This window comes from Peptoniphilaceae bacterium AMB_02 (assembly GCA_036321625.1).
In the GTDB taxonomy this organism is placed as follows: domain Bacteria; phylum Bacillota; class Clostridia; order Tissierellales; family Peptoniphilaceae; genus Microaceticoccus; species Microaceticoccus formicicus.
Genome location: CP143259.1, coordinates 2,248,775 through 2,306,445 on the forward strand (window position 1 = coordinate 2,248,775; position 57,671 = coordinate 2,306,445).

Sequence of the window (57,671 nt, forward strand, 5' to 3'; positions counted from 1 at the left end):
ACTAACTGATAAGTTATAAATAATCCCAAACCTGTTCCTTGGGGTTTTGTAGTGTAAAATGGGTCAAACAGTTTATCTTTGTCAATCTTTACATCATTAGAAACATCATTTATAATTGATATTACGCAATAATTTATCTTTCTTTTTACTTTTATTTTTATTGTTCCACCAGCAGGCACCGCTTGTACTGCATTCAATAGTAGATTTATTAATATCTGTTTTATGTGATTCTTGTCACAGTCTAGATAGATACCTTCATCTATATCATATTTAATCTTTACATCCATAGAATTTGTTGTTTTGATTATAGATTTGATAATTAGATCTTTCAGAATCTCACTTACAATAAATTTTGTTTTATCCGCTTTTGCTGGTCTTGAGTACTCCAAAAGATTTGATAACATTTCATCAATTTGTTTTATTTGATTTGGTACATGATAAAACAAAGATTGTCTAAATTCAGGATCATCATACTCAGTAGGTAATAACTCAATAAAATTCTTAATACTTGTTAAAGGATTCCTTATTTCATGAGCTATTTTTAGAAGTAAGAATCCAAGTGATTCCATTTTATCTTTTTCAGCTAGCATTTCTCCTAATCGTTTTTTTTCGGTCACATCAATCAAAGTTACTATAACACCAATTGTTTTATGTTCTGTATCAGCCATTCTATTATAGTGAATCTCAAGCTGTTTTTGCTCAGAGTTTAGTTCAATATTTAAAGACTTATGTAACGTTTCACTACGTCCATCAAGAATCTCTTGAAGCATGTATGGATCAAATAAATTGGCTTGATTTGTTTCATAGAAGTTTCGATATAGAATATCTTTTTCCTTTATTGATAATATCCTCTCCGCATTATTATTTACAGCTTTGACTTTCCCAAGTGCGTCTATATATATTACACCACTGTTCATTTGACTTAACAATTCGTAACCTAGACTAGCGGACCTATCAACAAACCATTTTTCATATATTTCTTCATAGACACCATTATTTTTAATAGTTTCTATTCCTTTATTTATCTTCGCAATTAACTCCGGTTTTTTACGACTACAAGCCATACAGTATTTCGTCATATTTAGCGGCTTACCAACTAATTTAATCTTATCACCATATCCAATATTACTTACCATATAGCTAATGGTTTGTCTATTACCAATAATCACATCAACCTCTTTATTAACCAATGCTTCAAGAGCTTCTCCTTGATTTTTGGTTACAATTAATTCTTTGTAACCCCCAATATTCGTATTCATCATAACATGAGCTGCATCATACTCCTGAACAGCAATTTTATATCTTGAACTATCTTCAAAATCAACTATATCTTCTCTCTCAGTTAATTTAAAAACAGAATGAAAGGTAGTTAAAATAGGGAGAGAAAACAAATACCTATCCGCTCTACTTTTTTGTTTTGATATAAATTGAACTATGTCATATTCACCTTCGGCAAACAATTCTAATGCTTTAGACCAATCTAACAAAGTTATATCAGCATCTACATTGATTTCATTAGCAATCGCTACGCTTAATTCATATGCAAATCCATTACATTTTCCGTCTTCATCTAAATACTCATATGGTGGATGAGCTTTATCTCCACAAAATTTTATTTTTTCCATTTTTCCCCCATTTAATAATAAATATATTTGATAACAACTAGATTTGTTAATATCAATGAGCATATCATTAAATTTATCCATTAACTATAATCTCTGAAGCTATTTAATAATTAAAATTCTATTATTTGATATTTAAATTATATCGTATCTTTAGTTATTGTGCTGTTCTATTATAAGTTAATATAAACATAATATTAAAGACTGATACACCCTTTTTAAAAACCTAAATCCTTACCTCGCATTTATTATTTTTAAAGCACTCAGATTAAGTTAAATTGAACCATCACTAATAACCTAGGGAGTAGTTTGAGTGAAGTCTAAAATACTTTTTAATCGTAGTGATGGTTCAATAATATAGAATATACTGTTTTAGTTAATAATCATATTTTAATTCTGTTATTCTTTTCGTATATAAATCTTTTACCATCCTGGGAATGGATAAACTGGGTCAGCATCTTTAAAATTAGCAGGCCATACACAATGCCAGTCTCTGTCTGTTCCAACTGCTTCATCTATGTTAGGTGGGATATATTGCCCTACACCCCAGCGGAAATCAGATCCATTACCACCACTTGAGTTCATTTGATACGGGTAAGCTGCTAAAGTAAACTCATTATTAGTTAATGTTTCAATTAGTTTATCTTTTTCAATAGATCCTGCTTTATTTGCAGCTTTAGCAGCTAACTCAACTGCCATAAATCCTGTCAAATGGTCATTACCTGGTACATGATCATATTTTTCTTTAATTACTTTAGCTAAGTAGTCTTTTGTATCTGACTCATATTTATCTTTATATACAGAATATGAGAAAAATCCTTTTTGTGCAACTTCTGGTGCAAGTCCTCCTAGTTCAGGTCTAGTCCATGAAAGTGTATCCCATCCCATACCTTCTATAATCATATAATCTGCAGAGTAGTCTAATTCTTTTGCTTTCTCTACAAATCTTACACTATCTTCGAAATAATGCGGAACGAAAACTATATCTGGTTTTAGCTCTTTAAGTTTAGAGATTACTGGTGCCCAGTCACTATGTCCAGGCTCGAATAATTCATTATATACAATATCGAATCCATTCTCTTTCCAGTATGGTATTACAGAATCTGCGATTTCTTGACCATATGATATATTTAAGTTACATACTGCAATCGTCTTTGGCTTCTCTAATCCCTTTGTATTCCACTCATCAAAGTTTACAAAAAATTCTGCAACGTCATGCCACCATTGTCCACCTCTCCACTTATCATCCATTTGAATATTTACTATGTTTTGTCCAAATGAATCATTGGCTACGTAACTATCAGCAGCAATACAGAACATCATCTTATCGTGTTTAGCAACAACAGGAGCTGCAGCTAAAAATGGGGATGTATACGGTGAAACCAATAAATCAACTTTGTCTTGAGTAATTAACCTTTCATAAAGCATTGGTATCTTACTCTCATCGAACTCATCATCATAGTACTTTAGCTCAACCGGTCTACCGTTTATTCCACCTAATTCTTCGTTTACGTACTTAATAGCTGCTTCTGCACCCTCTAATGCCATCTTTCCAGCGTGTGAAACTGGTCCACTTACTGTAAATGTACCTCCTATTACAATTGGATCTCCATTTGAAGCTGTTTCACTACTTGTCTTAGACTCAGAGTCTCCAGATTGCTTTGGCTCTCCACTATCACATGCGACTAGTGAAAATACCATAAGTAAAACTAACATGATTTTTAGAAACGATTTAAACTTAACTTTCATTTTTTCCTCCTAATAAAATATATTTAGATCAATGACTCCACTCATCGATACCCAAAAATTATTGTGTCTGACATACTCACCATTATGGAATATCATTCGTTGTCTTTACACATTTTGCCCCAATTAAATCACGAGTAAATTTAATATATTGTTAATTCGCTAAATTCCTAAGTAACTTCTTTTTACTTCTTCATCATTTATTAAATCTTTAGACAGCCCACTCATAACAATTTCACCTTGAGACATACAGTATGCTCTACTTGAAAAAGTAAGTGCAATTTCAACAATTTGTTCAATTACAAGTGTTGGTATCTTTAACTCTGAGGTTAATTCTTTAAGCATGTCATATAAATCGTAAACAACTTTGGGAGCCAAACCCATAGATATATCATCTAATAATAATAACTTTGGATTAGCCATAATTGCTTTGCCTACAGATAACATTTTTCTTTGTCCACCACTTAAACTATCCGCTCTATCTTTCCTTTTTTGAACTAATGGTGGAAAGAATTTATACACCAACTCTTTATTCTTTTCTAGTGAGCTAGGATCTAAACAGGCAATATTTAAGTTCTCCTCTATTGATAGACTTTTAAAAGTACCACCATCCTCTGGAACATGGACTATTCCCATTCTAACGATTTCATGTGGTTTCATCCCAACTGTACTCACATCATTGTATAATACGTCACCAGTTTTAGGTGTAATTAAACCTGAAATTGTTTTTACCAAAGTACTTTTACCTGCACCATTAGCCCCTATTATCGAAACAGACTCATTTTCTTCTAAATTAATAGTTATATTCTTTAAAACATCTATTTCTTTATCGTATCCGACAGTAATATTCTTAACTTCTAAGCAACTCATAGCGACCCCTTCCCTAAATAAGCATCAATAACTTTTTCATCTTGCCCGACTTCTTCAGGGGTTCCTTCAGCAATCAATGAGCCTGCGTGTAAAACTCCAACACGATCACATATTTGCTTTATAAACAACATAATGTGTTCTACTACCACAATTGTTATTCCTCTTTTAGAAAGTTCCCTGATTAAGTTCATTCGGTCTACTATTTCTTCTCCAGATAATCCACTTGCCATCTCATCAAAAAGAATTAGTTTTGGATTGGTGGCTAATGCTCTTGCTATTTCAACATTCTTCTTATCTGGTAATGTTAATTGACTAGTTAATACATCTCTTTTACTTTCGAGATTTGTCATCTTTAGAATTTCCTCAATGCTCATCTCTTCTTCCTTTGGTACTTTTCTAGCATGAGCTCTTGCTACTTTAATATTTTCATAAGGAGTCATACTTTTGAAAGGAAGAACAGTTTGAAAACATCTTCCTATTCCTTCTTTAGCAACTTGATAAGGTTTCAATCCCGTTATATCTTTATTATTAAAAATTATTCTTCCACTATCTGCTTTAAGAATTCCAGAAACAATATTAAATATGGTTGTTTTTCCTGCTCCATTTGTTCCAATCAAACCATATACTTCATTCTCTTTGATACTGATATTTATATCTGAGAATATCGTATTCCCACCAAAACTTATTTTTAAATTCTCAATGTCTAATATTCCCATGTTTCACCTCTCTGATACTGCTTTTTCACGTTTTGATTTAATCGCCTTTAAAATTGTAGGATAGATTCCTTCTCTAGCAAGCAACATTACCAAAACTAATACGATGCCTATTACCAAATGGTGTCCACCGGAAATAGGTACATATGCCCTAGAAAGTTCTTGAATAATTATTACTAAAGCACCACCAATAACTGGTCCCAAAACAGTTCCAGCTCCTCCAATATACGCTCCCAAGAGAATTGCTAAACTTGTGTCAACACTAAAACTTGTTATAGGATGAACAAAGCTACTATAAAGTGCATATAATGCCCCAGCCATACCACCATATGCAGCTCCGATAACAAGTGCTTTACGCTTTACTTTGAATATATTAATACCGACCATTGATGCAGCAATGTCCGCATCCCTTACTGCTTTAAAGCTAAGGCCTGTATCTTGATTAACCAACCATTCAGTGAAAACCACAATCCCTACTGTAATAATAACAATCATGGGATACAAAATATATTTGTTAACGGGAGGAACAAAGATTCCTCTAGTAGCAAATAATGCAGGTGTAGAAATAAATACTTTTTCTAACACTATTCCTAATCCATAAGTTCCGATTAAAAACGGAAAACCTTTTATCCGTAAAAGTGGGTACGATATTATATACGCAAATAATGCAGCAACTGCTGGCGCTAAAAGAACCGTAACCCAAATTGGGATACCTAGTTTATATCCTATAGGTAACCCTACAGTATAAGATCCTAATCCAAAAAATATAGCATGTCCAAAAGAAATCTCACCTATGTAACCACCTAACAAGTTCCATCCTTGACCAGCAATCAAGAATAAGCAAATGAACGTTATAAAGTTCATGATAAACCCTGCTTTAGTTAAGAACATAGTAGCTATAAAGATCCCTAATATGATAACTCCAATTAGCAAATCTTTTTTTAATTTTTTTATATTATCCATAATTTACCCCTTTTCTATTTTTTAGCCATTAATCCGGCAGGTTTAACAACTAAAAATATTAGAAGACCAATAAATAGTACTGCATCCTTGTATGCTGGTATCCAAAAATAGCTACTTAATGATTCAACTAATCCAACTAATAAACCAGCAACTACTATACCACTAATACTTCCCATTCCTCCAACAATAACTGCAACCCAACCTTTTAGAGTCAAATCCATGCCCAAAGATGGAGTTAATGCAAAACTCAGTGCATAAAATAACCCAGCGACTACAGAAATCACTGCTGATATTCCAAATGAAACATTACTAATTTTATTGTAATCTATACCAGTTAACATCGCAGTAGTTCTATCATCTGAACAAGCTCTAAGAGAAATTCCATACCTTGTTTTATCCAAAATATAGTTTAAAATTAATACAAGACAAATCAAGGCTACAAATGACATCAGATGGACAATTGATAACTTTAGTGATCCAAGATTTATTGCACTATTTCTATATGGGACACCTAGAGTCCTATATGTACCTGTCCATACCATAAATTCTAAAGCCATTATAATCATCGCTGTTCCTTGCGTCACCATTACTTGACCTTGATATCTACCTTTCCAGACATCCAAACTCATAAAAGGTCTTAATAACCCAAGCTGTATTATATATCCTAAAAAATAAAAAATTGGTAATAGTGCGATTGTGACTATAAATAAGTTAATACCCGCATTTGTATAAAAAAAATAAATCAGATATGCAGCTAATATCGCCAAGTCACCGTGCAAAACTGATGCTATATTTAATCTCCCGAATATCAATGCAAACGATAACCCTAGTAGCGCATAAATAGCACCAACACCAATTCCTCCAAATATACTCTGTATAGTACCAGTTAAACTCATAAAATCCTCCTTATTTGAATAAATAGTAGGTATGATATAGTATATTTATATACCTATATCATACCCCTATTATTACATTTTATTTCTCAATTAGCGCAACAGCTCTGATAGGAGATCCGCTACCTGCTCTAATTCTAAGAGGTAATCCCATGTATATGAATCTAGTTCCAGCTACTTTATCCAAGTTCATAAGATTTTCAGTATTTGTAATACCATACTCTCCACACACTAAGTGTCCTGAATAGTCTAAATCGTCTGGAGTAAGATCTATTGCAGGTGCGTCACAACCAATATTAACTACACCTTGCTCAGCAAGCCATTTAGCAGACTCATACGATACTCCTGAGTGTCTACTTTCAAGTCCACCATAATTTAATGGATCCACCATATCGTCATCTGAATGAAGCGTAGGGTGAGTTCTTTCATAATGTCCTGTGTACATTAAGAACACATCGCCTTTTTTAATCTCAAGATTTGCTTTCTCAAGTGCCTCTTCGATATCTTTAATTTCGATATAGTCAGGATATCTAATATGAGTAAAGTCTAAACAAATAGCATCACCATAAAATAATTTTAAATCCATTTTATCTATAGTTGGCCCAGATGGTAGAAACTCCCAAACCGCATCACTATGAGTTGGTCCATGCTCACTAATTAAGATATTTCTAGCTGAAAAACCAAGCGTTGGTGATCCTGTATTTTTCATGTTTTGTTCATGAGTTTGGTTAACCATGATAAATGTTTTCTGATGCATACCAAATACTGGCATTCCTTGATAAATTTCTTGTGTTAAATCTATTAATTCATATTTCTGATTCCAATTCATAATATACCTCTTTCTCTTGTTTAAATTAATTTATCTTCTCTATTGATGGTAATACACGATAATTTTCAACGTCTATAACACCTTTATCTGTAATCTTCCATTTTGGACTTGTTGCTAATGACAAGAATGCCAAGTGCATGAATGGTGCAGGTATATCGCATCCTAGTTCAGTTTTAACAGTCTCATGAAGTTCGATAGTTTTATCTACTAGTTCAGGACCTGTTAATTCATCTGTCATTAACCCACAAATTCTTAATGGCATTTCACCTATAATTTCACCATTTTTAGCAATCGCAACTCCACCTTGCATTTCAATTACTCTGTTAGCTGCTGCAGCCATATCTTCGTAATTTGTACCAATAACAATTAAGTTATGAGTATCATGTGAAACAGTTTCTGCAAATGCTCCCTCTTTAATGTTGAATCCTTTAATAAATGATTTACCAATATCAGGTTGACCATGTCTACCTATAACAGCAACTGGTAGTAAGTCATCTTCATTGGATTTCACAAAACCATCAACAACTGGTAATTTTACCCTATATTTTTCAGATAAATTTTGAAGAACTATCAAACCTACACAGTTTGCCATAACTTCTTTTTCTTCTGATGGTATCATTAAATCTTCAGCAGATACTTTATCTCTCAAGACTGTAGACTTAACTGCATCTGGATATTTATATGGTGTTAATTCAATTAGCAATTCTCCATCTTCAGCAATATGATCACCTTTTAGATATACGCTGGTAACGTTCATATCTTTTAGTTCGCCACTTATAACGTTTATATCAGCATATTTACCTGGAGCCAGTACACCAATATCATATAAATTTGACCAAGTAGCAGCATTTATAGTTACCATTTGAATAGCTTCTACAGGATCAACCCCATGTTCAATTGTTCTTCTGACTATATCATTCATATGTCCTTTTTTGATAATATCTTCTGCTAACATATCATCGGTTGCTAATAGTGCTCTTCTAGAATCAAGCCCATCTTCTGTAATCGCTCTAATACACTCTGGCATGTTGTTTTGAGTAGATCCCTCTCTCATAAGTACCCAAACTCCATATCTGAGCTTCTCAACACACTCTTCTTTAGAAGTTGTCTCATGACAAGAAATGTCTGTTCCACCACTTATAATATGAGCAGCTAGGTCTGCTCCAAAAATTTCTGCTGCATTTCCGTCAACGACTTTTCCGGTTGCTCTTGCATACGATGTAGCTGCAATAGTATCTTTAACCACTTCGTATTTATTATCGTACACAAACCTCATACAAGTAACGCCTTGTATCTCTCCTATACCAGTTACAGTTGGATACTCAAGCATTTCAGGAATATCCTTAGACGTTAGTTCTCTGCCTGCCGTTTCTAGTCCAGGACAATCTGGTGTAAGTGCTGGCACTCTCAAGTAAACATGATGTGGTAAAGTAGCACATTCCTCTGCCATAGCTTTAATTGCTGTTTTCCCAAGTACATTTCCTACTTCATGTGGGTCAGAAATTAAACAAGTAGTTCCTGTAGGTAATGAAAGTCTAGAAAATTCTGTAGCAGTTAACATCGCTGATTCAAAGTGCATATGAGAATCAATGAATCCTGGAGTTATATATTTACCACTAACATCAATAACTTCAGTTTTGTCCCCAATCAAATCACTACAATCTCCAACCATAAGAATGTACTCACCAGCAATTGCTACATCTGCAACATAAACCTCTCTGGTAATAACATTGACAACATTTCCACCTTTTAATACTTTGTCTGCAAATACAGTATCACTTAGAAGTGCGTCCACACAGTGTAATCTGTCTGCAACAGTTTTTAAAGTTTTTGAATCTAACAATTTAGTTCCTCCTTTAAATTAATATAATAAATAATATTTTGTACAATGTTCTTTGTATCTTCCAATACTAATCAGTGCAAGTTCAATGCCAAATATATTGATAAAAAATTTTTATAACTATGCATTCGATAAATTAGAGACTTGTATAAGAAAACATTTTCATTTACTTTTATTATTAATTCATTAAGAAATCATTGTGTAATTATTTTAAAATATATATTAATAATAAAGGAAATAATTTCTGGTTTTTAACTTCAAAAACAGATTCTATGCAGATATTTTACACACTTTTTACAAAACACTACTTTCCCGGAACTATTTTCCTGCCAGGAATATTTTTCCTGATTTTGTCAAACTTTGCTTTAAAAGTTGTATTTATCTAGTTTTGAACATGATATTAATTAGATACAAAAAACTTACATTAGAATAGTTTCTTTTGAGTCAAGTCCAAATTAGTGTGTAAATTGTTTTATCTTACCTTTTGATTAGCAGTTTCATTTTTTTGATTTGTTGTAGATTTGGAGCCTGAGGTATTACATCAGCCACCCGAAGGGCTTGGCCTTATGGCAAGTACTTAAAAAATGGTACACTAAAAAAACGAAGGATAATTACACCATTTTGTTGTGAGTTTATCGCCTTCGGTGGTTAACACTTACCGTTTTTTAAGTTCTTGGTGCAAGGCTGGCGGTGCATTAGCTTAAACTCAGACTTATGCAACTACCTTTGTAGGTTCAACTTGTTGAAGCTCGGCTTGATCTTGTTTGGATTCATGGTATTCATGCATATCCAACCATATTCTCCCGCTACTCCATTTCTCATCTAAATCAATTAATATTGCCCCAATTAAACGGTTCATGGATTCATCGTTTGGGAATATTCGTATTACTCGTTCTCTACGACGAATCTCTTGATTTAGACGTTCAATGATATTTGATGTCCTTAATCTTTTTCGATACTTTATTGGAATATTTAATACTTGGGTTATGTCGTCAAAACCAGCATCTAGTAATTCCATAGCCTTTGGTGCAGTATTTGAGTATTCATCAAGGATATCATTTAATACTGTTCTGGCAACTTCTGTAGTTGGCGCATCATAAAGCTCTCTTAATCGATTTTTTATCTCAGGCTGTAGTCTAGTAGGACATACATCAAGTATGTTTCTACTAAAATGTGTTTGACACCTCTGCCATGAGCTGCCTTGAAACTCTTTAAGGATTGCAGATTTTAAGCCTTTATGTGAATCACTAACAACTATATCAACATTTGATAATCCTCTATCCTTTAATGATGAAAAGAAGTTTCTCCATCCTAGTTCAGTCTCACTATCACCACACATAAAACCAAGAATTTCACGGATACCGTCAGAGCGAACTCTACTCAATCATTAGAGCTTTGCTTCTAACTTTTCCTGCATCTCTTGATTTTAAATACATAGCATCAACTACGATAAAAGGATATTGTGACTCTAATGGTCTGTTTCGAAACTCATCAACTAAAGGATCCAAGTTTGAACAGAGGTTTGATATTGTTGATTTTGAAAATGATGTTCCACATAATTCTTCGGTGATTTTTGTTACTTTTCTTGTGGAGACACCCTGGATTACCATCTCCATCATAGCCAGTACAAAAGCTTGTTCATTTCGTTGATATCGATTGAATAAATCAGGAGAAAACTCACCACCCCTAACTCTTGGTACTAGCAATTCTAACGTTCCTACACGAGTTTTAATTTGTCTAACTCTAGAACCGTTCCTGTAACATGTACGTTCTTCAGTACGTTCATAAGGCTTAGCTCCGATTGCCTCAGTAACTTGAGCCTCTAAAACTTGGTTTAAAATTGATTCTAAGAGTTTTGCAATAGCATTTTCTTTAGCTGAAGCTGAAAATAAACCTTTAATTATTTCTGAATCTAGTGTAAAATATAGCCAGACCATCTCTTTTACCTCCTGGTTAGTTTTGTGGTGAAACTATTATACCAAAAGGTTGGGGATGGTTCATATTTTTTTGTAAAACTAATTTACACCATTATATAGACTTTATCTTCTTTTGTTTTATAATTATTAGACTAACATATTGATGATTCTGAATTATTACAAAGAGAATATAAAATTTATGATTAAAAAGATGTCATATGATTAAGTAGTCACAAAGCACTAAGTTAGCAAGTAATATAGGCTCTATAATTTATAGTGTTGGTGAAGAAATATTGGTTTCTTTGCTGGCACTATTTTCTTTTTAAAAAATAAAGACATAGTGACCAATTTCCTTTATAATTTAATCACTACAACAAAAAAATAAGGAGGCCACTATGTCTACAAATAATTATATCTTAAATTTATTAGATTTAAAAGATGAAAATATTGAGATTTTTGAAAAGGTTGAGAAGATTAAAAAGAAGAATATCTCTTACAATTTGATTTTTGGCCGGCTTACCTATAATGCTTCTGTTTGTCCCGTTTGTGGTAACGTGCATAGCCCAAGCATTATTAAACACGGCACTAAGTCTTCTGATATTAAACTTCTTCCTTTTAATGGCGAACCTACTTTCTTGAGACTTAAAAAGCAGAGATTTTTATGTAAGGAGTGTAATTCTACTTTTATAGCTGAAACTGATATTGTTAAAAAGAATTGTTTTATTTCTAATAGAGTAAAAGCTCATATTACAACTAATTTGACCATGAAAGTAAGTGAAAAAGATATTGCTAATTTACATTATGTTTCTCATTCTACGGTGTCTAAATGTGTAGATCAAGCTTTTGAACAGTTTAAGCCTAATTATCAGTTTTTACCAGAACATTTATGTTTTGATGAGTTTAAATCCACAAAAACTGCTAAAGGATCTATGAGCTTTATTTTCTGTGATGCTATTACTCATGATATTATCGATATTGTTGAAAACAGGCAATTACACTATCTTAAGCGCTATTTTTCTAGGTTTAGTGAATGTGCTAGAGAATCGGTTAAAAGTATATGTATAGATATGTATCAGCCATACATTAGTCTAATTTCTGATCTTTTCCCTAATGCTAAGATAGTATTTGATAAGTTCCATATAGTTAACCACTTATCTAGAGCATTGAACAAAACAAGAATAGAAGTTATGAATGGTTTTTCTAAGTATTCTATGGAATACAAAAGGTTAAAAAGGTATTGGAAGCTGATACAAAAGCCTTATTTAAAGCTTAATTCTACAGGTTTTAGAAAGTGGATACATTTTGAAAGATGGAAAAGTGCTAGAGATGTGGTTATGGATAGTATTAGTGTCAACAAAACACTTCTAAATACTTATGATTGTTATCAGATTCTTTTAAAGGATGTAGAAAACGGAGATATTGCCTCCTTAAAGGCACATTTAGAATATTATTCAGATGAGGTATCAGATGCTATGAAAACTAGTATTAACACGCTTTTAAAGGACTTTGAGTACGTAAAAAATTGCTTAGAAGTCAATGTTACAAATGGATGTTTAGAAGGTATTAATAATTTTATTAAGTGTTTAAAAAGAGCTCTTTTCGGATACAGGTCGTACTATCATTTTAGGAATCGAATATTAATTTGCAAGAAAATGATCGTACCAAAAGACACTGTAAGCGTAATCGAGTAGAGGCTAACTAGTAGCCCCTCGAGACTGCGAAAAAAAGTCTGTAAATATTGAATAGCTTCCTATGATTAGTTAAAATAAAAATAACATAGGAGGCTTTTTAAAATGGCAAGAAGAAAAAAATTAAGTGAAGGAAAAAAAGAAATCATATCTTATCTAATCAATGAGTATGAAATTGAGTCGGCAAAGGACATACATGATGCTATTAAGGATTTACTAGGAGATACTATAGAAAGCATGTTAGAAGCCGAAATGGAGCACCATTTAGGATATGAAACAAACCAAAGAAGTGACAATGAAAACTCTAGAAATGGATACAAAACTAAAAGAATACGATCAAGTATGGGTGAATCTGAAATATCAGTACCTCAAGATAGAGACTCAAGCTTTGAACCTCAAATTGTAAAAAAGAGACAAAAAGACATATCTGAGATAGAAAATAAGGTAATAGGAATGTATGCAAGAGGTTTGAGTACTAGACAAATATCTGAACAAATCTATGATATCTATGGATTTGAAGTTAGTGATGGACTGGTTTCAGACATAACCGACAAAATTCTGCCGGAAATAGAAGACTGGCAAAAAAGACCACTGTCAGAGACTTATCCTGTAGTGTTCATTGATGCTATTCACTTTTCTGTTAAAGAAGAGGGTTTAATATCAAAGAAAGCAGCATATATAATACTCGGAATAAACGAAGATGGGCTTAAAGAAGTATTAGGAATATATGTAGGACAAAACGAAAGTAGTAAATACTGGTTAGGAGTCCTAAATAGCCTAAAAAACAGAGGAGTAAAAGATATCTACATTATCTGTTCAGATGGACTAATAGGTATAGAAGAGTCCATATCAGCGGCATATCCAAAAGCTGAGTGGCAAACCTGTATAGTTCACATGGTAAGAAACACATTAAAATACGTATCGTACAAAGATAGAAAACAATTTGCAAATGATTTAAAAACAATATATCACGCACCTGACGAAGAAGTAGCAAATAAGAATCGTTTGAAAGTAGCTGAAGCATGGGATAAAAAATATCCAGGATCAATGGATAGATGGGAAAGGGAGTGGAATTCAATAACGCCAATCTTTAAGTATTCTAAGGAAGTTAGAAAAATAATATATACTACGAATGCTATAGAGAGTTTAAATAGCTCATACAGACGGTTAAACCGTAATAGATCAGTATTCCCAAGTGCTACGTCACTGATGAAAGCACTATACTTAGCTACAAATATAATTGCAAAGAAATGGAATATTCCATTAAAAAGTTGGGGATCAATAGTAGGAGAATTAAGAATAATGCATGTTTTAGAGAACTAACACACTCCGCCACCATTGACAAAGAACCTAAAAAATGGTGCAAGGTAAATACCGAAGGCGAAGCAAAGACTGATAAGTATGTATTTTGCCTTCGTCGGCTTAGTGTACCATTTTTTAGAACCCTTATCAATGGTCCCCTTCGGTGGCTCCTCTTATTATTTACCTCAGGCTCTGCAAAGAAAAAATTGACAATATATCAAGCTTGATATATAAATAAATAATGAGGGCAGTAAAATCCACCCTCATAAACATTAACTAATTATAGGAAATAAATAATTTACAGAGATTATTTCGCACCGCCTAGCCCCTCTCACACCACCTAGCATGCCGTTCGGCACTAGGCGGTTCAATTAATTCTAACAATTTCTCATGTAGTAGTCATAAGGGTCTACTAATCCTCGTCGGATTAGTAGCTCTTTTGTTATTGCTCTAACTACACATGTTTTAGTACATACAAAGTAGTACCTATCACCTACATATGAGCTTAATCTCGCTAGATCTTTTCCTATTCCTAGCTTTTGTAGTCCCCATTGTCTTTTACTTGGTACTTTCCACATTTTCCAGATAATCATTCTAAGTCTGGTTCTTAATCTCTCACTAATCTCATTCATTGCTGATTTCATAGACCCTATTTTGAAGTAGTTTATCCATCCACGTATGACGTCATTTAGTTTTGATAGCCTGAGTGAAAAGTCTACAGACCTTCTTCTCTTTGTTAACGTTTTAATCGTGTCCTTAAATTTCCTTATGGAGTCTTGATGTGGTCTTGCTTTCCATCTTTGTGTTTTCTTGTCTTTCCAAAATCCAAATCCCAAATATTTTAGATTTATTGGTTTTGTTATTTTGCTCTTTGTGGCATTCACTTTTAGACTTAGTTTCTTTTCTATCCAGTTTGTTATGCTTCTCATAACTCTTTTGGCAGAATTCTCACTTTTGACTAGTATCACACAGTCATCTGCGTATCTAGTGAATCTTAATTCTCTTTTTTCTAGTTCTTTGTCTAGTTGATTTAACATAATGTTGCTTAGTAGTGGTGATAGGTTTCCTCCTTGAGGTGTTCCTTTCTTTGTTTCTTCGTATTGACCTTTGTTCATTACTCCTGCTTTTAGGTATTTCCTAATCAGTGATTCTGTATCAGGGTCTTTTATTATGTTGTGCAGATAACTCATCAGTTTATCTTGTGGCACTTCATCGAAAAATTTCTCTAAGTCTATATCAACTATCCATTCATATCCTTCATTTAGGTAGTATAGTATTTGTTCTATTGCCATTTGTGTACTTCTACCTGGTCTAAAACCGTAGCTATATTCTGAGAATTCTTTTTCACATATTGGGCTTATTACTTGGACTATTGCTTGTTGTATTATTCTGTCCATTACTGTTGGGTTACCTAGTTTCCTAACTCCACCATTTGGTTTTGGGATTTCTACTCTCAATACTGGTTGTGGTTTGTATGTTCTTTCTCTTATTGACTTTTCTATTTCTTTCCAGTTTTCTCTAATGTATGCCTCTATCTCCAATACGGTTATTCCATCTATTCCGCATGTTCCTTTGTTTGATACTACTTGTTTTAGGGCTGCATACATATTTTCCCTGTCTAGAATTTCGTCAATTAGCTTTCTTTCCATTGCTGCACTTTGCTCCTTTCCGCAGGATTAGTATATTTTATCTTTCAAGCCTTGAACCACGTATACGTTATGGTTTGTACTTTGTCAAATTTTCCTAATCCACATACATTTTACTTGGTGCGATTAATTGTTCAGTCCTTCCCGTTCACACGGTACTATGACCTCTGCTGACTTCTCATAGTTCGTTGTTACTACTTTTTCGTCTATGAGACCTCACGGGATAAGTCTCAGTACTTTCATCGTTTACTTGCAGGATTTACGCTTTGGGTTTACGGTTATCTTTCGGGACTTTGTTGCCTTTGGCCAACTTGCCCACCTTTTACGCCTCATATCCTGTTCCTGTCCGTCAAGCCACGATTTCGCTATTGCTTCTTCTCCCCCACATCTCACGATATGAAGCTTGCAAGTCGCTATCAGATTCGTCGATAACTACGCTCTTTAGGGAATTTCACCCCAGCATTGAGACATGCCCGTCATACCAAAAACATCAGGCAGCTAACGCTGCCTGACATTAATATTTTGTGATTAATTTATATACCAACACTATTTGACAAAGAACCTTTTTCTACAAATTGCTCTATTCTATTTAAATCTTAACTTAAGAATATCTTATAAATACTAAATATTAAAGAGGATATTAAAATTAACACAAGAAAATAACTTCTTGTTTTAATTGCATCACCTATTTCTATTAATTGACCAATTACCATAACAATAGACCCCACAACCAAAAATATTAATCCTGATAATAAAAATATTGTAAAGAGTATATTCGGAGAAGAAAGTTTAAAAATCAAAATTAATATCATCAGGATGGCACCTATTGTTCCGAGGTAGCTCCCAAATTTTGTGGTTTTATTCATCTATAGTACCAGTTCTACTCTCCCATAACATTGTAAAGCGAGTAAAAATACCCTTTCCTATGAATTAAATCATCGAAACTACCATGCTCTACGAGTCGGGCATGGTTCATGACCAGTATTTCGTCATACATCCTTAGAATTTTTCTATTTAATCTATGGGTTACTACTATTTTAGTAATATCATCAAGCTGGATTACAGCGCTTTCGACTTCCTCAGCAGTTTTATTGTCTAGAGCAGCTGTAGACTCATCCATAAGTAGGAATGGAGTTTTACGGATAAGACTCCTGGCAATTGCAACTCTTTGTTTTTCTCCACCAGATAGATTTTTCCCGTTTTCACCACAAGGATAATCCAATCCTTTGTTCTCTATAAGTTTTTCCAATCCCGAGTTTTTAACCGCATCCCAAAATATCACATCATCAACATCTTGGAACATGGTTATATTGTTTTTAATACTGCTGTTGAAAAGAAATACTTCTTGCTGTATAACCGATAAGTGCTCAAATAAACTATCCAATTGGATATTTCTTAGCTCAAGTGAATCTATCTTTATTGAACCGGTATATCCTCTGAAATATCCCAACATCAATTTTAGAACGGTTGATTTTCCACTTCCACTACCGCCTGCAATTGCATATCTTTTTCCCTTTTCGAAGAAAAAATTAAAGTCATGTACAGCTTCATCTTCCTCGGAATACTTAAATCCTACTTCCTTGAAGTGTATTCCCTCATTTATTCCAAGCAATTTGTCTTCATCACTACGGTCAATTCCATCGCCTTCAATCTCTCTGGCGATCTTTTCTACCAATTTAATGGCAGCTTTACGATTACTTATAAGAGGTGCCAGTTTTCTGACGGGATCGTATAAGTAGAATCCTAATTGGACAAATGCAATAACTGCTCCTATGGTCATCTCTCCATTTATCGCGTATAGGAATCCTCCTCCGATGATAATACCATTGACCAAAAAGGTGGATATATTGCTGTAAAGGCTGATTGTATCGGAAGTTACACGTCTTTTTCTCTTGACTGATTCCAGTTCTAAATTGTCATGCTGAAATAAATCCAGCGCTTCTTTTTCCGCTCTAAAGCTTTTTATTACGATAAATCCACTCACCAAATCATTGACTTGAGCTACGAATTCGCGATTGCTGTCAGAGGTTTGCGTCTCTTTTTCTATCAAGGCTTCGCCATATTTAATGGATAGTATTATACAAATAATCGATGTGATTATCGTCGGAAGTCCTAATTTCCAATTAAAATATATCATGGCTGCGGAAGCTATAAAAAAGCTTACTACGACATCAAAGAGTTGTATACTCCCTGCGAGATAATTTTGCTCTATGCTGTTTAAATCATTCGAGAAGGCAGAAATAAACCTCGCCCCGACTCATGCCTGAATTCAGATATGGACTTATCGAGTAATTTTCTAAATACATAGTCCTTAAATTGTGAAAGTGCCTTCATAAGATATCTGTTCTTGTATTTTCTAAGTAAGATACTGATGACAAAGAAAGCAGCAATCGCAACCATCGTTATGGTTACCGCTCTTTTCAGTATATTTTCGTCTGAATGTTCAATCGACTCAATAAAATACTTAAATACGACTGCCATCCCAACCCACATCAAGGTTGTGAGCACCACGCAAATCAAAGTTATTATCCGGTTTTTTTGATTATTTCTATAAAATTGATCAAAACATTCTTCTCTTTTCCTCTTCATACTTCACCCTTCTAAATGCCTATAATTATATCTTAAATACTCAATTATTTTTTATATTACATCAAGTATATCATGATTGTAACTTATTGTTCAAAGTTTATTATATTATGCATTACAATATGGTATTGTGTTTTTAATATATAATTTATGCTTTTATGACAATAAAAAACACGCTAATCATCAAAATTAATAGTTAGCGTGTTATGTTTAATTTAAATAAACCATGGTTAGAAAAATCGTCTTGATTGTGCTTATTTATATGGCACCCCCAACCGGATTCGAACCAGTGACTGACCCTTAGGAGGGGTCTGTTATATCCTACTTAACTATGGGGGCGTGTACATTTAATATTACTTTATTTTTATACAGGTGTCAATAATTACAAGGCTTGCATTATAAACGCAAGCCTTGTAATTCAAATTTTAACTATTGTCTAATCATGGTGGCAATAGTTCTAAAAGTATTTTCTATGGCTCTTATAATCCTGGTAAACAGGTTTGCTTGTTCAACATCGTGTTTAACTATTAGATCAACTGTTATGATGTCTTCACCTTCGGATGACAATGTCATCGTACCGACTTTTTCACCCACTGAAATAGGCGCTTTCAAGCCATCGTTAATTTCAGATTTATAGACATATCTCTTGGCTTTTGGAGTCAATATTCTATATGATTCCGTTGGATAAAGCGGCACTCTAGGATTTACTGCAGAGTTTATAGTAACTTCACTATAAGGAGCTTTATCATCTATTATCGTCCTCATACCATAGTTTTCCAAACCATAATTTATTAAGAATTTAGACAACTCACTTCTTTCCGAGATATCCGCAGTCCCCATTACAATTGTTATAAGTCTAAACTCCCCTGATTGAGGACTTTTTCTCGCATCAATTGTCGAAACTAAACAGTAGCCGGCTTCTTCTGTAAAACCGGTTTTCAAACCGTCTACACCGGGAATCTCACCTACAAGAGGAATTGTCGACTCACCGGTAAAATTTCTCTTAGGCATATTCAAGATTTTAATTTTTGAATATTCCAGCACTTCCGGATACTTTTCAATTATATGTCTGGACAGTTTAAATATATCCTCTGTAGACATGGTATTTTGATTGGCACCTTCCTGAAGTCCGGAGGAATTGTAGAATTTGGATGATTTAAGCTCAAGTTCCTGTGCTTTTGCATTCATCAAATCCGTAAATGCCTTCTCACTTCCGGCTGTTTTGACTGCAAGGGCATATGCAGCATCATTTCCGCTTACTACCATAAGACCGGCCAATAACTCGTCAACGGTAAGTACTTCACCTTCTAATAGGTTTAAGCTGGATCCGCCGACCGCTTCTATTTCCAGAGTTACGGTGACTCTATCATTTAGATTTAATTTTCCTTCTTTTACGGCATCTTTAACTACTAAATAGGTCATAAGTTTTGATACGGAGGCTGCTTGAAGTGGTTTATCTATATTATACGACTCTAAGACTCTTCCGGAATCAAAATCACCTATTAGATAGCTCTGAACACGATCTTCGATGCCAAGATCAGCGCTTGCGTTAATCGTTATAATAAGTATAGCTATCGTTAAAAATAATAATGACTTAATTCTTCTTTTCAAAAAAACACCTCAGCGCACCTAGGAGCAGTGCAATATATTTGTGAATATCCAGGTAGGATATTCACAATATTATATTACATTACTTTCACTTATTTATCAATCTTTTCTACTCCCATATACTTAACCAATACATCGGGTATTGTGATACTTCCATCTTCGTTTTGGTAATTTTCAAGCACAGCTGCTGTGGTTCTACCAACTGCAAGTCCTGATCCGTTTAGAGTATGCACAAATTCTATTTTTCCTTCTTCATTTCTGTATCTTACATTGGCTCTTCTGGCTTGGAAAGCCTCAAAGTTACTACAGCTTGAGATTTCAACATATCTATTATAGCTTGGCATCCAAACTTCAATATCATAGGTTTTTGCTGATGAGAATCCCAAGTCTCCGGTACATAGCATTACAACTCTATAAGGTATTTTTAGTTGTTTTAGGATTTCTTCTGCATTATTTGTAAGTTTTTCCAATTCTTCATAGCTAGTCTTGGAATCGGTGAATTTTACCAATTCTACTTTATCGAATTGGTGATTTCTTATTAATCCTCTGGTATCTCTACCTGCAGAACCTGCTTCTTGTCTAAAGCATGGAGTGTATGCAGTATAAAGAACCGGTAGTTTATCAAATTCCAGCACTTCTCCAGCCAATAGATTCGTTACAGGAACTTCAGCTGTAGGTACTAGGAAGAAATCCTTGCTCGGTACATGGAACATATCCTGCTCGAACTTTGGAAGCTGTCCGGTTCCTATCATGGCATTTCTGTTTACCAGTACAGGTGGCAGTATTTCAGTATATCCATGCTCTGTAGTGTGAAGATCCAGCATAAAGTTGATGATGGCTCTTTCAAGTCTCGCTCCCAGACCTTTGAATACGGTAAATCTGGTTCCGGAAATTTTGGTTGCTCTTTCAAAGTCAAGTATGTCCAGATCGGTTCCAAGATCCCAGTGGGCTTTTGGCTCAAAGTCAAATGCAGTCGGTTCGCCAACTACTCTTACCTCGACATTATCCTCATCTGTTTCTCCAACAGCTACATCTTCGTTTGGTGTGTTGGGGATTCCGAGTAGGATGCTCTTTATCTCTTCATCTACTTCTTTTACTTTTTTGTCAAGTTCTGTTACATCATCTGACAATACCTTCATCTCTTCAAGTATTGCAGATATGTCTTCACCCTTTTTCTTTAAGATTGGGATTTCCTTGGATACTTGGTTTTGTTTAGCTTTTTTTGCTTCAACATCTACAAGTATCTTTCTTCTCTTCTCGTCAAGCTCGACAATTTTGTCTATTGGATATTCTCCACCTCTTCTTGCCAATGCTTTTTTTACGCCTTCCAAATCATTTCTAATTCTTCTTAAATCTAACATAAATACCTCCTGTTTAATAAAAAAACTCCCATCCCAAAGGGACGAGAGTATTTCCCGCGTTGCCACCCAATTTAACTAAGAGTTCACTTTAACACACAGGCTCGTGAGTGGATTCAGATATTTATTCTTACGGTTTACACCAACCACCGCTTCTCTTTGCGAACTCAATACCCTACTATTCTCAGGTCATGGCCTTTTTTTATTTTAATATATTATAGCATAAAGGTTCTAATTTTACAAATTATCAGATGACCTCACTAAACTAAAAGATTACTTGTTTCCCCAGTATTCTATCTATGGCTTTTTTCGGAATACTGATTGATTCGACGACTACATCATTACATATTAGAGGATTTTTTGCAATCCCCTCTTTCATCAACTGAAATGTGACTACTTTTTTGGGATTTACACAAATTCCCATAATCTTTCCGGTATTTGCATCCAGTCCGGATGGGATGTCAACGGATAAGATGTCTACACCGCAGTGGTTCATCATATCGATTACGTATTCCTGTATACCTCTGACTTGAGCAGTTAATCCAGTTCCAAAAATGGCATCCACTACCAAGTCCATCTTAGAAATGGTAGCTTCGAAGTTTTCCAGATCTTCTATGGTGTGAATGGTTTCGAATCGAACTCCAAGATTTAGGAGGATATTGTAATAGGTCATGTAATCTGCATTTTCTCGATTAATCTCACCAATGATGTAAATCTTGACATTATGATCTAGATTGATTAGATGCCTTGCCAGCGCAAGTCCATCAGCTCCATTATTTCCGGTACCACAAACTATCGCTATATCGGTATTCATAACGATGTCAATATTCTTCAGTAGTTTAAGTGCTGCATTCTCCATTAACAGGATACCGGGAATCTCCAATCCTCTAATACAATACCTGTCTATTGCAGCCATTTCATCTCCGGTTACTCTTCTCATTCAATCACCCTTTCTATATTCCGGAAAACTTTTTGATTCTCAAATCGTCACCAAATACATTAAACACTTCATACTCACCCAGTATTCGGGAAAATATACGATCATCGTAATCATCTCTGATGTTTTCCAAATTTAGATTTGTCGATATAATCGTTGCTTTTTCTTTAATAATTCTATCATTTATAAGTTCAAATAGGTGAGTCGTGTTAATGCTCGTCGATATCTCGGTTCCCAAATCATCAATTATCAATAAATCACAATCCCTCAGAAGTTCGTATCTAGATATTAATATACCCTTGTCTTCAGCTCTTGAAAAGGTATAGTCCGAAATAAAGTTCATAAGTTTTGTAGCCGTTTGATAAACAACCAAATAACCGTTGTCGAGCAATCCTTTGGCAATACAATTACATAAATAAGTCTTTCCGGTACCGACGGGTCCGTAGTATATTCTGTTCTTGTTTTTATTGTTCGGAAAATTGTTAACATAGCTCAGAGCATCATCCAGATAGATTTTCATCATTTCTCTGGGACTTAAGGCCTCAGATTGATTTCTGTTTGCTCTAAATAATTTTAAATCAAATTTTTTAAAGTTTTCTACTTGGATGACTTTATCTATTCCACTTATGGAATAGAGTTCTTCTGTTATCATCCTCTTTTTGCAGTTGCAATAAGAAGTCTCTACAACTCCCGTGTCTTTACATTTACTACAATTATAGATGGGATCTAAATAATTCACGGGATAACCATTTGACAGTAATAATTTATCCTTCTCGCTGTCGAGCGCTTTGGATTCAGTTTCGAGTTCTCCTAAGATATCTTTGGAATGAATAACTGCTTTTACAAGTTTGTAGCCAATGGTCTTCTTCTGATTTACAATCTCTTCGACTCTGGGGATAGCACTGTAGACTTCTCTTAATCTATTTTGGTGAATAAGCTCATTGTTTCGCCTAATCTCCTCAAGTCTTTTATTCACTTTTCTATTTATCTTCAATGTCTCCTCCCATAGCCTTCTCAACATCAGCTCGCAGTTTTCTGTCTAAAATACTTTTAAGCTCTTCGCTGGAAAGTCTGTCATCGGTTCTTCCCTGTTTTTTCTTGGTGCTTCTCTTTTTCTTAGGACTTTTGGTCTCTTTACGTTTTTCGTTTTCTGCTTCAAACTTTTCAAAATCAGCCATGGTAAATATTCCATCAATTGCCCAGTTTCTTATAATAGAAAGCACGTAGTTGACATTTCTCTTTCCCGTAGTCTTTTCACTATAAGTGAAGCCGTGCACTATGAGATTTCTATCTTGTCTGAATTCTTTTTTCAAATCCAGAATTTTTTCAATTTCATTGGGTGTAAGGACGGTACCAAGCACCTCTTCTATTTCAGCGAACATTTCCCGATTTGTCATAGTGGCATCCCCATCATTTGATAGTATTTCGCTATCCTCGATGGGTTTTGCCGGTTCTCTGACGCCTAGGAAAAGTTCTCTAAGACTGATGAAATGGTAAGATTTTGAATCTCCTTCTTCTTCAATGCTGATTAAACCTTGATCTTGCCAGTAATTGAATGCGTCCAAAAGTCTTTCGGTGTCCATTCCAAGCTCACTTGCAAGTTCTTCTTCAGAAGGCATCTCATTGACCTTGCCCTCATATGCAAGTTTATAGGCATATAAATACACCTTGACATCATCACCGTCGGCAATCTGCAGGTAATTATTAATAAATATATTTTCAATAGGCGTTGTACCTAAATCAATTTTTAAATCTTTTATTTTATATTTCAAAATATCACCTATATCACTTTGGTCAATACATTTTTGACTCATAGTTAATTCTGTCGAGTCTCATTCTTAGAATTCTACTTAGGAGTTTTCCATCAGAAAACAGAAAATATTCGGTATCATTTATTATATCGTAGTCTTTCAACTCTTCCGGTTCCACCTCAAATTCAACTAAGAATTCCCCTTCATTTCTAAAGCCCGCTTTTTTATAAAGAGCTATCGCCCTTTCGTTAAATGCATTTACCTCTAAGAACATGGTTTTCATATTAAGGTCATTAAAAAAGTGTTTTAATAGCACTTTTAATGAATCTGTCCCATAACCATTCTCCAAATAATTGGGATCGAATGCAATTCCGAGGAGCGCTGTCCTTTTAAGTATATTTATATCCTTTAGCCCGATATAACCTACCATCACATCTTCATTATTGTAGACAGCGAAATAACTCGTTCTAATGGTTTTCTTTCTATATGAATACCATATACTTAATTGTTCGAGGCTGAGTTCCGATATATTATAGTCCAAAAAAAGCTTATTTTTATGAATACCCCACTGTTTAATATTGACTAAATGCTCAGGTAACAAGGGAGTAAGTCTCGTCTTCTCTCCTATTAATTTCGGTATTTTATCTCTATCAATTGTTAACATCAAAACTCCTGGTCAAATCTGCAAATTTTGTATACTCTTTATGATAAAACAGCTCTACTGTTCCCGTAGCTCCATTTCTGTGTTTAGCGATAATTACGTCTCCGGTATTCGGTCTTTCACTATCCTCATTGTAATAATCATCCCTATAGAGCATCATTACGACATCGGCATCCTGCTCTATAGCTCCTGATTCTCTAAGGTCGGAAAGTATCGGTCTTTTATTTGTTCTAAGTTCAGGTGCACGTGATAGCTGCGCCAAAGCCAGCACCGGACATCTAAGTTCTTTCGCCAGTGCTTTTAACCCTCTGGATATGGCTGATATTTCAAGCTGCCTATTTTCAGCCGGCCCACCTGTAGTCATAAGCTGCAAATAATCTATTACTATTAGATCAAGACCTTCTTCTGCTTTCAATCTCCTACATTTTGCTCTAAGTTCGGTCAAAGAAATACTTGCAGTATCATCGATGTATAGATTAAGCTTTTCAATAACTCCAACTGCCTGAGAGATCATACCCCAGTCATTTATATTTCCCGCAATAATATCGCCCAAATTTATCAGTGAAAGTGAACTCATGATTCTTTGAACAAGCTGAGTTTTACTCATCTCGAGCGAGAACACGGCAACTACATGACCTTTTAGGGCTGCATTTACAGCTATATTGATGCCCAATGCAGTCTTTCCCATGGACGGTCTCGCAGCCAGAAGTACCAAATCTGATTTCTGCAAACCCGAAAGATGTGCATCCAAATCTACCAAACCGGTTGTCACTCCTGTAAGTCCACCTTCATTTGCAGCCATTTTCTCCATAATATCTATGGTTTCAATTAGCGAGTCTTTAATCTTTGTAAGTCCGTCAGTATGACTTTTTTGAGTGATATCAAATATACTTTTTTCAGCCAGTTCCACAATCTCCGAAGTTTTTTCCTTATCTTCGTATGCGGTAGCCATGATATTGTCGCTGACTTTTATCAAATCTCTAAGAGTGGATTTATCAGATACAATTTTACAATAAGATCTGATATTTGAAACAAGACCTACATTCTCGGTAAGATTTAAAAGATAGTCTATTCCTCCAATATTGTCTAATTGGCCTCTTTTTTTCAAATCATTAGATATCAAGAGTATGTCGGGATTTTCTCCCATATTGGACAAATTGGTTATGGCTTTGAATATCTCGAGGTTTTTTGGATTGTAGAAATCGGATGCAGTAAGCATCTCTTCAGCAACTCCAATAGCCGATCTATCTATCATCATAGACCCGAGGACGGATCTTTCTGCATCCTCGTCATGTGGTAGAGTTCTGATAGCGGTATCCATATTTTACTCCTTATCTACCAAAACCTTTAATGAAGCTGTAAGCTCAGGATAAACTCTAACTTGCACTACATGTGCCCCTATCTCTTTAATATTGTCTTTAAGTTCTATTTTCTTTTTATCAATGTCTATGCCATTAGATTTTTGAAGGGCTTCTGCAACATCGCCTGCAGTAATCGAACCGAATATTCTGTCTCCTTTACCGCCTTTTGCTGAAATTTTCAGTTCTATACTCTCAAGTTTTTCTTTTAGCGCTTCAGCCTCTGCTTTTTCTTCTGCTCTTTTTTGTTTTAGTTCTTCCTGTTCTTCTTCCCATTTTGCCAGATTTTCAGGAGTGGCTTCTACAGCCAGTTTCCTTGGAAACAAAAAGTTTCTTGCATAACCTATTTTAGCATCTACCAATTCTCCTGCTTTTCCCAATCCTTTTACATCACTATTTAGTATTACTTTCATCTGCATTATCCTCCAATATATAATCTTTAATCGCTCTTTTGAGTATTGCTTCGGCACTATTTATACTGACGCCTTTAAGCTGTACTCCGGCGGAAGTTTGATGTCCTCCTCCGCCTATTTTCTCTAATATCAGCTGAACAGAGAGTTTTCCTACACTTCTACCGCTGATATGAATTTTATCCTCATAATGGGTTAGCACAAAGGAAGCCTCTACTCCACGCATATCCAACATACCGTCTGCAGCCTGAGCTGCTATTAATACTGCATTATCCATCTGATTGTCAAATCTGGAAATAGCTACTACATCCATGTATATTTCTGCTTCAGAGATTACTTCAGATCTGTATTTAACAGTGTCTGCCGGTTCTCTAAACAGCTTCTTAACGCTTATGCTGTCAGCTCCATATCTCTTAAGAACCGAGGCAGCTTCAAAGGTTCTAACTCCCGTCTGGAATGAAAACGACTTAGTATCTACAGTTATCCCGGCTAAAAGTGCATCTGCAACTATCTTAGGTATTTCTATGTCAACTTCATTATACTGTATCAACTCAGTTACCAATTCGGCTGTAGATGAAGCGTAAGGCTCTAGATAGGTTAGAGTAGGATCTTCTATATAGTTAGCGCCCCTTCTATGATGGTCTATCAACACCACTTGATCGGAGATGTCTAATAATCCCGGAGCTTCAGTTGAATTTTTTCTGTGATTGTCCAGCACTATAATCAATGAGTTTGTATTTGCTTCTTCCAATGCTTGTTCAGGAGTGATTATATCTCCCAATACTTCAGGCATATGTAAAGCAACTTGATTATAAAGGCTTTGGATAGGCGCAGTAACTTCTTTTAGCACTATCCTGCAACTGCCTCCTATCTGTTTTATAAAGGCATATACTCCCAGACAAGATCCGAATGAATCCATATCGGGGTTTTTATGTCCCATTATATATACTCCTTTTGACTGCTCTACCAACTGATTTAAGGCAAGCGATATAACTCTGGATTTAACCTTGTTGTGTTTTTCAATCGCCTTTTTCTTACCACCGTAAAACCTCAAGTTTTCACCGTCATTTACGACTATCTGGTCTCCGCCTCTTCCGAGTGCAACGTCAACTGAAAGTCTGGCTGTTTTATAAATTTCCAGCGGATTATCAGGATTTGCTCCTACTCCTATGGAAAGGGTAGGTGGTATACTGCTGTAGACTTCAATTTCTTTTACTTTTTCGACTATCGGGAATTTATCTTCCATCATCTTTGTAAAGTCCGCTTTTCTAAAAATACAAAGGTATTTGTCACTCTCGTATTTTCTTGCAAATCCGTTATAATTTATCGCAAAGGTATTGATTTCCTTGTCTACTTCAGCGAATACTATCGGTCTATTATTTTCATCGGTAACACCGGCAAGCTCTTCAAAATTGTCTATTTGAATCACCATGATGACTAGTGCCTCATCTTGATAGGCCTTATTGATAAGTGCATTCTCAGAGTTGTCAACCGCATATATTAGAACCAGATTATTATTATCCTGTTCATATGTATCCGCTAAATTAAAGTAAAGCTGATAGTTTTTACCATCAACTTCCACTTCCTTTTTCCCGACTTCTTTACTTACAATTTCTTTAATATCAATTTTAGGTACTAATTTATCTATTTTTTCGCCAAGTAATTCTCTTTCTTTAAACAGTGTTTTAAATCTGGTATTATACCAGTTTATCTCCCCGTTTTCTGTAAGTATGGCAATTGGAAAGGGCATACTGAATACAGCACATCTGGTGACATCGCTGAAATGCTCATCCAATAATTCGATATCGTCGATGTACTGCTGATTTTTCTTTTTTACGTAACTATTCAATGTGTATGCCAGGTAAGCACTCGAAACAAATGCAATTGCACCCAAGGGTTTATTGTATATGAAAACTATCATTGATAAGATAAATAATACAATTATTGCACCGATTAATTCTAGACCGCTGAGAAAAGATTTTTTATTATTTATCACTACCATCCCTCCTGATAATTAAGCTCGATTTAAAAGCAGAGTAAATTGCACCAATTATTACATAAGCTATCCTTACATTCAGTATTAAGGTCACGATTATTATCACATTTAAGAGAACAGGATTAATCTTGTTCCTTAAAAATTTAATCGTCACTGCTACCCCTTGCAGCAAAAAGAGAAAAGAAAATGCCAGCGTAAGATTAAGCGAGAGTTCCGTGCTGTATTGAAAACCTGTCTTGCTAAGTATAAATGTACCAACCATGGTAATAAATACGCCTACTACTATGTCTGAAGGTAACTTGAAGTTACGAAACTTAGGTACATCTATTATACCAAAGCCGATTCTCCTCAACATAGATGTTGAAAGATAGTAGTTCAGCATGGAGATGAGCATGGTCATAATAAATAGTAGCGAAGGAATAATCGCCATCATGATTGCAATGCTGGAGTTCATAGCTCCATCGACTTCATCCATTTTTATAATGTTCATATCGTTCATTATTACAAGCTGCTCGTTTATACTTCTCGTTACTGCTGCTTCAAGACTCTTAACTATGTCTATACCGTTCATTTGTGAAACCAATGCAGATAACAGAAATACAAATACCACTCCTATCCCCGTCGCAACAGTAATGGTAGTAAATGCAGTATAACTTTTTCTGATGCAGAATATCATGGGTATTGCCACAAGTACTCCAATACCTGCCATAAGTAATGCTCCGCTGAATCCCTCAAACAGATAAATTACTACACTTGTAAAGAGAATCGATAGTATCGTATGCTGCATACCCCTTTTTATCCCCAGTACAATATAAGGTGTGGGGAAAATAAAGAATGCAAAGGGGATAAAGTAAACACTTGTCAGATATATAAATAAGGCACATAGTGAGGCAATGAACAGCTCCCTTAAACTATGCTTATTGTATTTTTCAATCATATTACCTCCAAAATGAAAGCCTAAAAAAATAATTTTCGGTTTGTTACATAAAACCTGTACCTTATATTATACAACAAAATTGTAATTTTATAAAATAAGTCATTTTCTCTAATAAAAGTAAGATATCTATAAATTTTTAATTGCAAAACAAATAAAAAAACCACGGCTCAACCGTGGTCGTTTATTAGTCTGCAGAGTATGGTAATAATACTACTTGTCTTGCTTTTTTGATTTCAGCAGTCACTTGTCTTTGATGTTTAGCACAGTTTCCTGTAACTCTTCTAGGTAATATCTTACCTCTTTCACTAATGTATTTTTTTAGTGTATTAACATTTTTATAGTCAATGACTTTCTTTTTATCGGCACAAAATGCACAGACTCTTCTTCTTGGTCTATATCTTCTTTGCACTTTATATTCTCCTTTCTACTAGAACGGAATCTTTGAATCGTCGTCAAATGGTATGAAATCATCTTGACCGTCATCAAAGCCACCTTCATTACTACTTTGTGATCCTTGTCCGTAATTCGGAACATTGTTTACAGGTTCACTGTATGGGCTATTGTAACCCGATTGGTTTTGTGTTCTGTTTGGTTCTCCCCATTCCAGAAATTTAACTCTTTCTGCAACTACATCGGTTGTATAAACTCTTTGTCCTTGCTGATTCATATAAGATCCGGTTTGAATCCTACCTGTTATTGCAGTCATCTTTCCTTTAGAAAGGTAATTCCCGCATAATTCAGCTGTTTTCCCCCAAGTTACAATCCTGATAAAATCTGCAGTCGGCTGACCTTTAGACTCCATTTCCTGTCTTCTTTCTCTGGATAGGTTTCTGTCAACCGCCAAAGTAAATGTACACATTGCATTTGTAGTTTCAGGCATATATCTTACTTCTGGATCTCTGGTTAATCTTCCGATCAATACCACATTATTCATTTATTTCCTCCCGGCTTACGCCTCAACTCTGGTAATCATGAATCTAAGTATTTGGTCAGTAATTCTACATCTTCTGTCAACTTCTGCAACTATCTCAGGGGTTGCTTCTGAAGCTAACTACATAATAGAAACCCTCTTTTATATAGTCGATTTCGTAAGCAAGTTTTCTGTTACCCCATTCAGCAACTTCAGTAACACTACCACCATCTTTAATAATGTCAGTGATTCTTTCAAATAGTTGAACTCTAGTAGCTTCTTCAACATCAGGCTTGAATATAAAAACGCCTTCATATTTTTTCATTATTTCACCTCCCTATGGACTTTGGCTCCAATATAAATGGAGCAGAGATTTACCGAATAATCATATCATAAAACTATACTATTCGCAAATATTTTTAAAAATATCTGAAAAATGTTTATAGGCTTAAAGAATGTCTAAATAGAGCTATCTCCACCTATAAACTCTTTTTTTACCTATAATCTCCAATATTTTCCCTATACCTAATCATAATTTCAGCAAACATTTCCGCACTTGTAGGCGGCGTATATGTTATCGCATTTGCACCAGCATCAATCGTTGCAGTTATGAGGTCTTCCGTATTCCCTCCGGTAGCAATAATCGGAAACTCATCCCCAACGGACTTTCTTATCATCTTAACCAGCTCGACTGTGTTCTTTCCGCCAGAAACATTCAGAATGCTAGCGCCTGCATGTATTTTCCCTTTAAAGTCATCTTCAAATGAAACAACTGTGGCAATTAATGGAATGTCGATATTTTTAGTGATATCTTTGATTACATTATTTTGCATCGGTGCATTTACTACTACTCCATATGCACCCATCAACTCTGCTTGTAGTGCAAGGGTTACAGCCCTAACCCCGGTTGTAAGCCCTCCACCCACACCGGTAAATACCGGAACAGAAGCCGTTGTAATAATGGCTTGCATAATCGACAATTGAGGAGTAAAGGGGTATACTGCAATGATTGAATGTGCATTATGGTTCTTTAAAAGAGCTACATCAGTCGTAAATAGCAGAGACTTTATCCTAACTCCAAGCACCTTTATCCCACTGGCTTTATATACGGCCTCGGGGACTTTTATTATTTTATTTCTCAGATTCGATTTTATTTCAGGTATGAATTTCTCCGTCTTTATATCTTTTTCTTCAATACTGTCTATATTGACAACTACATCATCTATTGATCTATGCTCATTATTCGTCATCTTTCCTCCTTTTATCTATAGCCGCTTTTAGTCTTGTTAAAGCTTCTTCCAAGACATACTTCGGGCATCCTATATTTATTCTCTTGAATCCTTTTCCTTCATTTCCAAAGAACTTACCATCAGTTAAAAACAATTGTACTTCTTTTTCTAAAAACTCATCCAAATCGGGGTCTGACATTTTCATTCTTCTAAAGTCCAACCAAATCAAAAAAGTTCCCTCTATGTCATGAGCTATAACTTCCGGTATTTCCCTGTTAAAAAATTCGAGTACGTACTTTCTATTTTCGTCAAGGACTAAAAGCAGTTCGTTAAGCCACTCTTCGCCTTTTGTGTAGGCCAGCTCACATGCTCTTAAACCAAGTATATTTGCACCTTTTAAATGCCTTTTCTCCAAAGCGAATATAAAAGCCTCTCTAAGCTTCTGATTTTTAATTATATTGTTTGAAGTAAATAAGCCTGCTATATTAAATGTTTTGCTAGGAGATGATGAAACTATGATGTTTTGACTGATTTCTTCCGATAAATTACCAAAGGTATTGAACTTATGACCCGGCATTATTATATCGGCATGTATCTCATCGGAAATTATAATCACATCATTATCCAAACAGATCTGTCCCACTCTCTTTAGTTCTTCTACAGTCCAAACCCTGCCAACAGGATTGTGTGGATTACAGAAGAGTAATAGTTTATTCTTGGGATCTTTTGCCTTCCTTTCCAAATCTTCAAAGTCTATTTTGTAGCCATCGTCGTAAATTAACGGACTTCTTATTATCCTTCTTTCATTATCTGAAATAGCGGTGAAAAATGGACCATATACGGGCGCAAGCAGTATTACGCCGTCATCTACTTCCGTAAAAGCTTCGACTGCTGCATATAGTGCAGGTACTACACCTTGTGTCTCTACCATCCAATCCCCGTCGATATCCCAGTCGTATCTCTTTTTAAACCAACCCACCACTGCATCTTTGTACACGTCGGAAAGCACAGGATATCCTAAAACGGACTCTACTAAGTACTCTCTAAGACCTTCTAATATTTCCGGAGCTACATTAAACTCCATATCTGCAACGCTCAGCGGTATGATATCTTCATCTACACCAGGGTTTGCTTCCAGCATTCTGTTGTACTTAGCTGAACCAAGATCTCTCCTGTTTTTAAAACTCTTAAAATTATACACTATATCCTCCTATACAAACATCAATAGTTTAAGCACTTCCATAAAATCATTGGAGCTGTATTTTATAGTTCTTGAATCGGTTAGAATTGTTCCGGGATAGAAACTCGCTCTGTAGGCGTAGGAACTTCTTCTATATTCTATTTCGACTTCAAAAGCTTCTGGTAGAACTCCAACCATCGGTGATTCGTTATTCATTGCTCTTTGGGCTTCTTTGTATATCAACTGATTTACAAATTCAGGAGTATCAGAGATTACTGAAGCACCTATTTTTTCAACTGTGTATACGGTGTTAATGCCAGGATCCATGATTTCCACCATGTCGCATAATGACTTGTCTCCTGATACAAATTTTACCGGTACCCCAAAGTATAGGGAAGTATAATAAGAAATTAGGAACTCCGAAGCAACTCCTCCATTTATCTTCAGTTCCGTTATTTCACGATCTATTCTTCCAAGTATGCTGGTAGATCTGGTGTATGCTTCTCTATTGTATCCTATGAGCATTGTCATATCATAATTTTCATTAATGCCTTGCATCATCCCCATGGGTCCACCATCCCAGCCCCTTATAACCGATGTGTTGGCAGGAAGTCTCGCAATGTCAATGCCAGTTCCATTGCCAAAGGCATCTTTAATCGTGATTTCACTGGTACCGTCAATGTCATTTATTGCATTACATACTGTAATGAGTTCATCGTTCATAATCCTCAATTGATGAGTTAATTCACTCTCATTGAAATGCCATAATTCGTATCCTGTAGATCCGCAAGTTCCACCGATATCCACACTTATAAAAATCTTCATTTATATCCTCCTACTTATTGTATTTTTTCTATTCTCACTTTATCAATTTGCGCCCGTATTTCATCAATTGTTGCTATCCCATCAGTAAAAGTAGTTGCCGAAGCTGCTGCAGTTGCCACCTTGAAAGCTTCGAGTATATTTGAGGTTCTAAATAGAGTCCCGATAAAACCACCTATCATAGAGTCTCTTGCTCCCAGATAATCCCTACATTCTCCTTCAACTCCGTATACTCTGTATACCGAATCCTTTGTAAATAAAATCGATCCATCGAGTCCAAGTGAAATGATTGCATTTTTTGCTCCCATTTCAAGTAGTATCTTTCCATATGGAATAAGATCATCGTGGTCCATTATTTTATTTCCAAACATACTTTCAATATCCGTTAAATTGGGTTTGATAAGGAGCGGTTTATACTTTAATGCATCATACACAAGATCCAAATCTGTATCTATTACGAAATCAGCTTTATTGGCATTACAAATAGATACCACTCTTTCATAAATGTCCCTGTCCACCGTTGGAGGAATACTTCCACTGATAATCACTACATCTCCCTCTCTTACTCTGGACATATAGTACAGAAACTCCTGAACTTCAACCCTGGATACATTTGGTCCTCTTCCATTGATACTGGTTGATACATTGTCATCCGTGGTCAATAATTTGATATTAATTCTGGTTTCATCCATAATATCCGTGAAACCCACTTGAATATCTTCTTTCTTTAACCAATCGGTTATAAACTTCCCTGTAAATCCGCCTATAAAACCTGTCGCTACAGACGGTATTCCCAATTGTCTAAGTACTCTCGATACATTTATCCCCTTTCCTCCGGGAATTTTCTTATCTCTTTTCATTCTATTCTGTTCACCGAGTTTTAAATCTTCAATCCTAACCAGAAGATCGACCGATGGATTTAATGTTACTGTATAGATCATTTTGCTCCCCCGATTCACATTCATTTATATTCTTTTAAAAATTTAGATGCTATTAATTAATATTGGGTATCTTTATAATGTATACCCATTATTAATGTAGTTTAAAGTCTTTTTTTAAAATTGAGTTTTAATGTATAATGGTATTAACTTAATAAATTGAGATTTAGAAAATAGGAGTGAAATGATGACACAATTAACTATAAAATATATCTACCATAGTGGTTATTCCATATGTTCCGATGGAGAATGTCTGGTATTTGACTATTATGAGGGCAGCTTGCCGGACTTTAATAGAGACAAAAGCATAACTTTTTTTGTAACTCATTCTCATCATGACCATTATAATGAGAAAATTCTTGAACTGCCCGGAAGCAAAGATTATACTTATGTTTTTTCCAGCGATATTGCAGAACTGGAAAGAGTGGATAATATTATCTATCTGGGCGGAACCAGTAAATTGGTTGAAGATAAAAAGAAGATGTTTGCTCCGAATATAAACTATATGAAACCAAATGAATTACAAACTTTCGGAAATCTATCCGTACGTACATTTGGATCTACAGACTTAGGTGTGAGTTATTTAGTAAACTTTAACGGAGTCAATATTTTTCATGCAGGTGATTTAAATCTTTGGATATGGGACGAAGACACCGAAGAAGAAAGAGCTCAGATGAAGGAAGATTTTATGAAGGAGATTAATAAAATCAAACATTATGATGTCGATATTGCCTTTTTCCCACTTGATCCAAGACTTAAATCGAGATACGCTGATGGGGCAAAAATATTTATCGATGAAGTTTCTCCAAGCCTACTCTTCCCCATGCACTTCAAAGACGATGTAAGCTACAATCTGTCTTTTTTAACAGAATTCAGTGAATATAAGAGCATCTACAGACCCATTTTTAAAAAGAATCAGATATTTTTAATAAATTTTGAAGGTTAATCATCAAAAAAGGTAGTATATCGAAATAACTAAATTCCGATACACTACCTTTTCTATTTATTTTCTTCTTCGTCTTCTTCGTTTTTCAGCAGTTTTATAATTAACAACTGAAATATATATAGATTTAGTACGATTATACCTATAGCTCTCGGCAGTATCCTCTGTTTGGAAGCAAATATAATAAAAGCCATAAGCGGAGAGACTATCAAATCATACTTTGACTGTCTAAATATATTGCCCTCCCATACTCCGGTTCTGCTATAATGCTGAATGAAGGCTATAAATACTACATAGCCAAGTACCAAAGTCACTAAGATATAGTTTGATATGCCTGCATAAAATACGAGTAGAGAAGCATTTAACAAGAGTAAACTGACTAAATAAGTTATAATTATATGAACATTCTTTTTATCTTTAAACAAACTTTTCTCCCTACATACTGCTATATTTTATTATTTTCCTCTGCATTATCAACTATCTCAAACAGTGTTCCACCACTGCATACATCGATTAAGTCGATATCCTCTTCTCTGACATGGGCAACTACATTTACTCTTCTAGATAATTCCATATCCACTTTGGTAATATGAAACTCTCCCATATACCTGCCGTATTTATAGTTGTCAAGAGTAAGTGATCCTCTTGGTCTGCTTACGAGATACCTGTTAACTACATGTACATCCGATTTAAAGACCATATCTTCTGCTCTGATAACATATTCAGCTTCATCAATCCTGTTTTTATGAAGTCCTTTAACCAGTGGAAAGTACTCATAATCCAGGACATCAACATAGAATACCAATAATTTCCTTTCCATATAATTACTGAATTGATGAATGGTTTTATAATGGAGTGGAGAATCGCCTATTATTACGTTGTCGACCCCAATATCTTCCAGTAAATTGATACATGAATATAGAGGGTGTTTTCGTCTATGTTTCTCTAAGGTCAGATGGCCTACGAATACGCCTATATGATGATCGTCGCCGGGAGCGAATGCACATGTTTTTATATCCATGTTCTTCCAAAACCTGATACGAGTTTTCATATATTCTTCACTTAAGCCGATCTCTTCTCTATCATAATAATAGAACCAAGCTTCCAGATTATTAAACTCAGCTCCAAGATCATTTAATCTTCTTAAATCCTCGGAAGTAGTGTGGCTCGCACTAATGGCAACTCTCATATGCTCTGATAGCTCTGCTATTAATTTAGGATCTGGAGTATGAGTAACTCTGATTCCCGTAATTCCAATCTCTTTAAGAGAATTAACACTCATGTCCAATCCAACCTCTTCAATACTCTCCTCCGAAGTGCCCAGCATTAATTCCATATGATTCTTTTTACATTCTTCCCCAACTGCTTTAAGGTTCTCTAAATACCTTGATTTATCCTCTTCCGGCACAAATATCGTCGTAAAAACAGAGTTAAATCCCGCATTTTTCATGGTTCTTATATATTCTTTAATCATGCTGATTTCATCGTATAAGTTTACAGAAAAACCTATCATACCATCACTCCCTCCTTAGTAAATATCTATAATATATTAATTCTTTCTGGCAACTCCCGAATTTATTGCTGCTTCTGCAACTCTCTTCGCTACAGCCTCTCCAACTCTCTTATCAAAAGCTCTAGGAAGTATATATTCCGGAGTTAATTCTCCTTCGTCTATTAAGTCTGCTATTGCATATGCAGCAGCCAATTTCATTTCAGTGTTGATAACTCCTGCTTCTACATCAAGTGCTCCTCTGAATAAACCCGGGAATACAAGTACATTATTTACTTGATTCGGGAAGTCAGATCTTCCTGTACCTACAATTTTAGCCCCGCCTTTTAAAGCATCTTCCGGATAAATTTCAGGAACGGGATTTGCCATCGCAAGCACTATCGCGTCTTCTTTCATTCCCCTAACCATTTCTTCATTTACTATTCCGGGACCTGAAACCCCTATGAATACATCTGCGTTTCTCATTGCATCTGTTAATGAACCCTTTTCTTTATTAGGGTTGGTGTAGCTGGCTACATTTTTTCTTTCATCGTCTAGGCGCTCATCAGATGGATCGATGATTCCGTTTCTATTACATAGTATTATATTTTTTGCACCTGCTTCCATTAGCAGATTAGCTATGGCAATACCGGCTGCTCCCGCACCGCTAATGGCTACTTTTACATCGGCGATATTTTTCTTAACTAATTTTAATCCGTTTAAAACTGCAGCCAATACTACTACGGCAGTTCCATGTTGATCGTCGTGGAAAACAGGTATGTCCAGCTCTTCAGTCAATCTTCTTTCAATTTCAAAACAAGCCGGAGCCGCAATATCTTCAAGGTTTATCCCACCAAATGATGGGGATATCAACTTAACGGTTTTAATGATTTCTTCCGGATCTTGACTGCTGATGCAAATCGGAAAAGCATCTACATTACCGAACTCTTTAAATAAGACTGCCTTACCTTCCATTACCGGCATTCCCGCAAGAGCTCCGATATTTCCAAGACCGAGAACTGCAGATCCGTCTGTAACAACTGCAATCATATTACCCTTATTGGTATACTCATATGCCTTATGCGGTTCTTTTTCTATCTCCTTACAAGGCTCAGCAACTCCAGGTGTATAAGCCAAGCTTAAATCGTATCCGTCTCTTACCGGAACCTTGCTGATTACCTCAATTTTACCTTGGTGATCTCTGTGAAGTTTTAGTGCTTCCTCTCTAACATTTTTTACATCCATCTGAAAACCCTCCTTAAATGATATCTTCTCTTAACTATATAATAACATACAAATATAAGCGGTTCTACAATGATACATTTAGTTTCAATAACCCGGTCCACTTAAAGTGTTATCTCACTAGTCTATTGGTGCTATTTGTAAACCGATTTAAATAATTTATTTTACTATATGTATAATTTCGGCTTAATAATATAACTTTTGATTCACTTACAATATACTCAAAAGATATTTTTTAGTCAAGCCATCATTTAATAATCTAAGTTATTAATCAGTGCATTAAAAGTTAGATACTTTTAACTGGTTTTTAACGCTTATATGCTTGTAATTTACATACTTTCTAGATAATGAAATTAATTGAACTACTAATTACTATTTGTTTGTGTTATACTAAGTTTGAAGAATAATGTTACTAAAATATTTATTTTTGGAGGGTTTTAATGGTAGAATTTAGACTTGAAACTGATTCAATCGGAGAAAAGGAAGTTCCTCAGGACGCATATTATGGCGTTCAGTCTCTAAGAGGTAATGAAAACTTTCACATTACAGGTGAGCTACTTCATAAAAAGATGATTAAGGCGCTTGCAATCGTGAAAAAAGCATGTGCTATTTCAAACTTCAAAGCAAAAGTTATGGATAAAGAAGTTATGGAGGCAATCGTACAGGCTTGTGATGAAGTTATAGATGGTGAACTGGATCACGCTTTTATCGTTGATCCAATCCAAGGCGGAGCCGGAACTACTGCCAATATGAATGCCAATGAAGTTATTGCCAATAGAGCTAACCAAATTATGGGCGGTGGACTTGGAACATATGAATTTGTTCATCCTAATGATCATGTTAATATGGGACAATCAACCAATGACGTATATCCTACCGCAGGTAAAATCGGAACATTATTATTACTTCCTCGTCTATTAAAAGAAATGAATCTACTATACGAAGATTTAATGAAGAAGTCAAAAGAATTCGATTCAGTATTAAAAATGGGTCGTACACAATTACAAGATGCAGTACCTATAAGACTGGGTCAGGAGTTTCATGCATACGCATCAGTGATTAAGAGAGATATTGCAAGAATTGAGCATGCATCAAATGCTATAAAATCTATAAACATGGGAGCTTCTGCAATAGGAACAGGTATCAATGTAGATACTTACTACTTTAACATAATAGTACCTACGATTAATGATCTATCCGGTTTAGAACTAAATCAGTCTGAAGATTTGGTTGACGGTACTCATAACCTGGACGGATTGGTAGAAGTATCCAGCGCACTAAAAATATTGGCAGTAAATCTTTCAAAAATCAGTAATGATTTAAGATTAATGTCATCAGGACCAAAAACAATGGTTGGAGATATCAATCTTCCTCCTAGACAAAACGGTTCTTCAATAATGCCGGGTAAAGTAAATCCTGTTATCCCGGAGGTTGTTAGCCAAGTTGCCTTTAGAGTAATCGGAAATGATGTCACTATTACGATGGCTGCAGAAGGTGGCCAACTGGAACTCAATGCTTTTGAACCTGTTTTATTCTACAGTCTCTACCAGTCAATAGAGTTCTTAGAGCGTGCAATTAAGACCTTGAGAGTTAACTGTATAACCGGAATAACAGCGAATGAAGAAAAAATGCTTGCCGATGTTCATAACTCTACCGGAATAATAACCGCACTTGTTCCTCATATAGGTTATGCACATGCAGCCAGAATCGCAAAGAAAGCATTAAAAGACGGAATCCAAATAAGAACCTTAATTGAAGAAGAAAATCTATTAACAAAAGAAGAACTTGACGAGATACTAAACCCACTTGCAATGACAAGCCCGGGTATCCCTGCAAAACACCTTCTTGAAAACAAGAAATAGTATAAATCCTAATCCAAAACGGCCATCTATATGATGAGCCGTTTTTTTAACCTAAAAACCAAAGCCGCTCATCTTCATATTGCATCATAGAAAAAAATATCCTCAGAATAAAAAATGTAAATTGTGCAATAAGTAATTTCATAATGTTTAATAATGTGTTTGTATGCTATCGTATATTTTGTTTATACTTTTTGGGGTATACATATTGCAAGACATGGTCCAGTATATCACTAAAAAGTAATTTTTTATTACAATGGGCTGTTTAAATATACTTTAGTTTTTTATTGAAAACTATCATTTTATACGTGAAACTGATATTATAATATATAAAGATTGATATATTAAATTTTATTATGAAATAGATAAAAGTATGGGAGGTTTGTAAATGGACAAGATATTACTCGGCGGCGGTAAAGAGAAGGTGTATTTGTATACAAATATGCTAAACAGACATGGAATAATCGCAGGAGCAACCGGTACGGGTAAGACGGTCACACTGAAGGTAATTGCTGAACAGCTCTCTGATTTGGGAGTGCCTATCTTCCTGGCAGATGTTAAGGGCGACATAGCAGGAATTACTTCTCCTGGAGAAATGAACGATAAATTACTCGATAGAATTCAAAAAATCGGCATTGAAGATTTTGACTTTGACAGCTACCCGGTTGAGTTTTGGGATGTCTTTGAAGAGCAGGGCCTTCCTGTAAGAGCAACCATTTCTGAGATGGGTCCTGTAATGCTGTCAAGGCTTCTAGGTTTGAACGAAGTTCAGCAGGGAGTTATGAATATAGCTTTTAAAGTTGCAGATGAAAACGGACTTTTGCTACTGGATATGAAGGACCTTAAAGCCATACTTAATTACGTAAACGACCATTCGAAAGAGCTGCAAAGACAATACGGAAATATATCTTCAGCTTCTGTAGGGGCCATCTTAAGAAGTCTCTTGCTTTTAGAAAATGAAGGAGCCGATAATTTCTTTGCCGAGCCCGCACTTGATATTAAAGACTTTTTCAAAACTAAGGACGGAAAAGGAGTAATCAATATCCTGACAGCTGAAAAGCTATTTAACTCTCCTAAATTATATTCTACATTTTTACTATGGATGTTATCGGAAATTTACGAAGAACTTGATGAAGTTGGTGATTTATCAAAACCGAGATTTGTTTTCTTCTTTGATGAAGCTCATTTAATATTTGACGACTGTCCAAAGCCTCTATTGGAAAAGATTGAATTGATAGTTAGACTTATAAGATCAAAAGGCGTGGGTGTATTTTTCGTAACCCAGAATCCTACCGACATTCCCGATTCAGTAGCGGCTCAACTGGGTAACCGTGTTCAGCATGCACTGAGAGCGTATACTCCTAAGGAAATAAAAGTCGTTAAAGCAGTTTCCGATACTTTCAGACAAGCAGAAGGTGAGAATATCGAAAAGCAGATAATGGAATTATCCGTTGGAGAGGCTCTGGTGTCTACTTTGGATGAAAAGGGAATCCCCACATATGTACAAAGGGTGCTGATATGTCCGCCAAAATCATCATTTGGTACAATAGAAGCGTCCAAAAGGCTTTCAATTATCAATTCATCACCACATTATGCCAAGTATTCCGAGAGGATAGACTCCGAGTCGGCTTATGAACTACTCGAAATCTCAGCTAAGAGAAGTGAACTGCAAGCTGATGAAGCTTTAAAAGATGAAGAGCTAAGAAAGAAACAACTGGAGCTTGAGAAGAAAGAAAAAGAACTACTGGAAAAAGAACGTAAAAAAACAACTACTACGAGAAGGACGGATTCTAATTTTGACAGATTCACTAAAAATATGATGTCAACAGTGGGTAGAGAGTTTGGAAGGGTTATCTTCCGTGGAATTTTCGGAAATCTGAAGAAATAAAAAATAAACCGTAGATGGGTTAATAAAGGCTCTATAATTTATAGTGTTGGTGAAGAAATATTAGTTTCTTTGCTGGCACTATTTTCTTTTTAAAAAATAAAGACATAGTGACCAATTTCCTTTATAATTTAATCACCACAACAAAAAAATAAGGAGGCCACTATGTCTATTAGTAATTATATCTTAAATTTATTAGATTTAAAAGATGAAAATATTGAGATTTTTGAAAAGGTCGAGAAGATTAAAAAGAAGAATATCTCTTACAATTTGATTTTTGGCCGGCTTACCTATAATGCTTCTGTTTGTCCCGTTTGTGGTAACGTGCATAGCCCAAGCATTATTAAACACGGCACTAAGTCTTCTGATATTAAACTTCTTCCTTTTAATGGCGAACCTACTTTCTTGAGACTTAAAAAGCAGAGATTTTTATGTAAGGAGTGTAATTCTACTTTTATAGCTGAAACTGATATTGTTAAAAAGAATTGTTTTATTTCTAATAGAGTAAAAGCTCATATTACAACTAATTTGACCATGAAAGTAAGTGAAAAAGATGTTGCTAGTTTACATTATGTTTCTCATTCTACGGTTTCTAAATGTGTAGATCAAGCTTTTGAACAGTTTAAGCCTAATTATCAGTTTTTACCAGAACATCTATGTTTTGATGAGTTTAAATCCACAAAAACTGCTAAAGGATCTATGAGCTTTATTTTCTGTGATGCTATTACTCATGATATTATCGATATTGTTGAAAACAGGCAATTACACTATCTTAAGCGCTATTTTTCTAGGTTTAGTGAATGTGCTAGAGAATCGGTTAAAAGTATATGTATAGATATGTATCAGCCATACATTAGTCTAATTTCTGATCTTTTCCCTAATGCTAAGATAGTATTTGATAAGTTCCATATAGTTAACCACTTATCTAGAGCATTGAACAAAACAAGAATAGAAGTTATGAATGGTTTTTCTAAGTATTCTATGGAATACAAAAGGTTAAAAAGGTATTGGAAGCTGATACAAAAGCCTTATTTAAAGCTTAATTCTACACGTTTTAGAAAGTGGATACATTTTGAAAGATGGAAAAGTGCTAGAGATGTGGTTATGGATAGTATTAGTGTCAACAAAACACTTCTAAATACTTATGATTGTTATCAGATTCTTTTAAAGGATGTAGAAAACGGAGATATTGCCTCCTTAAAGGCACATTTAGAATATTATTCAGATGAGGTATCAGATGCTATGAAAACTAGTATTAACACGCTTTTAAAGGACTTTGAGTACGTAAAAAATTGCTTAGAAGTGAATGTTACAAATGGATGTTTAGAAGGTATTAATAATTTTATTAAGTGTTTAAAAAGAGTTGCTTTCGGATACAGGTCGTACTATCATTTTAGGAATCGAATATTAATTTGCAAGAAAATGATAGTACCAAAAGACACTGTAAGTGTAAAAAAACGTCAGGCAGCTAACGCTGCCTGACATTAATAGTTTGTGATTAATTTATATACCAACACTATTTGACAAAGAACCTTAATAAAACCCATTTACGGTTTTTAAATATTTAGTAATGCTGATGCGATTTTGAAGTAAATAATAAGTGATCCGGCATCAACCAATGTAGTTATCAATGGACCTGCCATTATAGCGGGGTCTAGTTTCAGTTTTTTAGCAATTATAGGCAGTACTCCACCTACCAATTTTGCCATTAGTACAGTAAAAACCAAAGTAATAGAAACTACAAATGATATCGTCATATCCATTCTTTCTACAAGTATAAGTCTTAAGAAGTTAACGACTGCAAGTATTGAACCTACCAATAATGCAATTGCGGTTTCCTTCTTTATTACCTTGAAGAAATCCTTTATTTGAATATCTCCTATTGCCAATCCACGTATTATAAGTGTTGAACTCTGACTGCCGGCATTACCTCCCGTATCCATTAGCATCGGGACAAATACTACTAGCTGAGTTATCTTTGACAAGACATCTTGGTAGCCGTCCATAATTGCACCCGTGAAGGTAGCTGATATCATAAGTATTAGAAGCCATGTAATTCTGTGTTTTGCCAGTTTTATTACCGGCGTTTCCAGGTACTCTTCGTCAGATGGTGCCATCGCAGCCATCTTTTGGAAGTCTTCCGTAGCCTCTTCTTCAATTACATCCATGATATCGTCAACCGTAATAATACCTGTCAATCTATACTCATTATCGACTACCGGAATCGCCAAGAAGTCGTATTTCTTAAATACTTCAGCTACTTCCTCTTGGTCGTCAAGAGTGTTTACGGTAATTATTTCAGTATCCATTATATCCCCAATTTTTTTGGAGATATCTTCTGTAACCAATTTTCTTAAAGATACTATTCCAACTAGCTTTGAGGATCTACTAGTTACATAACAGGTATATACCGTCTCTTTGGTCATACCTATGTCCCTTATATGGTCTATGGCTTCTTGAACTGTCATCTCTTCTTTCAAAGCCACATATTCAATGGTCATTATAGATCCGGCAGAATCCTTAGGATAATTTAAGAATTCATTAATCAGCCTTCGCTCTGAATGTGGTGCATTTTTAAGTACATCCGATACAAACTCTGCAGGCATCTCTTCAAGTAAGTCGATCATGTCGTCAAAGTAGAGTTCATCTAAAATATACTTGAGCTCCGCATCGGTAATAAGCGATACCATCTCTTTTTGTTTATCCACATCAAAGTAACTAAATACTTCTACTCCAAGTTCTTTGGGAAGAAGTCTTAAAACCAAAAGCGAGTTCGCCTCGTCAAGCTCATCGACTATTTCAGCCAAATCAACCGGATTGAGCTGGGATATATATCCCTTTAGCTCGGGCAATTTCTTTTCTTCTATTAAATTAAGAATGTCTCTTTCCTGTATTAGCGTTCTATCATTCATATATTTCTCCTGTCCAAATTGACCAGCAATTCATTTGTAAATGATTTTGATTCCAGTACATCGTATTTTGAAATAATATAATCTGCATATTCTATAACCGAAGCAGCAGTAGGTTTTATAAATGCATCACTCGTATTCTTAATCATTATGAATAGATGAGGCTTTACATAATGCCTAAGAGAATTGGATTCACAGATGATTAAATCAGCATCTTTTGCTAATTTAAGAAACTCCTCATATGCTTGTAAGATGTATTCTTTATGAGTTCTAATCCAATAAACAGATGAACATCCTGCATCGAGCAATCGAACAGTGTCCTTGTCAGTTCCACTGCCCATCTCTTGTATTATATCATAATTTCCCTCTACACTGGTACAAACTCCACAACCTTCACCACCTCTTGGGCATAACATATCTCTTGACTCTATTGTTGTAATCTTTAGTCCTACGACATTTAAACCATCCTTGTAGTTTTTTATTATTTCACATGCCAGAGAAGTTTTTCCGCTGTTTCTCCCCGTTGCACCTATCATTATCATTCTGTTCTCAATAATCATAACGCACTCCTTTATCCTAATACATACATAAAATAAAACAAGTCCATAGGTTCATTATACCTCTATTCACTAAAATGTGATAGAATTAAAATAAATTAACAAAAATTAATTGTTTTTTAATATGGGTATTACATTTTGGAGGCAGTGTATGAAAAGAATAGATTTGGAAACAGGACTTAATTTAATAGATGAACATATCGGTTCTATTAAGGATACCGAAAAAATTGATATTATCGATGCACTTGGCAGAGTCCTTGCCGAGGATATTTACTCTCCCATCGATATCCCTCTATTTGACAGATCTCCACTCGATGGTTATGCGATTAGAGCTGAAGATTTGGTAAAAGGCGATTCTACAAGATTTAAAGTCATTGAAAAGATATATGCCGGAGATGTCCCTAAATATGAAATAGAGGAAGGTCTGGCTACCAGGATTATGACCGGTGCGATGATTCCAAAAGGAGCAAATACGATATTAAAACAGGAACTGGTTGATGTCTATGATGAGTACATAGAGACGAAAGCTCAACTTTCCCCTTTTGATAATTATATTCCAAAAGGAGAAGACTTAAAAATTGGCGATTTGATAACTTCTAAAAACAGAAGTTTAAATTCAATTTTAATCGGATTATTGGCAGGCATGGGCATTGCCGATGTAGAAGTTTTTAGGGAATTGAAAATAGGAGTTCTAAGTACCGGAAGTGAAGTTGTAGATTATAAATCCGATATAAGCGCAGGAAAGATTTACGATTCAAATAGTATGACCTTTATTCAAAGACTTAAGGAGTTGGGATTTAAGAATATCGTAACCGGTAGATGCGGAGATGATGTGGAGAGTTTGAAATCCGATTTTCTGAATCTCATTAAAAATACTGATTTTGTAATATCAACCGGTGGGGTCTCGGTTGGAGAAAAGGACTATATCCCATCTTCCTTACTAGAGATTGGTGCCAAACCGCTTTTTGAAAAGGTAAGAATCAAGCCCGGTTCACATATGGTAGTTTATAAATACGGTGATGTACCTATTCTTGGACTCTCCGGTAATCCTTTTGCGGCACTGGCAACCTTTGAAATTTTCGGCAGAAGAATCCTAGCTAAATTATCCAATGTTGAGAGTGTCTTTCCGAAAAAGATAAAATCAACTACGATTAATTCTTTTGACAAAGCTTCAAGAGTAAGGCGCCTGGTAAGGGCAAGTTACGAAAACGGAATGGTAAAGTTTTCCAATAAACACGATGCCGGAGTTATGTCCAGCATGATCAGTTGTAATTGCCTTGTTGACATCCCCGAAGGCTCTGAGCCTATAGCCGTAGGAGAAGAAGTTGAGCTCTACTTATTATAGTTTTAAATAAAAAACGGAACTATCACAAAAATGTGATATGTTCCGTTTTTAATGTTTATTTTATCTTAGTTCTCCGGTAAACTTGATGTCCAGTTCAACTTTGGAATTATCTCTTTGGACCATAACTCTTGCACCGTCTCCCAGATTGTATCCAAGCAGTACGGTTTTTAGCTGTGCCATGGATTTGATTTCTTTACCATCTATTCCTGTTATTATATCCATACTCTTAATACCGGCTTGGTCTGCAGGTGAACCCGGTACGACATCTATTACGATTATACCGTCTTTTGCATTTAGTTCTTCACCTTTCATATTTTTGTAGTAATCTACGTTTACAGCTCTTATCCCCATTACTACCGGTTCGAAGTTTTGAGTAGTCTTAATTTTATTAACTATGGCAGCAGCTGTATTGACCGGAATTGCAAAGCCCAATCCTTCACCGCCTGATGCTTTGGCAGTATTGATTCCAATCAGCTGTCCTTTAGCATTTAACAAGGCTCCACCACTATTACCTCTATTGATGGCTGCATCTGTCTGAATTAAACCATCCATTGAGGTTCCATTTTGCATGGTTATACTTCTGCCCAACCCGGAAATATATCCTGAAGTCAGGGTCGATTGAAGATCAAGACCCAACGGATTTCCGATAGCTATGGCTTTATCACCTACTTTGATAGAATCACTGTCACCAAGTTCTACAGGTGTTAAGCCAGTTTTTTCAACCTTTACAACTGCTAAATCCAGCGAAGGTTCATGCCAAACCAATTTTGCAGGTACACTTTCTTTGTCTGCAAATACAACTTTTATCTGATCAGTTTTGCCATCGTTGACTACATGGGAATTAGTCAATATATAGCCGTCTTCACTGACTATAACTCCGGATCCTACTCCTTCTCCGACTCCCGAAGAAAAAATATCATTTCCCGTTTGAATTCTTGTGGAGATACCAACTACTGATTTTCCTGCTTTTTCATTTACTGCAGATTCTATATTAACCGGATCAATCGCATTGATTTGTACGGCAGTACTTCCGTTACCTGTATTACTTACCGGTTGGTTTTTGTTAAAAAACGGTAGTGCTTGTGTATATAGCATTATCCCCATAACCGATCCGATTAAACCAAAGATAAGTGCTGATAAAATTCTACCAAAAGGTTTTTTCTTTCCTCTGGCCATTTCTTCTTTAACCAGTTTTCTGACTTGTTCTGAATTAACCCCATCTGTATTAGTTTGTGCCTCTTCTGCCCTGTGGCTTGTATTTTCATATTTGTAGTCATTATTAAAAATTGAATTATCATTCTCTGAATATTCATGGTAATGGGCATAAGAGTTAATTCTGTCTTGCCTATACTTTTCATCATCTAAAAAGCTTTCAGTGTCATATCTTCTTTCTCTGTCGATATTATTTCCGGATTCATTTGTATTGTAATCCGAATTAGGATTGTTTTTATTTTCATTCACTTTCATCACCTCTTATGAGCATAGTATAATTAAAAAATATGTAGAAATTATGTTTTACATAAATCGTTAATATTTTTTAATATTTTCAAAAATCCTATAATTAACCGTTCTTTATAGAATATACCCATATTCAGATTTTATAATATATCAAAATAGTAATATTATTGAAATTACATTATTTTTTATATATAATAACTAAGGGAGCAGAGATGCTCCTTAAAATATTGGAGGATATTATGTATCATAATAACAATAGGAGTCGCGTTAGACGTCCGATTAGAAAAACAAAAGTAAAGAAAACTAAATACATCTTGTTCTCTTCTACAATAATAGTGCTCTTGACCTTGGTTTTTATAAAATTCTTTCTTCCAGCATTGAATTCAAACCTAAAAAACAGCGCCAATGTCAGCAACGACTCAGGTAAAGCTGTTTGGGTTGAGAATAAAGAGGACACTATTAAAGCTAAGTCAAAGAAAGATAAAGAGAAAGTAGAAGATATTGAAGCCAAGGATGATTCTGATGCAGTAATCGAACCCGGTTCCCGTGCAGAGGAAGAAAAGCCTGAAGAGCAGGAAAGCGCCTCAAATGAGGACAAAAACAAAAAGAATGGCGAATACGATTTTAAAATGGATTCTGCTGTAGGTTCGCTAATTTATTATAATCAAATGGATAAAAGATGGGCTGAACAATTATATGGTCCTCAAGATCCAATCGGTACGCATGGCTGTGGTCCGACTGTAATGGCAACTGTCGTTTCGAGCTTGACAGATACTCAGATGAACCCCAAGGAGATGAGTGACTGGGCATATGAAAATGGATATTGTGCCGTGGGAAACGGTTCAAGCCACGCTCTCATACCTGAGACTGCCAAGGCTTTCGGTTTAAATGTAGAACCTCTATATCGTGCAAGTGCAGAAGATATCAGAACTGCTCTAAATAACGGAAAGATAGTAGTTGCACTTTCAGGGCACGGAATCTTCTCACCTGATGACGGTCACTTTTTTATAATCAGAGAAATAAAACCGAACGGTAAAGTTACCATTTCCGATTCGGTAAAACTGGAACATGTTTTTATGCAGTGGGACATAGATACAATTCTCTCACAGGCGTCACCGGTATCATCGGCAGGCGGTCCCTTCTGGGCAATCAGTAAATAAACTTCGGAATCTTTTCCGGAGTTTTTTTATTTATTATTAAATTGTTTCGCTTTTGTTGTAAATAATCAATAACCTTAAAATTTAACAAAAAACTTTACGTTTAATAACAGCTGAACAGTGGTATATAAATAGTAGGAACAAAAAGAAAGAGGTGTTTTTATGATTTACAAAGTTGAAATGTACGATTCTGAAAGTCCGGTCATCGATAGAATACTTGAATTAAAAGCTGAAGGTATCGTTGGCGATGACTTCTTTGTACTGGCAAAAAACAAAGAGCAAATCGCAAAATTAGTTGAATATAGACTTGCTCATACACATACCGACGACGAAAATACCTTCTGGAAGAGAATTAAAGCATTTTTCAGAGGAGAAGAAAGCATGATCGATAAATGGCATCGAATTGGTTTGTCCGATGAAGAAGCTAGAAGATATGAAGAGGCAGTAGCAAACGGCAATATCTTATTGATTATGGAGAGACCTGAAGTAATCATCGATGACGAATGGAAAGAGTATGTACCACAAGATGATCCTAGTTGGATGGAGAAAATGAGGGATGCTGAAAATTATCCATTCCTTACTAAGAGCGGAATTGAGGATATCTCTGACATCCCAAGTGACTTGATATCCGATGTCATTCCTACCGAAATTAGTAAGAATGTTGATACTGACGCAGATAACCCTATGAACGAAGTTCCACCTAATAAAACCACACTATGATAAAAATAAGCCCCCGATTTTCGGGGGCTTTTTCTATTTTACTCTCCAGATTTCTCTTGCGTAGTCCATTATCGTTCTATCCGATGAAAATTTTCCTGAGTTTGCGAGATTAATCAAGCATTTTTTCGCCCAACCCATTTTATCACGATATGCCTTATCGATTTCCATTTGAGCTTCCTTGTAAGCGTTGAAATCTTTTAATACGAGGTATTGATCCAGTTTTTCAGGATAATCTCTTAGTACAAGTGAGTTAAATATATTTAGAAACATGTATGAACCATTGTCGGAGAACTCCCCGCTGATAAGTGAATCCACGGCTCTTTTTATGTCATAATCACTTGCATAAAATTCAATAGGATTATAATTGTCGTATATCTCTCGAATTTCTTCAACTCTGGCACCGAATATAAAGTTGTTTTCGAATCCAGCTTCTCTTACTATTTCAACATTGGCTCCATCATAGGTTCCAAGAGTCGGAGTAGCATTCATCATGAACTTCATATTTCCAGTACCTGATGCTTCTTTACCTGCAGTTGAAATCTGTTCAGAGACATCTGTTGCAGGATATATCTTCTCTCCATAGGATACTCTAAAGTTTTGAACGAAGACAACTTTTAATTTATCGTTAACTCTCTTATCCATGTTTATAACTCTGGAGATCTCATTTATAAATTTGATTATTGCCTTGGCTCTAAAGTAACCGGGAGCTGCTTTGGCTCCAAATATAAAGGTTCTAGGAATGATATCCAAATCAGGATTTTCTCTTAATCTGAAGTATAAATCCACTATATGAAGTGCATTCATAAGCTGTCTTTTGTACTCATGAAGTCTCTTAACCTGAACATCAAAGATGGTATCAGGATTTATTGTTATGCCCTCTACCTCTTTAATATATTTTACCAGTCTAAGTTTATTATTATACTTAATCTCATTTAGTCTATTCAGTACAGCTTCATCGTCCGCAAATCTCTCAAGTTCCTTTAACATCTCTAAATTAGTAATCCAGTCCTGAGTACCTAGAAGCTCAGTTATTAAAGCCGCCAGTTCAGGATTGCTGTATACCAACCATCTCCTAGGTGTGACTCCATTGGTCATATTTATAAACTTTTCAGGATATAGTGCATACCACTGACTTAGAGTATCTGTTTTCAGTATTTCAGTATGAAGCTGAGCTACTCCATTTACTTTATGTGAACTGTAAAGTGCAAGAGAAGCCATATGAATATTATTATTTCTAACTATTCTCAGACAATTAATCTTGTCATAGCTATAGTTTTTGTCTTGCAATGATGCTATAAATTTCTTATCAATTTCCTTAATTATTTCTACGATTCTAGGACTTACCTCATCCATTATGCTCTCAAGCCAAACCTCCATCGCTTCTTGTAAAATGGTATGGTTTGTAAATGAGAACACCTCGGTAACAATCTCCCAGCTATCTTCCCAAGTCATATGTTCATGGTCTAGGAAAAGTCTCATAAGCTCAGGAATTGCTATAACGGGATGAGTGTCGTTTAATTGTATGGCGTGATACTTTGAAAAGTCCTTAAATTCAGTATCTCCCGGGAAATTTTCCTTATATTTTTTTATTATGTCTTTTAAAGATGCACTGACAAAGAAATACTGCTGCTTTAATCTTAATAATTTTCCTGCCCATTGAATATCATTTGGATATAAAACTCTTGTGATATCTTCTGCTCTTGATTGCTCTCTTACAGATTCGTCGTATTCAAAATTATTAAATTTAGTGAAATCAAATCTATTGATTGCTTCAGCTTGCCATAATCTCAAGGTATTGATACCCCCGTTTTTATAACCTATAACGGGCATATCATATGGGACTGCAACTACAGACTGATTCTTAAAATGTATTATCTGCTTATCTGACTCCATTCTGATTGACCATGGATACCCGTGTTTTATCCAAGCGTCTCCTTCTTCATGTTGGAAACCGTCCACAAATGACTGCTTAAAGAGTCCTTCCGAATACCTTACTCCATATCCATCAAGAGGTATATCCATTGTCGCTGCTGATTCCATAAAACATGCGGCTAGTCTTCCCAAACCACCGTTTCCAAGTGCTGCATCTTCTTCAAGTTCTTCAAGCTCATTAAGTTCGAGGCCTATCTCTTTGAGCAGTTCGTCTACATCTTCTTGAATGCCCAGGTTTAATATATTATTCCCCAGTGCTCTACCAACTAGAAATTCGGCAGAAAAGTAATACGCCTTTCTTTCTGTTTTCGATTTTTCCGTAGTTTCTATCCACTTATCAGATATCAATGACATTATAGCCGTAGCCAATGCATTGTATCTCTCCTCTTTAGTTGACGTTTCAATGGTCTTCCCGAATTTCACCTTAAGAGCATACTCAAAAAAGCTCTTAAGCTGGTCTAAGGGTAAGTTATTGCTTCTATCATCAGTCATTAATTCATCCTCCCATAAAGTCTGGTTATATAGCGTATTTTTGCTGCTAGTTCAGGATTCAATTTACTTTTAAGAACTCTCCATTTCCAGTTATTACCTAGGGTTGAAGGCTCATTTATTCTTGCCTCATCACCAAGGTTTAAATAATCATGCATCGGCACTACTGCAAGTCTGGAATGCGACATCATTGCCGATCTTATCATACCCCAATTGTATCCTTCTTCTTCTGTTAAATTAACATAGTCTTTTACAAACTTAAATTCACTTTCATTCAAGCCTTCCAGCCAACCTCTGATAGTCTGGTTGTCATGCGTCCCGGTATAAACTATGGTGTTTTCTTCCAAATTGTGAGGTATATAATCTGCATCCTCAAATGGGAAGAAACCGAATTGCAGGACGGCCATTCCTGGATATCCTACTTTTTTCTTAAGTTTAAATACCTCTTCAGACTGAACACCAAGATCTTCAACTATTATTGGCAATTCTCCTAATCTTTGCTCCAATTTCTCAAAGAACTCATATCCCGGTCCAGGTCTACGAACGCCATATTTGGCCGTTTCATCGCCATATGGGATGGACCAAAAACTGGAAAATCCAATAAAATGATCGAGTCTTAAGATATCATAATACTTTAAGTTTATCTCTATTCTCTTAATCCACCATTCATATCCCGTTTCTTTTTGATAATCCCAGTCGTATACGGGATTGCCCCATAGTTGTCCGTCATCAGAAAAACCGTCAGGTGGGCATCCACCTACTTCCAGTGGCTTAAGTGTTTTTTTATCAAGCATTAAGATATCTGAATATGCCCAAGCATCCGCGCTGTCCATAGCAATATATATTGGTATATCACCTATAATTTCAATACCATGTCTCTTGGAATACTCTCTTAGAATCGTCCATTGCTTATGGAAAAGGTATTGAAGGAAAATGTAAAAATCTACTTCATCTTTTAAATCAGTCATATATTTTTTTATTGCTTTAGGTTTTCTCAGTTTTATATCTTCAGGCCAATCTATCCACGAAGCATCCATAAAATGTTTTTTAACAGCCATAAATAGTGCATAATCATCTATCCAATAACTGTTTTGAGTCCTGAATTTTTTAACTTCTTCTTTTAAACTTTCCTTACCTCTTTTATAGGCTAGCTCAAGCACTTTAAATCTGTAGAGGTACATAAGTGAGTAGTCAACATACTCAGGATTGTCTCCAAAGTTAACATTTTCAAATTCCTCATATTCCAATAACCCGTCTTCAACTAATAATTCCAAGTCGATTAAGTACGGATTTCCTGCAAACGAAGAAAAGGACTGATATGGTGAATCCCCATAACTGGTCGGACCGATAGGCAGTATCTGCCAATATTTTTGCCCGCTGTCAGCCAGAAATTTTATAAAATCATAGGCTGCCTTCCCCACTGTTCCTATCCCATAAGGTGAAGGAAGTGATGTAATGGGAAGTATGATGCAGCTCGCTCTTCTGGATTGTCTCGTATCAACTTCGCTTCTATCGTCATCAATTCTATCTACATCGACTTCAGCTATTGAATTATTACCAATTTCATTAATATTTTTGTCACTGTCCATTTCAATCTCCATTAAGCCAGTAATTCGCTATATTCTTTATTCTTTTCAAAATACTTTACGACATAGCTACATATTGGTTTAATTTTAAACTCATTCTCAACTGCATAATTTATAAGTTCCATAACCAATTTAGCTGCGACACCCTGTCCTCTAAGTGAAGCGTCTACGAAAGTACTATTGACATAAAGAATACCGTCTTTATTTTTGAAACTTAAAAATGCATCGGGATTCTGTTTTTCTCCAACATAAAATCTTTCGTTATCTCTAACTATATCCATATTAATTCCTCCATTCACATTTTGCCATCAGAACAACTCAATTTATGTGATTCTTAAAATATAACCTATATAATATCTACTACTTATTATTTTACCCTTTTTTATAATTATATCACTTTTAGAGCATAGAATTGGGTAAAGTATATGATTAAGCAATATGAATATTATGTAATAATACTTTAGTTATATAAATAATTCAAGCCTTTCTATTGAATACTTACCCAATTGTACCATTGATTTATACTAATATTTATGATAGGATAATCATCAGTAAAAGGAGGTTTATCATGCTTGACAATATATATGTCCTCTGTGGAGGAATAAGTGCTGAACACGAAATATCGCTGATGAGCGCTATGAATATAATAAATAATTTAGATAAAAGTAAATACAATATCTATCCCGTTTACATAGATAAAAAAGGTGCATGGGTAGAACATGATAAAATTGAAAAAAGAATAGAAAAACCCGAAGAGCTTATAAGCAAAACCGAAATGAAACCTGCCGAATCCATCGGTAAATTTCTATATGGCAATTACAGAGTCGACGAAAATAATTTATTTATACCGTCAATACACGGAACATATGGAGAAGACGGTATCATCCAGGGTTTCCTGGAAGTTCTGGACGTACCATATGTCGGAAGTGGAGTTTTAGCTTCCGCAGCATGTATGGACAAGGTGTTTACTAACCAGATTTTGGAACAAAGCGGGATGGCTCAAGCTAAGTATATGGGTATCATCCAGCAAGATTATCTCGTTAAAAGCGATGAAATCATCCAAAAAATAGAAGCAAAAATAGATTATCCTATGTTTGTCAAACCTGCAAATGCAGGATCATCTGTTGGAGTAACAAAAGCAGATAATAAAGAAGAGCTATTAAAATCAATAGATACAGCCTTTAGATTCGACAAAAAAATACTTGTCGAAGAAGCTATAATCGGAAGAGAACTTGAAGTATCGGTTATCGGTAATGATTTTCCTGTAGCTTCCCTACCCGGAGAACATGTTGTAGATGGTCATGAGTTTTTCGACTACGAATCCAAGTACTTCGATAGGACTACAGTAATCAAAGCTCCAACTGAAGTTACACCGGAGCAGGAAGATGAGGTCAGAAGAACCGCTGTTAAAGCATACGAGTTGATGGGCTGTAAAGGTATTGCAAGAGTTGATATCTTTATGAGAGATTCAGACAAAAAAATGCTAGTCAACGAAATCAATACCTTCCCCGGAATGACGGGAACGAGTCTGGCACCTTTATTATGGAAACCTACAGATGATACAGACTTTTCTTCACTGCTTGAAAAATTAATTGCTTTTGCACTGGAAGAATATAAAGAAAAGAAGAAAACTCAGAGGTCAGTTGATTAAAATGATTGTAAAAGAACTACAAAATGTTTGCGAAATGGCAGGCGGTAAATTAACAAACAAACCGGATACAGAAATAATTATCAGCGGTGTTTCCAAAGATACCAGAACACTTGAAAAAGGCAATCTATATATCCCTATAATAGGAGAACAGTTTGACGGGCATGCTTTCATTAAAAATGCCGCTGAAAAAGGCGCTTCAGCATCACTTTGGCAAAGCTCTCATGAGATTCCGGATGTTGATATCCCTCTCATTATAGTAGATAACTGTCTGGAAGCTTTCCATACTCTGGCAATGAATTATAGACTTTCACTTGATGTCAAAATAATTGCCATAACAGGATCAAATGGAAAGACGACAACCAAGGACATGCTTGCCAGTGTACTCTCGAAAAAGTATAAAACCGCATTCAATAAGGGGAATGAAAATAATGAAATAGGAGTTCCGCTGACACTATTAAACTTATCTGAAGATACTGAAGTTGCAATAGTTGAAATGGGTACTGAAAGATTTGGGGAAATAATAGTCCTTACAAAGATGGCGAAACCCAATGTAGCAATAATAACAAATATTGGAGATTCGCATCTGGAAGAATTGTTCACAAAAGAAAATGTAGCCCTAGAAAAATTCGATATTGTCAAAGGCTTACCTGATGACGGCATATTTTTATACAATGGCGATGATGAAATACTAAGAAATGAAGTAAAGAAACACGATATTCCACAAAAGATATTAAATTACGGATATAAAGATTTTAATGCTTATATGATTGATAATGCACAGAGTAGTGCAGAAGGCACAGACTTTACAGTAAATGGAGTAGTATATCATTTGCCGATATTAGGCTCTTACCAAGTATACAATGCAGCTGCATGTATTGGAGTATCAGAACTTTTCGGTATAAATGTCGAACAGATCCAGGACGGTTTCAATCATATTTCAAAGACCGGGATGCGTAACGAACTAATAGCATTAAATGATTTTGATATCTTGGACGACAGTTATAAATCCAATCCTCAAAATCTTATGTCTGCACTGGAAACCCTGTATACACTGGATAAACACAGCAAAAAAATTGCAGTTCTCGGTGATATGCTCGGACTTGGTAAGGACTCGGATAAACTTCATAGAGAGATCGGTGAAAACCTGAATCCCAACCAGCTTGAATTAGTGTATTTTTACGGTGAAAGCATGAAATCAGCAGCAGAAGCAGCATCCTTCAACTTTGATGCTTCCAGAGTAAAACATTTTAATTCCAAGCTTGAACTTTTTGAAGATTTAAAAGAAAATGTAATCGATGCTTTTGTCCTCGTTAAAGGCTCAAGGGCGATGAAAATGGAAGATATCATTGAAATGCTAAAAGACTTTAGTGAAAGTAAAAAATAACGACTTATTTTATGTGATGACCACTAGTAGCTAATTATTAAAAGGAATGTGATAGATTTGAAAAATAAAAAAGATGATTCTATAACCGTTCTCGAATTCCAAAAAGTTAAAAACTATCCTGCATTTGCCCGGATTGCAATATTTTTGGGAATTCTAATCGGTGTAACCATTTACTTGTTAACTAAGAAGATTTGGCCTATCTTTTTGTTTTCTGTTCTTGGAGCTGCTATATATTCATATTTATCATATAATTATAGATGCCCTGACTGTAGGAGCTTTTTATGGTTTTTAAAAGATAAGCATAAATTAAGAAGATGCCCGAAATGCCAAGCTAAACTTAGAGACGAAAAAAGTCG

At 35.3% G+C, this 57,671-nt stretch carries 48 protein-coding genes, 1 tRNA gene and 2 pseudogenes (2 of these 51 running past the window's edge); 12 read left to right on the forward strand and 39 right to left on the reverse strand.

The genetic code is table 11. From position 1 onward, the window contains the following. From VZL98_10660 to VZL98_10700, 9 genes and pseudogenes are all read right to left on the reverse strand, one after another. Positions 1-1,625, reverse strand: partial view of a transporter substrate-binding domain-containing protein gene (locus tag VZL98_10660; GenBank protein WVH63144.1) — the 5' portion only. It extends 85 nt beyond the left edge of the window; 1,625 of the gene's 1,710 nt are visible here — the first part of the coding sequence; it begins with the start codon at positions 1,623-1,625; the stop codon falls past the left edge of the window. Positions 1,626-2,045: 420 nt separating this feature from the next. After that, entirely contained in the window at positions 2,046-3,371 is a 1,326-nt protein-coding gene (locus VZL98_10665) for an ABC transporter substrate-binding protein (GenBank protein ID WVH63145.1), read from the reverse strand. Positions 3,372-3,530: 159 nt separating this feature from the next. Then, positions 3,531-4,238, reverse strand: a complete 708-nt coding sequence (locus tag VZL98_10670; GenBank protein WVH63146.1) for an ABC transporter ATP-binding protein — start codon at positions 4,236-4,238, stop codon at positions 3,531-3,533. Further along, positions 4,235-4,954, reverse strand: a complete 720-nt coding sequence (locus VZL98_10675; GenBank protein ID WVH63147.1) for an ABC transporter ATP-binding protein — start codon at positions 4,952-4,954, stop codon at positions 4,235-4,237. The genes VZL98_10670 and VZL98_10675 overlap by 4 nt, the downstream gene beginning before the upstream one ends. 3 nt (positions 4,955-4,957) lie before the next feature. Further along, the gene (locus tag VZL98_10680) at positions 4,958-5,914 is read right to left on the reverse strand and encodes a branched-chain amino acid ABC transporter permease (GenBank protein ID WVH63148.1); all 957 of its coding nucleotides are present in this window, start codon (positions 5,912-5,914) and stop codon (positions 4,958-4,960) included. Positions 5,915-5,928: 14 nt separating this feature from the next. Then, positions 5,929-6,810, reverse strand: coding sequence for a branched-chain amino acid ABC transporter permease (locus VZL98_10685; protein ID WVH63149.1), 882 nt, complete (start codon positions 6,808-6,810; stop codon positions 5,929-5,931). Positions 6,811-6,889: 79 nt separating this feature from the next. Continuing rightward, positions 6,890-7,636 (reverse strand): cyclase family protein, encoded by a 747-nt coding sequence (locus tag VZL98_10690; GenBank protein ID WVH63150.1) that lies wholly within the window; start codon positions 7,634-7,636, stop codon positions 6,890-6,892. A 25-nt stretch (positions 7,637-7,661) separates the two neighbouring features. Beyond that, a complete protein-coding gene (locus VZL98_10695) occupies positions 7,662-9,479 on the reverse strand; it encodes an adenine deaminase C-terminal domain-containing protein (protein ID WVH63151.1) in 1,818 nt (605 codons plus the stop codon). Positions 9,480-10,188: 709 nt separating this feature from the next. Beyond that, positions 10,189-11,413, reverse strand: a pseudogene (locus tag VZL98_10700) (IS256 family transposase). A 374-nt stretch (positions 11,414-11,787) separates the two neighbouring features. Here VZL98_10700 and VZL98_10705 point away from each other — a divergent pair. Both VZL98_10705 and VZL98_10710 read left to right on the forward strand, forming a co-directional pair. Next, positions 11,788-13,083, forward strand: coding sequence for an ISL3 family transposase (locus tag VZL98_10705; GenBank protein WVH63152.1), 1,296 nt, complete (start codon positions 11,788-11,790; stop codon positions 13,081-13,083). A gap of 102 nt (positions 13,084-13,185) precedes the next feature. Continuing rightward, positions 13,186-14,403 carry an IS256 family transposase gene (locus VZL98_10710; protein WVH63153.1) on the forward strand — a complete coding sequence of 406 codons (1,218 nt, stop codon included), beginning with the start codon at positions 13,186-13,188 and terminating at the stop codon, positions 14,401-14,403. 356 nt (positions 14,404-14,759) lie between these two features. On the opposite strand, the gene ltrA is transcribed toward VZL98_10710, so the two are convergent. From ltrA to pfkB, 21 genes and pseudogenes are all read right to left on the reverse strand, one after another. Then, a complete protein-coding gene (ltrA, locus tag VZL98_10715; GenBank protein ID WVH63154.1) occupies positions 14,760-16,031 on the reverse strand; it encodes a group II intron reverse transcriptase/maturase in 1,272 nt (423 codons plus the stop codon). Between the two features lie 877 nt (positions 16,032-16,908). Then, positions 16,909-18,270, reverse strand: coding sequence for an ABC transporter ATP-binding protein (locus VZL98_10720; protein ID WVH64565.1), 1,362 nt, complete (start codon positions 18,268-18,270; stop codon positions 16,909-16,911). Beyond that, positions 18,246-18,617: a hypothetical protein gene (locus VZL98_10725; protein ID WVH63155.1), complete on the reverse strand. Its 372-nt coding sequence runs from the start codon at positions 18,615-18,617 to the stop codon at positions 18,246-18,248. The genes VZL98_10720 and VZL98_10725 overlap by 25 nt, the downstream gene beginning before the upstream one ends. A 260-nt stretch (positions 18,618-18,877) precedes the next feature. Further along, positions 18,878-18,953: transfer RNA gene (locus tag VZL98_10730), tRNA-Arg, on the reverse strand. Positions 18,954-19,043: 90 nt separating this feature from the next. Continuing rightward, positions 19,044-20,225 (reverse strand): D-alanyl-D-alanine carboxypeptidase family protein, encoded by a 1,182-nt coding sequence (locus tag VZL98_10735; protein WVH63156.1) that lies wholly within the window; start codon positions 20,223-20,225, stop codon positions 19,044-19,046. Positions 20,226-20,314: 89 nt separating this feature from the next. Then, positions 20,315-21,583, reverse strand: coding sequence for a serine--tRNA ligase (serS, locus tag VZL98_10740; protein WVH63157.1), 1,269 nt, complete (start codon positions 21,581-21,583; stop codon positions 20,315-20,317). Positions 21,584-21,845: 262 nt separating this feature from the next. Continuing rightward, positions 21,846-22,520 carry an NAD(P)H-hydrate epimerase gene (locus VZL98_10745; GenBank protein ID WVH63158.1) on the reverse strand — a complete coding sequence of 225 codons (675 nt, stop codon included), beginning with the start codon at positions 22,518-22,520 and terminating at the stop codon, positions 21,846-21,848. A 13-nt stretch (positions 22,521-22,533) separates the two neighbouring features. After that, positions 22,534-23,511: an ATP-binding protein gene (locus VZL98_10750; protein WVH63159.1), complete on the reverse strand. Its 978-nt coding sequence runs from the start codon at positions 23,509-23,511 to the stop codon at positions 22,534-22,536. Then, positions 23,498-24,289, reverse strand: coding sequence for a DnaD domain protein (locus VZL98_10755; protein ID WVH63160.1), 792 nt, complete (start codon positions 24,287-24,289; stop codon positions 23,498-23,500). Before VZL98_10755 ends, VZL98_10750 begins: the two co-directional genes overlap by 14 nt. A 22-nt stretch (positions 24,290-24,311) precedes the next feature. Next, a complete protein-coding gene (locus VZL98_10760) occupies positions 24,312-24,932 on the reverse strand; it encodes a GNAT family protein (protein ID WVH63161.1) in 621 nt (206 codons plus the stop codon). Continuing rightward, the gene (gene dnaB, locus VZL98_10765; protein WVH63162.1) at positions 24,919-26,250 is read right to left on the reverse strand and encodes a replicative DNA helicase; all 1,332 of its coding nucleotides are present in this window, start codon (positions 26,248-26,250) and stop codon (positions 24,919-24,921) included. Before dnaB ends, VZL98_10760 begins: the two co-directional genes overlap by 14 nt. Positions 26,251-26,253: 3 nt before the next feature. Next, entirely contained in the window at positions 26,254-26,700 is a 447-nt protein-coding gene (gene rplI, locus VZL98_10770) for a 50S ribosomal protein L9 (GenBank protein ID WVH63163.1), read from the reverse strand. Further along, complete coding sequence (locus VZL98_10775; GenBank protein WVH63164.1) at positions 26,681-28,693, reverse strand: DHH family phosphoesterase; 2,013 nt, start codon at positions 28,691-28,693, stop codon at positions 26,681-26,683. Before VZL98_10775 ends, rplI begins: the two co-directional genes overlap by 20 nt. Continuing rightward, the gene (locus tag VZL98_10780; protein WVH63165.1) at positions 28,683-29,630 is read right to left on the reverse strand and encodes a DUF2232 domain-containing protein; all 948 of its coding nucleotides are present in this window, start codon (positions 29,628-29,630) and stop codon (positions 28,683-28,685) included. Before VZL98_10780 ends, VZL98_10775 begins: the two co-directional genes overlap by 11 nt. A 184-nt stretch (positions 29,631-29,814) precedes the next feature. Beyond that, positions 29,815-30,039, reverse strand: coding sequence for a 30S ribosomal protein S18 (gene rpsR / locus VZL98_10785; GenBank protein WVH63166.1), 225 nt, complete (start codon positions 30,037-30,039; stop codon positions 29,815-29,817). An 18-nt stretch (positions 30,040-30,057) separates the two neighbouring features. After that, on the reverse strand, positions 30,058-30,564 hold the full coding sequence (ssb, locus tag VZL98_10790; protein WVH63167.1) for a single-stranded DNA-binding protein: 507 nt from the start codon (positions 30,562-30,564) through the stop codon (positions 30,058-30,060). A 15-nt stretch (positions 30,565-30,579) separates the two neighbouring features. Further along, a pseudogene (rpsF, locus tag VZL98_10795) lies at positions 30,580-30,865 on the reverse strand (30S ribosomal protein S6). Positions 30,866-31,034: 169 nt separating this feature from the next. Beyond that, positions 31,035-31,790 carry a hydrolase gene (locus VZL98_10800; GenBank protein WVH63168.1) on the reverse strand — a complete coding sequence of 252 codons (756 nt, stop codon included), beginning with the start codon at positions 31,788-31,790 and terminating at the stop codon, positions 31,035-31,037. Then, on the reverse strand, positions 31,780-32,970 hold the full coding sequence (locus tag VZL98_10805) for a MalY/PatB family protein (protein WVH63169.1): 1,191 nt from the start codon (positions 32,968-32,970) through the stop codon (positions 31,780-31,782). Before VZL98_10805 ends, VZL98_10800 begins: the two co-directional genes overlap by 11 nt. A 9-nt stretch (positions 32,971-32,979) precedes the next feature. Beyond that, positions 32,980-33,774: a M55 family metallopeptidase gene (locus VZL98_10810; GenBank protein WVH63170.1), complete on the reverse strand. Its 795-nt coding sequence runs from the start codon at positions 33,772-33,774 to the stop codon at positions 32,980-32,982. Between the two features lie 14 nt (positions 33,775-33,788). After that, positions 33,789-34,712, reverse strand: a complete 924-nt coding sequence (gene pfkB, locus VZL98_10815; GenBank protein WVH63171.1) for a 1-phosphofructokinase — start codon at positions 34,710-34,712, stop codon at positions 33,789-33,791. A gap of 184 nt (positions 34,713-34,896) precedes the next feature. Between pfkB and VZL98_10820 the strand changes: the two genes are divergently transcribed. Continuing rightward, positions 34,897-35,655, forward strand: a complete 759-nt coding sequence (locus VZL98_10820) for an MBL fold metallo-hydrolase (protein WVH63172.1) — start codon at positions 34,897-34,899, stop codon at positions 35,653-35,655. A 53-nt stretch (positions 35,656-35,708) separates the two neighbouring features. Here the strand turns inward: VZL98_10820 and VZL98_10825 are convergent, their stop codons facing one another. The 3 genes from VZL98_10825 to VZL98_10835 are packed head-to-tail and all read right to left on the reverse strand — an operon-like array spanning position 35,709 to position 38,386. Next, a complete protein-coding gene (locus tag VZL98_10825) occupies positions 35,709-36,077 on the reverse strand; it encodes a hypothetical protein (GenBank protein WVH63173.1) in 369 nt (122 codons plus the stop codon). A gap of 20 nt (positions 36,078-36,097) precedes the next feature. Then, entirely contained in the window at positions 36,098-37,165 is a 1,068-nt protein-coding gene (locus VZL98_10830) for a MupG family TIM beta-alpha barrel fold protein (protein WVH63174.1), read from the reverse strand. 36 nt (positions 37,166-37,201) lie between these two features. Further along, entirely contained in the window at positions 37,202-38,386 is a 1,185-nt protein-coding gene (locus tag VZL98_10835; GenBank protein WVH63175.1) for an NADP-dependent malic enzyme, read from the reverse strand. Positions 38,387-38,823: 437 nt separating this feature from the next. Between VZL98_10835 and VZL98_10840 the strand changes: the two genes are divergently transcribed. The 3 genes from VZL98_10840 (at position 38,824) to VZL98_10850 (ending at position 43,609) form a co-directional block, all read left to right on the forward strand. Further along, a complete protein-coding gene (locus tag VZL98_10840; GenBank protein ID WVH63176.1) occupies positions 38,824-40,245 on the forward strand; it encodes an aspartate ammonia-lyase in 1,422 nt (473 codons plus the stop codon). Between the two features lie 385 nt (positions 40,246-40,630). Next, on the forward strand, positions 40,631-42,130 hold the full coding sequence (locus VZL98_10845; GenBank protein ID WVH63177.1) for a helicase HerA-like domain-containing protein: 1,500 nt from the start codon (positions 40,631-40,633) through the stop codon (positions 42,128-42,130). Positions 42,131-42,292: 162 nt separating this feature from the next. Continuing rightward, positions 42,293-43,609 carry an ISL3 family transposase gene (locus tag VZL98_10850; protein ID WVH63178.1) on the forward strand — a complete coding sequence of 439 codons (1,317 nt, stop codon included), beginning with the start codon at positions 42,293-42,295 and terminating at the stop codon, positions 43,607-43,609. Between the two features lie 74 nt (positions 43,610-43,683). On the opposite strand, the gene mgtE is transcribed toward VZL98_10850, so the two are convergent. Then, complete coding sequence (gene mgtE, locus VZL98_10855; protein ID WVH63179.1) at positions 43,684-45,039, reverse strand: magnesium transporter; 1,356 nt, start codon at positions 45,037-45,039, stop codon at positions 43,684-43,686. Continuing rightward, positions 45,036-45,596: a hypothetical protein gene (locus VZL98_10860; protein WVH63180.1), complete on the reverse strand. Its 561-nt coding sequence runs from the start codon at positions 45,594-45,596 to the stop codon at positions 45,036-45,038. Before VZL98_10860 ends, mgtE begins: the two co-directional genes overlap by 4 nt. A gap of 148 nt (positions 45,597-45,744) precedes the next feature. Between VZL98_10860 and VZL98_10865 the strand changes: the two genes are divergently transcribed. After that, positions 45,745-46,938 (forward strand): molybdopterin molybdotransferase MoeA, encoded by a 1,194-nt coding sequence (locus VZL98_10865; protein WVH63181.1) that lies wholly within the window; start codon positions 45,745-45,747, stop codon positions 46,936-46,938. A 60-nt stretch (positions 46,939-46,998) separates the two neighbouring features. Here the strand turns inward: VZL98_10865 and VZL98_10870 are convergent, their stop codons facing one another. Continuing rightward, entirely contained in the window at positions 46,999-48,399 is a 1,401-nt protein-coding gene (locus tag VZL98_10870; GenBank protein ID WVH63182.1) for a trypsin-like peptidase domain-containing protein, read from the reverse strand. Positions 48,400-48,635: 236 nt separating this feature from the next. Here VZL98_10870 and VZL98_10875 point away from each other — a divergent pair, with 236 nt between their 5' ends. Together VZL98_10875 and VZL98_10880 are read left to right on the forward strand one after the other, a co-directional pair. Further along, positions 48,636-49,556, forward strand: a complete 921-nt coding sequence (locus VZL98_10875; GenBank protein ID WVH63183.1) for a C39 family peptidase — start codon at positions 48,636-48,638, stop codon at positions 49,554-49,556. Positions 49,557-49,715: 159 nt separating this feature from the next. Beyond that, positions 49,716-50,273, forward strand: a complete 558-nt coding sequence (locus tag VZL98_10880; protein WVH63184.1) for a general stress protein — start codon at positions 49,716-49,718, stop codon at positions 50,271-50,273. 33 nt (positions 50,274-50,306) lie between these two features. Here VZL98_10880 and VZL98_10885 read toward each other — a convergent pair whose 3' ends face one another. From VZL98_10885 to VZL98_10895, 3 genes are read right to left on the reverse strand one after another with little or no spacing between them, the layout of a single operon-like run. Continuing rightward, positions 50,307-52,697, reverse strand: coding sequence for a glycogen/starch/alpha-glucan phosphorylase (locus tag VZL98_10885; GenBank protein ID WVH63185.1), 2,391 nt, complete (start codon positions 52,695-52,697; stop codon positions 50,307-50,309). Then, positions 52,697-54,283 carry a 4-alpha-glucanotransferase gene (malQ, locus tag VZL98_10890; GenBank protein ID WVH63186.1) on the reverse strand — a complete coding sequence of 529 codons (1,587 nt, stop codon included), beginning with the start codon at positions 54,281-54,283 and terminating at the stop codon, positions 52,697-52,699. The genes VZL98_10885 and malQ overlap by 1 nt, the downstream gene beginning before the upstream one ends. 11 nt (positions 54,284-54,294) lie before the next feature. Next, on the reverse strand, positions 54,295-54,561 hold the full coding sequence (locus VZL98_10895; GenBank protein WVH63187.1) for a GNAT family N-acetyltransferase: 267 nt from the start codon (positions 54,559-54,561) through the stop codon (positions 54,295-54,297). 287 nt (positions 54,562-54,848) lie between these two features. Here VZL98_10895 and VZL98_10900 point away from each other — a divergent pair, with 287 nt between their 5' ends. The 3 genes in view from VZL98_10900 to VZL98_10910 are tightly spaced (at most 57 nt apart) and all read left to right on the forward strand, a layout consistent with a single transcriptional unit that may run on beyond the window. Continuing rightward, positions 54,849-55,931, forward strand: a complete 1,083-nt coding sequence (locus VZL98_10900; GenBank protein WVH63188.1) for a D-alanine--D-alanine ligase family protein — start codon at positions 54,849-54,851, stop codon at positions 55,929-55,931. A gap of 1 nt (position 55,932) precedes the next feature. Then, positions 55,933-57,315: a UDP-N-acetylmuramoyl-tripeptide--D-alanyl-D-alanine ligase gene (murF, locus tag VZL98_10905; GenBank protein WVH64566.1), complete on the forward strand. Its 1,383-nt coding sequence runs from the start codon at positions 55,933-55,935 to the stop codon at positions 57,313-57,315. 57 nt (positions 57,316-57,372) lie between these two features. Continuing rightward, a protein-coding gene (locus VZL98_10910) for a hypothetical protein (GenBank protein WVH63189.1) crosses the window boundary here: on the forward strand, positions 57,373-57,671 show its 5' portion. It continues 10 nt past the right edge of the window; only the first 299 of its 309 coding nucleotides appear in the window; the start codon lies at positions 57,373-57,375; the stop codon falls past the right edge of the window.

Excerpts from the sequence above, each read along its gene's own strand:
- VZL98_10680 (WVH63148.1), bottom strand. The coding sequence starts at position 5,914 with ATGGATAATATAAAAAAATTAAAAAAAGATTTGCTAATTGGAGTTATC.
- ltrA (WVH63154.1), bottom strand. The coding sequence starts at position 16,031 with ATGGAAAGAAAGCTAATTGACGAAATTCTAGACAGGGAAAATATGTAT.
- VZL98_10800 (WVH63168.1), bottom strand. The coding sequence starts at position 31,790 with ATGACGAATAATGAGCATAGATCAATAGATGATGTAGTTGTCAATATA.
- VZL98_10710 (WVH63153.1), top strand. The coding sequence starts at position 13,186 with ATGGCAAGAAGAAAAAAATTAAGTGAAGGAAAAAAAGAAATCATATCT.
- VZL98_10670 (WVH63146.1), bottom strand. The coding sequence starts at position 4,238 with ATGAGTTGCTTAGAAGTTAAGAATATTACTGTCGGATACGATAAAGAA.
- ssb (WVH63167.1), bottom strand. The coding sequence starts at position 30,564 with ATGAATAATGTGGTATTGATCGGAAGATTAACCAGAGATCCAGAAGTA.
- VZL98_10725 (WVH63155.1), bottom strand. The coding sequence starts at position 18,617 with ATGAAGAGGAAAAGAGAAGAATGTTTTGATCAATTTTATAGAAATAAT.
- VZL98_10820 (WVH63172.1), top strand. The coding sequence starts at position 34,897 with ATGACACAATTAACTATAAAATATATCTACCATAGTGGTTATTCCATA.
- VZL98_10875 (WVH63183.1), top strand. The coding sequence starts at position 48,636 with ATGTATCATAATAACAATAGGAGTCGCGTTAGACGTCCGATTAGAAAA.
- VZL98_10880 (WVH63184.1), top strand. The coding sequence starts at position 49,716 with ATGATTTACAAAGTTGAAATGTACGATTCTGAAAGTCCGGTCATCGAT.
- VZL98_10885 (WVH63185.1), bottom strand. The coding sequence starts at position 52,697 with ATGACTGATGATAGAAGCAATAACTTACCCTTAGACCAGCTTAAGAGC.
- VZL98_10685 (WVH63149.1), bottom strand. The coding sequence starts at position 6,810 with ATGAGTTTAACTGGTACTATACAGAGTATATTTGGAGGAATTGGTGTT.
- VZL98_10865 (WVH63181.1), top strand. The coding sequence starts at position 45,745 with ATGAAAAGAATAGATTTGGAAACAGGACTTAATTTAATAGATGAACAT.
- rplI (WVH63163.1), bottom strand. The coding sequence starts at position 26,700 with ATGAAAGTAATACTAAATAGTGATGTAAAAGGATTGGGAAAAGCAGGA.
- VZL98_10845 (WVH63177.1), top strand. The coding sequence starts at position 40,631 with ATGGACAAGATATTACTCGGCGGCGGTAAAGAGAAGGTGTATTTGTAT.
- VZL98_10810 (WVH63170.1), bottom strand. The coding sequence starts at position 33,774 with ATGAAGATTTTTATAAGTGTGGATATCGGTGGAACTTGCGGATCTACA.
- VZL98_10860 (WVH63180.1), bottom strand. The coding sequence starts at position 45,596 with ATGATTATTGAGAACAGAATGATAATGATAGGTGCAACGGGGAGAAAC.
- VZL98_10675 (WVH63147.1), bottom strand. The coding sequence starts at position 4,954 with ATGGGAATATTAGACATTGAGAATTTAAAAATAAGTTTTGGTGGGAAT.
- VZL98_10900 (WVH63188.1), top strand. The coding sequence starts at position 54,849 with ATGCTTGACAATATATATGTCCTCTGTGGAGGAATAAGTGCTGAACAC.
- VZL98_10895 (WVH63187.1), bottom strand. The coding sequence starts at position 54,561 with ATGGATATAGTTAGAGATAACGAAAGATTTTATGTTGGAGAAAAACAG.
- VZL98_10850 (WVH63178.1), top strand. The coding sequence starts at position 42,293 with ATGTCTATTAGTAATTATATCTTAAATTTATTAGATTTAAAAGATGAA.
- VZL98_10835 (WVH63175.1), bottom strand. The coding sequence starts at position 38,386 with ATGGATGTAAAAAATGTTAGAGAGGAAGCACTAAAACTTCACAGAGAT.
- malQ (WVH63186.1), bottom strand. The coding sequence starts at position 54,283 with ATGGACAGTGACAAAAATATTAATGAAATTGGTAATAATTCAATAGCT.
- dnaB (WVH63162.1), bottom strand. The coding sequence starts at position 26,250 with ATGGATACCGCTATCAGAACTCTACCACATGACGAGGATGCAGAAAGA.
- VZL98_10760 (WVH63161.1), bottom strand. The coding sequence starts at position 24,932 with ATGTTAACAATTGATAGAGATAAAATACCGAAATTAATAGGAGAGAAG.
- VZL98_10665 (WVH63145.1), bottom strand. The coding sequence starts at position 3,371 with ATGAAAGTTAAGTTTAAATCGTTTCTAAAAATCATGTTAGTTTTACTT.
- mgtE (WVH63179.1), bottom strand. The coding sequence starts at position 45,039 with ATGAATGATAGAACGCTAATACAGGAAAGAGACATTCTTAATTTAATA.
- VZL98_10690 (WVH63150.1), bottom strand. The coding sequence starts at position 7,636 with ATGAATTGGAATCAGAAATATGAATTAATAGATTTAACACAAGAAATT.
- VZL98_10745 (WVH63158.1), bottom strand. The coding sequence starts at position 22,520 with ATGAGAAGAGTAACCGGAGATGAAATGGCTGCAATAGACAGGTATTGT.
- VZL98_10780 (WVH63165.1), bottom strand. The coding sequence starts at position 29,630 with ATGATTGAAAAATACAATAAGCATAGTTTAAGGGAGCTGTTCATTGCC.
- pfkB (WVH63171.1), bottom strand. The coding sequence starts at position 34,712 with ATGATCTATACAGTAACATTAAATCCATCGGTCGATCTTCTGGTTAGG.
- VZL98_10830 (WVH63174.1), bottom strand. The coding sequence starts at position 37,165 with ATGATAGGTTTTTCTGTAAACTTATACGATGAAATCAGCATGATTAAA.
- VZL98_10840 (WVH63176.1), top strand. The coding sequence starts at position 38,824 with ATGGTAGAATTTAGACTTGAAACTGATTCAATCGGAGAAAAGGAAGTT.
- serS (WVH63157.1), bottom strand. The coding sequence starts at position 21,583 with ATGTTAGATTTAAGAAGAATTAGAAATGATTTGGAAGGCGTAAAAAAA.
- VZL98_10705 (WVH63152.1), top strand. The coding sequence starts at position 11,788 with ATGTCTACAAATAATTATATCTTAAATTTATTAGATTTAAAAGATGAA.
- murF (WVH64566.1), top strand. The coding sequence starts at position 55,933 with ATGATTGTAAAAGAACTACAAAATGTTTGCGAAATGGCAGGCGGTAAA.